General features: G+C 65.3%; 56 protein-coding genes, 1 tRNA gene, 1 pseudogene and 1 riboswitch (1 of these 59 running past the window's edge). Of the genes and pseudogenes, 28 read left to right on the forward strand and 30 right to left on the reverse strand.

The features are described 5' to 3' along the window. Positions 1–235 precede the first annotated feature (235 nt). From ACFWO8_RS16505 to ACFWO8_RS16520, 4 genes are all read left to right on the forward strand, one after another. Positions 236–1,009, forward strand: coding sequence for a hypothetical protein (locus tag ACFWO8_RS16505; RefSeq protein WP_378951000.1), 774 nt, complete (start codon positions 236–238; stop codon positions 1,007–1,009). Positions 1,010–1,014: 5 nt separating this feature from the next. Next, entirely contained in the window at positions 1,015–1,584 is a 570-nt protein-coding gene (locus ACFWO8_RS16510) for a hypothetical protein (RefSeq protein WP_378951003.1), read from the forward strand. A gap of 7 nt (positions 1,585–1,591) precedes the next feature. Beyond that, complete coding sequence (locus tag ACFWO8_RS16515) at positions 1,592–2,395, forward strand: HTTM domain-containing protein (RefSeq protein ID WP_378951006.1); 804 nt, start codon at positions 1,592–1,594, stop codon at positions 2,393–2,395. Between the two features lie 236 nt (positions 2,396–2,631). After that, entirely contained in the window at positions 2,632–4,311 is a 1,680-nt protein-coding gene (locus tag ACFWO8_RS16520; protein WP_378951009.1) for a galactose oxidase-like domain-containing protein, read from the forward strand. 12 nt (positions 4,312–4,323) lie between these two features. On the opposite strand, the gene ACFWO8_RS16525 is transcribed toward ACFWO8_RS16520, so the two are convergent. The 4 genes from ACFWO8_RS16525 to ACFWO8_RS16540 form a co-directional block, all read right to left on the reverse strand. Beyond that, positions 4,324–5,028, reverse strand: a complete 705-nt coding sequence (locus ACFWO8_RS16525; RefSeq protein WP_378951012.1) for a hypothetical protein — start codon at positions 5,026–5,028, stop codon at positions 4,324–4,326. 35 nt (positions 5,029–5,063) lie between these two features. Beyond that, a complete protein-coding gene (locus ACFWO8_RS16530; protein WP_378951015.1) occupies positions 5,064–5,540 on the reverse strand; it encodes a hypothetical protein in 477 nt (158 codons plus the stop codon). A gap of 17 nt (positions 5,541–5,557) precedes the next feature. Next, positions 5,558–6,415, reverse strand: a complete 858-nt coding sequence (locus tag ACFWO8_RS16535; protein WP_378951018.1) for a hypothetical protein — start codon at positions 6,413–6,415, stop codon at positions 5,558–5,560. Positions 6,416–6,495: 80 nt separating this feature from the next. Continuing rightward, entirely contained in the window at positions 6,496–6,771 is a 276-nt protein-coding gene (locus ACFWO8_RS16540; RefSeq protein WP_378951021.1) for a hypothetical protein, read from the reverse strand. Between the two features lie 1,295 nt (positions 6,772–8,066). Here ACFWO8_RS16540 and ACFWO8_RS16545 point away from each other — a divergent pair. From ACFWO8_RS16545 to ACFWO8_RS16555, 3 genes and pseudogenes are all read left to right on the forward strand, one after another. Further along, on the forward strand, positions 8,067–8,537 hold the full coding sequence (locus ACFWO8_RS16545; protein ID WP_378951024.1) for a hypothetical protein: 471 nt from the start codon (positions 8,067–8,069) through the stop codon (positions 8,535–8,537). 2 nt (positions 8,538–8,539) lie between these two features. Beyond that, positions 8,540–10,708, forward strand: coding sequence for a hypothetical protein (locus ACFWO8_RS16550; protein ID WP_378951027.1), 2,169 nt, complete (start codon positions 8,540–8,542; stop codon positions 10,706–10,708). Positions 10,709–10,766: 58 nt separating this feature from the next. After that, a pseudogene (locus ACFWO8_RS16555) lies at positions 10,767–11,014 on the forward strand (transposase family protein); the annotation flags it as partial. Positions 11,015–11,326: 312 nt separating this feature from the next. On the opposite strand, the gene ACFWO8_RS16560 reads toward ACFWO8_RS16555, so the two are convergent. Beyond that, a tRNA-Leu gene (locus tag ACFWO8_RS16560) sits at positions 11,327–11,411 on the reverse strand. 241 nt (positions 11,412–11,652) lie between these two features. Further along, a riboswitch (TPP riboswitch) is annotated at positions 11,653–11,749 on the forward strand. Between ACFWO8_RS16560 and ACFWO8_RS16565 the strand changes: the two genes are divergently transcribed. From ACFWO8_RS16565 to ACFWO8_RS16580, 4 genes are all read left to right on the forward strand, one after another. Then, the gene (locus ACFWO8_RS16565; RefSeq protein ID WP_378951030.1) at positions 11,740–12,447 is read left to right on the forward strand and encodes a TenA family protein; all 708 of its coding nucleotides are present in this window, start codon (positions 11,740–11,742) and stop codon (positions 12,445–12,447) included. (Overlaps the previous riboswitch by 10 nt.) After that, positions 12,444–13,466, forward strand: a complete 1,023-nt coding sequence (locus ACFWO8_RS16570) for an ABC transporter substrate-binding protein (RefSeq protein WP_378951033.1) — start codon at positions 12,444–12,446, stop codon at positions 13,464–13,466. The genes ACFWO8_RS16565 and ACFWO8_RS16570 overlap by 4 nt, the downstream gene beginning before the upstream one ends. Continuing rightward, positions 13,444–14,295, forward strand: coding sequence for an ABC transporter permease (locus ACFWO8_RS16575; protein WP_378951036.1), 852 nt, complete (start codon positions 13,444–13,446; stop codon positions 14,293–14,295). Before ACFWO8_RS16570 ends, ACFWO8_RS16575 begins: the two co-directional genes overlap by 23 nt. Beyond that, positions 14,288–15,094, forward strand: coding sequence for an ABC transporter ATP-binding protein (locus ACFWO8_RS16580; RefSeq protein WP_378951039.1), 807 nt, complete (start codon positions 14,288–14,290; stop codon positions 15,092–15,094). Before ACFWO8_RS16575 ends, ACFWO8_RS16580 begins: the two co-directional genes overlap by 8 nt. Here the strand turns inward: ACFWO8_RS16580 and ACFWO8_RS16585 are convergent. From ACFWO8_RS16585 to ACFWO8_RS16610, 6 genes are all read right to left on the reverse strand, one after another. Continuing rightward, entirely contained in the window at positions 15,078–15,629 is a 552-nt protein-coding gene (locus ACFWO8_RS16585) for a VanZ family protein (RefSeq protein WP_378951042.1), read from the reverse strand. The genes ACFWO8_RS16580 and ACFWO8_RS16585 overlap by 17 nt on opposite strands. A 59-nt stretch (positions 15,630–15,688) precedes the next feature. Then, positions 15,689–16,393, reverse strand: coding sequence for a TetR/AcrR family transcriptional regulator (locus ACFWO8_RS16590; protein WP_378951046.1), 705 nt, complete (start codon positions 16,391–16,393; stop codon positions 15,689–15,691). 135 nt (positions 16,394–16,528) lie between these two features. Then, on the reverse strand, positions 16,529–17,035 hold the full coding sequence (locus tag ACFWO8_RS16595; RefSeq protein WP_378951049.1) for a nuclear transport factor 2 family protein: 507 nt from the start codon (positions 17,033–17,035) through the stop codon (positions 16,529–16,531). Next, entirely contained in the window at positions 17,032–17,928 is an 897-nt protein-coding gene (locus ACFWO8_RS16600) for an LLM class F420-dependent oxidoreductase (RefSeq protein WP_378951052.1), read from the reverse strand. The genes ACFWO8_RS16595 and ACFWO8_RS16600 overlap by 4 nt, the downstream gene beginning before the upstream one ends. A gap of 2 nt (positions 17,929–17,930) precedes the next feature. Next, complete coding sequence (locus ACFWO8_RS16605) at positions 17,931–18,755, reverse strand: SDR family NAD(P)-dependent oxidoreductase (RefSeq protein WP_378951057.1); 825 nt, start codon at positions 18,753–18,755, stop codon at positions 17,931–17,933. Further along, positions 18,752–18,901, reverse strand: a complete 150-nt coding sequence (locus ACFWO8_RS16610; protein ID WP_378951060.1) for a hypothetical protein — start codon at positions 18,899–18,901, stop codon at positions 18,752–18,754. Before ACFWO8_RS16610 ends, ACFWO8_RS16605 begins: the two co-directional genes overlap by 4 nt. A gap of 182 nt (positions 18,902–19,083) precedes the next feature. On the opposite strand from ACFWO8_RS16610, the gene ACFWO8_RS16615 reads away from it, so the two are divergent. From ACFWO8_RS16615 to ACFWO8_RS16635, 5 genes are all read left to right on the forward strand, one after another. Then, positions 19,084–20,625 (forward strand): LVIVD repeat-containing protein, encoded by a 1,542-nt coding sequence (locus ACFWO8_RS16615; protein WP_378951063.1) that lies wholly within the window; start codon positions 19,084–19,086, stop codon positions 20,623–20,625. Between the two features lie 29 nt (positions 20,626–20,654). Beyond that, on the forward strand, positions 20,655–21,251 hold the full coding sequence (locus ACFWO8_RS16620) for a DUF305 domain-containing protein (protein ID WP_378952012.1): 597 nt from the start codon (positions 20,655–20,657) through the stop codon (positions 21,249–21,251). Positions 21,252–21,300: 49 nt separating this feature from the next. Beyond that, positions 21,301–22,896 (forward strand): GMC oxidoreductase, encoded by a 1,596-nt coding sequence (locus tag ACFWO8_RS16625; protein ID WP_378951066.1) that lies wholly within the window; start codon positions 21,301–21,303, stop codon positions 22,894–22,896. A 424-nt stretch (positions 22,897–23,320) separates the two neighbouring features. Further along, entirely contained in the window at positions 23,321–23,851 is a 531-nt protein-coding gene (locus ACFWO8_RS16630; protein ID WP_378951069.1) for a GNAT family N-acetyltransferase, read from the forward strand. Positions 23,852–24,809: 958 nt separating this feature from the next. Then, the gene (locus ACFWO8_RS16635; RefSeq protein WP_378951072.1) at positions 24,810–26,030 is read left to right on the forward strand and encodes an amidohydrolase family protein; all 1,221 of its coding nucleotides are present in this window, start codon (positions 24,810–24,812) and stop codon (positions 26,028–26,030) included. A 108-nt stretch (positions 26,031–26,138) separates the two neighbouring features. Here the strand turns inward: ACFWO8_RS16635 and ACFWO8_RS16640 are convergent, their stop codons facing one another. Beyond that, positions 26,139–26,531 carry a pyridoxamine 5'-phosphate oxidase family protein gene (locus tag ACFWO8_RS16640; protein WP_378951075.1) on the reverse strand — a complete coding sequence of 131 codons (393 nt, stop codon included), beginning with the start codon at positions 26,529–26,531 and terminating at the stop codon, positions 26,139–26,141. 172 nt (positions 26,532–26,703) lie between these two features. Then, positions 26,704–27,618, reverse strand: coding sequence for a TIGR03619 family F420-dependent LLM class oxidoreductase (locus tag ACFWO8_RS16645; RefSeq protein WP_378951078.1), 915 nt, complete (start codon positions 27,616–27,618; stop codon positions 26,704–26,706). A 258-nt stretch (positions 27,619–27,876) separates the two neighbouring features. On the opposite strand from ACFWO8_RS16645, the gene ACFWO8_RS16650 reads away from it, so the two are divergent. The 6 genes from ACFWO8_RS16650 (at position 27,877) to ACFWO8_RS16675 (ending at position 33,160) form a co-directional block, all read left to right on the forward strand. Beyond that, on the forward strand, positions 27,877–29,073 hold the full coding sequence (locus ACFWO8_RS16650) for a CaiB/BaiF CoA transferase family protein (protein WP_378952015.1): 1,197 nt from the start codon (positions 27,877–27,879) through the stop codon (positions 29,071–29,073). Between the two features lie 4 nt (positions 29,074–29,077). Next, on the forward strand, positions 29,078–29,881 hold the full coding sequence (locus ACFWO8_RS16655) for an enoyl-CoA hydratase/isomerase family protein (protein WP_378951081.1): 804 nt from the start codon (positions 29,078–29,080) through the stop codon (positions 29,879–29,881). Continuing rightward, complete coding sequence (locus tag ACFWO8_RS16660; protein WP_378951084.1) at positions 29,878–30,591, forward strand: TetR/AcrR family transcriptional regulator; 714 nt, start codon at positions 29,878–29,880, stop codon at positions 30,589–30,591. Before ACFWO8_RS16655 ends, ACFWO8_RS16660 begins: the two co-directional genes overlap by 4 nt. Before the next feature lie 176 nt (positions 30,592–30,767). Then, complete coding sequence (locus ACFWO8_RS16665) at positions 30,768–31,559, forward strand: alpha/beta hydrolase (RefSeq protein WP_378951087.1); 792 nt, start codon at positions 30,768–30,770, stop codon at positions 31,557–31,559. Positions 31,560–31,682: 123 nt separating this feature from the next. Continuing rightward, positions 31,683–31,934, forward strand: coding sequence for a hypothetical protein (locus ACFWO8_RS16670; protein ID WP_378951090.1), 252 nt, complete (start codon positions 31,683–31,685; stop codon positions 31,932–31,934). Further along, a complete protein-coding gene (locus tag ACFWO8_RS16675) occupies positions 31,931–33,160 on the forward strand; it encodes a CoA transferase (RefSeq protein ID WP_378951093.1) in 1,230 nt (409 codons plus the stop codon). Before ACFWO8_RS16670 ends, ACFWO8_RS16675 begins: the two co-directional genes overlap by 4 nt. A gap of 63 nt (positions 33,161–33,223) precedes the next feature. Here ACFWO8_RS16675 and ACFWO8_RS16680 read toward each other — a convergent pair whose 3' ends face one another. Then, positions 33,224–34,120 carry an HpcH/HpaI aldolase/citrate lyase family protein gene (locus ACFWO8_RS16680; RefSeq protein WP_378951096.1) on the reverse strand — a complete coding sequence of 299 codons (897 nt, stop codon included), beginning with the start codon at positions 34,118–34,120 and terminating at the stop codon, positions 33,224–33,226. Positions 34,121–34,355: 235 nt separating this feature from the next. On the opposite strand from ACFWO8_RS16680, the gene ACFWO8_RS16685 reads away from it, so the two are divergent. Next, positions 34,356–35,234 (forward strand): TetR/AcrR family transcriptional regulator, encoded by an 879-nt coding sequence (locus ACFWO8_RS16685; protein WP_378952018.1) that lies wholly within the window; start codon positions 34,356–34,358, stop codon positions 35,232–35,234. 8 nt (positions 35,235–35,242) lie between these two features. Here the strand turns inward: ACFWO8_RS16685 and ACFWO8_RS16690 are convergent, their stop codons facing one another. Beyond that, complete coding sequence (locus tag ACFWO8_RS16690) at positions 35,243–36,049, reverse strand: enoyl-CoA hydratase/isomerase family protein (RefSeq protein WP_378951099.1); 807 nt, start codon at positions 36,047–36,049, stop codon at positions 35,243–35,245. A gap of 18 nt (positions 36,050–36,067) precedes the next feature. After that, positions 36,068–36,916 (reverse strand): SDR family oxidoreductase, encoded by an 849-nt coding sequence (locus tag ACFWO8_RS16695; RefSeq protein ID WP_378951102.1) that lies wholly within the window; start codon positions 36,914–36,916, stop codon positions 36,068–36,070. Between the two features lie 174 nt (positions 36,917–37,090). Between ACFWO8_RS16695 and ACFWO8_RS16700 the strand changes: the two genes are divergently transcribed. After that, positions 37,091–38,776, forward strand: a complete 1,686-nt coding sequence (locus tag ACFWO8_RS16700; protein WP_378951105.1) for an FAD-dependent oxidoreductase — start codon at positions 37,091–37,093, stop codon at positions 38,774–38,776. 140 nt (positions 38,777–38,916) lie between these two features. Here the strand turns inward: ACFWO8_RS16700 and ACFWO8_RS16705 are convergent, their stop codons facing one another. Genes ACFWO8_RS16705 through ACFWO8_RS16715 form a run of 3 tightly spaced genes read right to left on the reverse strand, consistent with a single transcriptional unit; the run spans position 38,917 to position 41,555 of the window. Beyond that, a complete protein-coding gene (locus ACFWO8_RS16705) occupies positions 38,917–39,108 on the reverse strand; it encodes a rubredoxin (protein ID WP_378951108.1) in 192 nt (63 codons plus the stop codon). Between the two features lie 3 nt (positions 39,109–39,111). Beyond that, a complete protein-coding gene (locus tag ACFWO8_RS16710; RefSeq protein ID WP_378951113.1) occupies positions 39,112–39,960 on the reverse strand; it encodes a mycofactocin-coupled SDR family oxidoreductase in 849 nt (282 codons plus the stop codon). A 53-nt stretch (positions 39,961–40,013) separates the two neighbouring features. Next, positions 40,014–41,555 (reverse strand): aldehyde dehydrogenase family protein, encoded by a 1,542-nt coding sequence (locus ACFWO8_RS16715; RefSeq protein ID WP_378951117.1) that lies wholly within the window; start codon positions 41,553–41,555, stop codon positions 40,014–40,016. Positions 41,556–41,646: 91 nt separating this feature from the next. Here ACFWO8_RS16715 and ACFWO8_RS16720 point away from each other — a divergent pair, with 91 nt between their 5' ends. Beyond that, positions 41,647–42,867: a CaiB/BaiF CoA transferase family protein gene (locus ACFWO8_RS16720; protein ID WP_378951120.1), complete on the forward strand. Its 1,221-nt coding sequence runs from the start codon at positions 41,647–41,649 to the stop codon at positions 42,865–42,867. Here ACFWO8_RS16720 and ACFWO8_RS16725 read toward each other — a convergent pair. After that, positions 42,833–43,048 (reverse strand): hypothetical protein, encoded by a 216-nt coding sequence (locus ACFWO8_RS16725; RefSeq protein ID WP_378951123.1) that lies wholly within the window; start codon positions 43,046–43,048, stop codon positions 42,833–42,835. The two genes, ACFWO8_RS16720 and ACFWO8_RS16725, sit on opposite strands and share 35 nt — an antisense overlap. 45 nt (positions 43,049–43,093) lie before the next feature. On the opposite strand from ACFWO8_RS16725, the gene ACFWO8_RS16730 reads away from it, so the two are divergent. From ACFWO8_RS16730 to ACFWO8_RS16740, 3 genes are all read left to right on the forward strand, one after another. Then, positions 43,094–44,392, forward strand: coding sequence for an amidohydrolase family protein (locus ACFWO8_RS16730; RefSeq protein WP_378951126.1), 1,299 nt, complete (start codon positions 43,094–43,096; stop codon positions 44,390–44,392). Positions 44,393–44,469: 77 nt separating this feature from the next. Continuing rightward, the gene (locus ACFWO8_RS16735; protein WP_378951129.1) at positions 44,470–45,990 is read left to right on the forward strand and encodes a class I adenylate-forming enzyme family protein; all 1,521 of its coding nucleotides are present in this window, start codon (positions 44,470–44,472) and stop codon (positions 45,988–45,990) included. Continuing rightward, positions 45,987–46,289, forward strand: coding sequence for a hypothetical protein (locus ACFWO8_RS16740; RefSeq protein WP_378951132.1), 303 nt, complete (start codon positions 45,987–45,989; stop codon positions 46,287–46,289). Before ACFWO8_RS16735 ends, ACFWO8_RS16740 begins: the two co-directional genes overlap by 4 nt. A gap of 76 nt (positions 46,290–46,365) precedes the next feature. On the opposite strand, the gene ACFWO8_RS16745 is transcribed toward ACFWO8_RS16740, so the two are convergent. From ACFWO8_RS16745 to ACFWO8_RS16790, 10 genes are all read right to left on the reverse strand, one after another. Beyond that, positions 46,366–46,983, reverse strand: a complete 618-nt coding sequence (locus ACFWO8_RS16745; RefSeq protein WP_378951135.1) for a cysteine hydrolase — start codon at positions 46,981–46,983, stop codon at positions 46,366–46,368. A gap of 28 nt (positions 46,984–47,011) precedes the next feature. After that, on the reverse strand, positions 47,012–48,025 hold the full coding sequence (locus ACFWO8_RS16750) for an aromatic ring-hydroxylating dioxygenase subunit alpha (protein ID WP_378951141.1): 1,014 nt from the start codon (positions 48,023–48,025) through the stop codon (positions 47,012–47,014). A gap of 64 nt (positions 48,026–48,089) precedes the next feature. After that, complete coding sequence (locus ACFWO8_RS16755) at positions 48,090–49,235, reverse strand: thiolase family protein (protein WP_378951144.1); 1,146 nt, start codon at positions 49,233–49,235, stop codon at positions 48,090–48,092. A 17-nt stretch (positions 49,236–49,252) separates the two neighbouring features. Then, on the reverse strand, positions 49,253–49,669 hold the full coding sequence (locus tag ACFWO8_RS16760; protein ID WP_378951148.1) for a Zn-ribbon domain-containing OB-fold protein: 417 nt from the start codon (positions 49,667–49,669) through the stop codon (positions 49,253–49,255). Positions 49,670–49,678: 9 nt separating this feature from the next. Beyond that, positions 49,679–50,599: an alpha/beta hydrolase gene (locus ACFWO8_RS16765; protein ID WP_378951151.1), complete on the reverse strand. Its 921-nt coding sequence runs from the start codon at positions 50,597–50,599 to the stop codon at positions 49,679–49,681. Beyond that, positions 50,596–52,254: an OB-fold domain-containing protein gene (locus ACFWO8_RS16770; RefSeq protein ID WP_378951154.1), complete on the reverse strand. Its 1,659-nt coding sequence runs from the start codon at positions 52,252–52,254 to the stop codon at positions 50,596–50,598. The genes ACFWO8_RS16765 and ACFWO8_RS16770 overlap by 4 nt, the downstream gene beginning before the upstream one ends. A gap of 20 nt (positions 52,255–52,274) precedes the next feature. Further along, positions 52,275–53,477, reverse strand: a complete 1,203-nt coding sequence (locus tag ACFWO8_RS16775; RefSeq protein WP_378951157.1) for an acyl-CoA dehydrogenase family protein — start codon at positions 53,475–53,477, stop codon at positions 52,275–52,277. 13 nt (positions 53,478–53,490) lie between these two features. After that, entirely contained in the window at positions 53,491–54,543 is a 1,053-nt protein-coding gene (locus ACFWO8_RS16780; protein ID WP_378952021.1) for an acyl-CoA dehydrogenase family protein, read from the reverse strand. Between the two features lie 27 nt (positions 54,544–54,570). Continuing rightward, positions 54,571–55,410: an amidohydrolase family protein gene (locus ACFWO8_RS16785; protein WP_378951160.1), complete on the reverse strand. Its 840-nt coding sequence runs from the start codon at positions 55,408–55,410 to the stop codon at positions 54,571–54,573. Then, positions 55,407–56,819 carry the 3' portion of an AMP-binding protein gene (locus tag ACFWO8_RS16790; protein WP_378951163.1) on the reverse strand. The gene runs 243 nt beyond the window's last position, so the window shows 1,413 of its 1,656 coding nt (coding positions 244–1,656); the start codon falls outside the window, past its right edge; it ends in the stop codon at positions 55,407–55,409. Before ACFWO8_RS16790 ends, ACFWO8_RS16785 begins: the two co-directional genes overlap by 4 nt.

Here is a 56,819-nt window from a genome sequence, read left to right on the forward strand (position 1 = left end):
GCCCTGCCGACTACGAATCCGCTCACGCGCCCGATAACATGGCTCAAGCCGCGTAATCACAAACCCCCGTGTCCAGTTTCCGGGGTCAAGGCCCGGGACGTCGTTGCTCGACCGTGGATGCCGCGGCCGCGCGATGGCCCGTCCGACTCGAAATACCGTCTCGTCGACGAGTGCGTATGCTACGTTCTCGTCTGGTCTGGTCAGAAGGCGTCACCCTTAGCTGGGAGGTCGAGACATGGATCAACAAACACTGTTGCAGCTCGCTGCTGACGAGCTTGCGATGCGATCGCTCAAGTATCGCGAGATCGAGGTTCTGGACTACGTTCCTACGCAGCCTGATCGCGCACTGCTTTGCATGCCCGGATCCGTCAGGGTTTTCGTCGCTGCCCAGGATGATCCGATACTGCAGCGAGTTCGAGATGCCGCTACCCTACGAAACGGCGAAGATGTCGCACTGGTCGAGAACGAGCTCCGGCCCCGTTTCGAGGGTCGCACGAGACTTTCGACTTACCAGGCTTGGCGTCTACTTCAACGTGCTCCCGTATTCGCGAGCGTTCGATATGGCGGCCGGACCCTCGCAACGAACATCTTCCCGCCGGACGACCTCGGCGTAGTTATCCTGGACAATCCATACAACGGTGGACAGCTGAGCCCGGAATCTCTGACTCTCGTCGAGCACCGACGTGACGGTACCGACGACGCATTGGCGGCCGTAGCCATCAAACACGAGCCGCCGCTGACCCCTGCTGAACGGGCTGCGTTGGCGCAGGTGCCGGAGGATCAGTTGGAGGCGAACCTGACGGCGGACGCAAGTTGTTGCGAGAACGGCACCTTTGTCGCGTGGGCTGCCATGGCCGTCACCGTCGCTGTCCTATGCACGGCAGCTGTCATGGCCGCAGAGGAAGAAGAGCGGCACCTTTCGGACGAGCAAATTCAGAGATTGGGCCCGGCCACAACGGCACGGGAATTGCTCGATATCCGCCGTGAGGCTCTCGGGCATGTGCATTGATCAAGATGGCGATCGACCATATGGTATTCGCTGCGCTTGCCATATTTCTGTTGGTGTGGTTCTCAGTGTCTGCCATCTGTCAGATACCCAGTAATGTCGAGAAATGGGAAGCTGGCAGAGCGGAGCAGTGGGTTCGCGCGCACGACGTATTCGGATTCATACCGCGCTGGAATTTTTTCGCGCCTACACCGGCGACGGACGATCTTCATCTGCTGTACCGCGATCGACTGCCGAATGGACACATAACTCGTTGGTGCGAGGTTCGTCCGCGCACGTCTTCGAAGTGGATAGGACCGGTCTGGAATCCCGAAAGGCGGCATAACAAGGCGCTGATCGACGTGACAGTCGAACTCGTCAAGGCCAGCTTGTCACTGAACCGTGACACCGCCCAGATGCAACTCACCCTGCCGTATATCGCGACGCTCAACTTTGTCTGCAGTCTGCCCCGAGACTATTGCGCCCAGGCCACCCAGTTTCTCATCATGCGGTCACAGGGGGCTGACGAAGATTCGGATCATCACGTGATTTTCTTGTCGACCATGCATCTGTCAGAACAGTTGCTCCGCGAGAGGTAAGCAGCCGATGTTCACCAGCTCGGATGCTCTGCATCTTTCGGCGGCTATCGGCTCCGTTGCCGTCATCATCGGGTCGATGGAGAGGCTAGCGATGCATCGGCATCTTTCCGATGGCGCCCTCGCCAGCTGGCCTGTCTCGACTACGAGTGTCGCCATGCTGACGAGAAGGCCCTTCCAACGCAGTGCCGGACGACTGCTGGCGTATCCGAGAGTGCTCGGCCTTGTGGCCGTCTGCCTGGCCTGCGGGGTCCTCTTGGCGCTCCGCCCCTCGTCGGTCTTCAACTCCTTGGCTGCCGGCATGATTGCCGTGACCTACATCTTGCTGAGTATGCGCTCGCGCTTCGGAGGCGACGGGGCAGACCAGTTGACAATCATCGTCTTCGCCTCGTTGGCTCTCGCCTTCGGCATCGGGCAAGAGCGCGCCAACGAGATCGTTCTCTGGTTCTTGGCAGCACAAGTATGTCTCGCGTACTTCACGGCAGGCGCGGCGAAGTTGGTCAGCCCGTCGTGGCGCAGCGGAGCGGCATTACCAGGCATCTTGACGACGCAGGCCTATGGGCACCCGCAGGCCGGCAAGATCCTGGTGCGCCATCGAGGCATCGCGACGGCGGCGTGCTGGTCGGTCAGCCTGCTGGAGTGCGGTTTTCCCTTGGCGCTCCTCGGCATTCGACCGCTCACCTACGCCCTCTTGATCAGCGGAGCTCTCTTGCACATCGGTACCGCAGTCCTCATGCGCCTGTCCACTTTCCCCTGGGCCTTCGTCGCCACGTACCCGGCAGTAATCTTCTGCGCGACTGGCACAGGGATGTGACAGTGTCCCAATGCTGTCACCACCGCGGCACGGTGGGCAACGTTGCTTGACGCGGCACTAGCTCCGATCCCGCGCCCCGAACGTCGCGTTCACCCCCACGAGCCGGGAAGCGAAGCTCGCGCTCTGGACGGACACGTCACAATTGAAGCAACGCCGCTGTTCGTTCTTCCTCGATGTGGATACTCTGGAAGACCACAACATCCGCGGTAGCTTCGGTTGATCCTGGGAGGTCAACGGTGCCTTGGAACACGAACATCATCGACTCCGAGATTCTGGCTATCCACGCATCGTTCTTGAATTTCGATCAGCTCGTATACTTCGGTGGAGATCAGCACGATCCGGAATTCAACAAGACCGGAAACATCGACGCGATTCGGCTGTTCGACTGTAACTCGTTCTCGATCCATAAGGTGAAACTCGATCTGTTCGACACCTTTTGCTCCGGTCACGCCCTGACCTACGGCGGGATACTCCTGGTTGCAGGCGGCACGCGAAGATTCCCGGACAAGGTGGCGGCGGGTCCACATCACATACACTTCCCCGGGCTTCGAGACAGTGCAGTGATCAGGCTGGATGAGAACGCGAAGTACCAGGCAAAACGGGTAGCCTCAATGAACCGAGGGCTCCCCTACCGACCCCCGAGTGAACCTCCGGCCGAGCATATCGACCACAGGGGGGATACCGGCGGCAGGTGGTATCCGACGCTGGTCACCCTGCCATCGGGCAACGTGCTGGCTCTCAACGGCCACCCGGGCACCGATGACGCCTGGCACACCAACTACATCCCAGAGGTCTTTACGCCGAACCCTCTCCCGAACGGGCGGTGGCACCGGTTGGGCGATCCTGAGAACGTAATGACACGGGCACATTTCGAGCAATACGACGCCGTCACCTTATATCCGCGGGCCTACGTGATTCCCGGGGGGAAGGTATTGATCGCCAGCCCCAGCAAGGGATACAAGACTGTGACTCTAGCGATCGACGAAAGCGCGATGAAGGGCCAGTATCAGGAGCTGGGTGACTTTGCCCCAGGGCCAACCAATCGGTACGGAGCGTTTTGGGAGTCCTCGGTACTCCTTCCCATGCGGTGGGACTCGACCGAGGCACGTGTCCTGATCACAGGCGCTGAGGACTCCTGGATTTGCACCGTTCCATCGGGTCCCGGTATCCCGCTCTGGCGCAGGACCGCACCGCGCCAGCTGGCCGGCCACCCCAGAAGGATTCACGGACAGGCTATTCTGCTTCCCAATCTCAAAGTTCTCCTGGTGGGCGGGGTCGCGGGAACGCCCCCGGATGCTGCGACACTCGATGCGACGGCGGTGAGGACACCAGAGATCTACGATCCCGAGGTGAACCGGGACGGCGCGACTCCCGGCAACTGGAAAGCGCTCACGCATGCCTCTGAAAAGCAGAGCCAAGTGAGGAACTACCACTCCACCGCAATTTTGATGCGAGACGGTAGGGTCTGGGTCGCCGGCGGGGACAAGGACGGTGCTGCCGGAATCGCCAATGCCAATCTGACAATCGAGATCTACGAGCCCTCCTACTTCGGGAACCCTAACAGGCCGGAGATCCTCGCCGCACCTAACCGCTGGCTCACCGGAACTACGTTCGAAGTCGAATCAACGCAGGTGAGCGAGAACAATATTGAACACGTGATCATCGTCCGGTGTGGGAGCGTGACCCATGCATTCAACGCCGACCAGCGATTGATCCAGTTGGGGTTCAACCGAATCGACGGAGACCGGTTGAAAGTGACCGCCCCCAAAGACGCCACCATCGCTCCACCGGGCTTCTATTTCATGTTCACAGTCAACAAGCAGAACCTGCCCAGCCTGGGAATCAAGGTATACATCACCGAAATACCCGAGTCCGACAGCGAACGCGCCTGGAACGGACTGTTCGCAGGGAGATGACCCGGACCGACTTCAAACCAGCGTGGATCCGATAGCGTCGGCCATCCACTGGACCAGGCGCTGTGGGATGAAGTTCGTGCATGTATCCATGACGGTTCCGGTGTTGACAGGGGAACGGCCGGGACAAAGAGTGGCGTCGGGGTACTCGTCGGGCAGGCCGAGCATGTGCCCGAACTCGTGGGCTGCAAGGTTGCCCGGCGGATTATAAGCGGTGTACCAATCTTTTTGGTCCCACCGGAAGGGGGCCGGAGGCGGCGGTTGGGCATGGACGCGGACGATGTGATCAAAGAGCCCGGTTTCGAAGTGCACTCGAAACGACACGCGGCACGGGACCTCTTTGCCCTTCCCGCATTTCCACTGCTGAGGTGGCGCACCGGGGGTCCGGACGGGGTTGTTCCAGGTCGTTTCGATATCGGTTTTCCACAGTAACCGCAGGGAGTCCATGACGGCGGACGCGATCCCCGCGTCCGGCACCGTCGCGATGTGGACGTCGATATGCGTCCACGTTCGGGTGAAGGCGATCCTGCCGACGACGTTGTCGCATACGGTCTGCGACCATTCGCCCGGTCCGAAGTACTCGCGGGCCAGGGTCTCGAGCGGCGCTCTGACAGAGCCGACGGACGAGCCAAGGACGTCTTTGCCGACACGGAAGTTGTTCAGGTCGCCCACGATGGCCGGATCGGCGGTTCCGTAGAAGTCGATGGCGGGTTCGACCACGTGTCGCCGGTAGATGCCCCGAACGCTGAGATCTCTCATGGTCGACCCTTTTCAGAAGGTTCGCCGAATGCCAGGATCCAGAACTGCTGCAGCGCGCGATCCATCACCGGGGTGATGAATGTGGTCCGGGTGGCGCGCTTCTCCCGTTCGGGCACGAAGCGGAACGACTCCTCCGCGCCGTCCACGACGATGGTCAAGGTACCCATCAATCCGTCGGGGACCCACTGCATGTGTTCCTCCGTAGGTGCCAGGCTCTGCAGACCGTGCCTCACCTCCCGGAACAAGTCGGCAACGTCGAGCCGATCGGGTGATATGGACTCGTATTCAGTGCGATCAGAGATTTGGGTGTTGAGACGTGAAATATCCGCTCCACGCACGGCATCCAGAGTGACGGTGCAGTCCACGCGTTGGGACGGCATACCGCCCGCAACGTGGTAGCGGACCTGAACCTCCGCGCCCAGTTCGCCGCGTTCGATCCTGGCGGCGAATTCCCGCAGTGTGCGCTGATCCATTCGGACGCCTCCCCCGTTCAGCCCAGCAGTACGAGAGTGGGAATCAGGCCGCGACCGCCGTCCCATGGGGCCAAAGCCTTTCCGAGCACGGATCCGAAAGTCCGGTGAGGGTCACTGGCTTTCATGGCACACCCGGGGGTCGGCGAGGTGGTGAGCAGATCACCCGCCACGATGGGTCCGTGCGAGCCGTCGACCTTGCAGAACACTTTGCCGATGAGGGCCACCGACAGCCGCTGCCCTGACGATGGCTGTTGGTCAAGGATCATCCCTGGCCGGTAGTCACCGGCTCCCGATACGACGCCGGCGACCCGGGTGTCGTACTCGGTGTCGCTCTGTCGTAGACCACCGCCGTCGGCGATGATCAGGACGGACCCGGGTTCGATGGGCTCCCCGTCGGGGACGTCGAACTGTTCGGCACAGTCCGCCCCGGAGAGGAGGATGTCGCCGAGAACCTTCACATCGCCGCGGAAATCTGCGACGAATTCCTTACCCGGGGCGACGGCGAGCAGTCCGCCGATCGCGTAGACGCCTGGTTGGTCGTTGGCGCCGGCAAAGCCGACCACTCCGGCTCCAACGTCGCTTACACCGAAGACCCCAGCACGCCCCCCGGCGACGGAGGCGGCCGGCATCGATGTCAATACGTTGGGATCGCCATGAACACCAAGGACACCGCCGTCGCTATTGGCAAACCCAATGACACCAGGACCTTTGCCGTTGCTTCTTCCAAGCACGCCCGGACCAAGGCCCGACGGGTCCGTAGCTATGCCGGCCACACCTGCAATCATTCCGGATGGACCGAATCCCGCCGGATTAATTGCCGCCGTTTCGCCTCTTATGGCTTCCTCATTGGCAGCTTTAATTGTAAACTTCGCCATTCCAAATACCTCCGGATAGCATATTTGCTCAGCGGGTCCGCTCAAGTCCTCCGATGGCAGCGTGCGACCGACTTGTCCGGTCAATGGCGGCCCAGCGGTGGAACGTCCTGGGGTGGTATTTGAACCACCGGCATGTTGCAGGTAGCGAATCCAGTAAATTCAACTTGCTGCCAAGTCGCTGGACCGTCCGAACTTGCCGCTTTGGTGCAGAACCAGACGCTGGCCTTACCTACCTTGGAGGAGTCGAACTCTCCGTGTTTCAAGGGCGTCAGGATCAGCAGATCCCCTACCTCCCCCTCGCAGGGAACAGTGACTTGCTCGAAAGAGGGCTTGAAGTTGAATTGCTCGCCAGTCATTGCAGGCCTTCCAATGATAGCGGGTCTGGATATGACTCAACGTTCTGGATATGACGCCCTAGTCGGCCCATGCGGAAGCATGGAACCGGGACTCCACATAAGATCATTCTTGTTCTAACTCGATAATCCCCCCTATTGCCACCTGTGTCACGGATCCTTAGCTTCCCAAATGAGTTCCTTCGTCTACTGCGTTGGGCGAACAATCGATGCGGGATCCTTCCCCGGTCGACCCCGTGTGACTTCATCGAGCGACGCCGCGACTCTGCACCTCGCGGCCGCCCTGCGTGTCAGGGCGACCTTGACCCTCCGACTGCGCAGATTGCACCCAATGGTGCGAGCCGACGACGGTCGAGACAACTGGCGAAGCGCTCCCGGTCGGCGTTCTGACACGCGTTGCCAAGGACGGGGCAACGTGCAGGTCCGGGTTGGGACAACCGGTTACGATCAGCCACGACTTCCACCGGATACCCGATTTGACCTTCGATTCGACGGTATTTCCGCCGAATGACTAGCGCGTCTGCTGAGCAGCATGTCCTCCCGCAGCGTGCAGGCGCCGTCATCGATCGCCGTAGAGAGGATTTCCGGCAGCGGTTCGGGAACCATCGAGGAGCTTGCGAAGAAGTTTTCGCTCCTCGTCGAGTGAAGACCGCCGCGTCCTTGTCGGTGATCGGGAGACCGATTCGATGGCAGGGCGATCGGTCGATCGCGGCGTACCTGCTCGGCGCCTTGCCAACACTTCTCAGGCGTGTCGCGTCAGACTTTGTGGCAGGGCCCGTTGTTTGCTGGTTTGACCAGTGAGAGTCTGAATCATGGCTAAACCATAGGCTGTTCCGGCCGAGGAGAGACTCGGATCGTGTTGTCGGTCCTGGCCGGGAGCTCACCGTGGCCGAGGTGGCCCGGCGGGCGAAGGTGTCCGAGCAGTCGGTAGGAAACTGGAAGCGGCAGTTCCTCGAAGCGGGCCGCGCGGGGCTGACGGCCGGTAAGTCCGGGGTCTTGACGCGTGAGCAGCAGCTCGAGGCCAAGATCGCGGATCTGACACAGACTTTGGGGGAAACGCACCTGGCGGCGCGGGTATGGAAGAAGAAGCCCGCGGAGAGCCGGAGAGCTGTTGGGCGTGAGGTCGGAATCAGTCGCCGCCGCGGCACCGAAAGCGGCCGGAAATCGAGTAGTAACTACTCGTGTGCCTCTGCTCACCACAGGCGTACCGTCATCACTGGCGACCGACCCGAAATAAATGTCGGCACATTCAGCCGGTCAGGCGCCGATCCAGGCCGACGCGGTCAACAGGAGGAACCATGGAACACACAACGCCATGCGATACCGACTTCGCCGCATCTCCCGCTCGTCCTCGTCCGGACAGGGTTGGTGCACGCGTTCCACAAGGCTACAACCTCAACATACGAATTCGCTTCGGCGCACGGCAGGGTGCGCTGTCTTGCGTCGCCGACGAATCGCACCACCCACGGGTTGGATCCGCCGCCGCAACTACAAGATTGCCGAAGGCGCTCGTGTTCAAGCTCGAGGAATCCGACCCCAAGATCGTCAACTGGCTCGCACAGAATGCCTCGAATCGCCAACTTTTCATCGCCCAGCCGGTCGATGCGCTCGTGGCCGCCGGCGTGGAGCTGACCCGCTACGAGCGCAAGGTACTCCAACGGATTCATCGCGCGGCCGGAGAGACGAACGTCTTGCCCCCGGGGGCGGAGCTAGCCGAGGTAACAGTCACCACCGCAAAGAACCGTGGGAACAAGACAGGTGGTGACTAGCGATGGAACGCACACGTACATCCGATTTCGACGTGCTGCTACAGGTATCCGAGGACGAGCTGAACAATCAGATCGCCAACGTATTTCTCACCGACCCCCTTTTCCCCTCGATTGTATCCAGAACCGGCGAGGAAAGTCCGGTCCAAGCGACCACGTTCCTGAACTTCAGAACGCCGACCGTAGATCTGACGGACACTCGAACCGTCATACGATTGATCGTCGATTTTTCCGATTCCACCCTCATTATCGACGAACCGCAAGAGTTTGCCGGTGAAATCACTGCACTCGGTGGCACTATTCAGATTGTCGAAAGAATCAGAACGGCGGAGGAGGACGGAGAAATCTCTATTTTTCTGGACTTCACTGCTATCACTGACGACGAAATCGACCTCGATTTCGATACGGACTCCATCGATGCCTTCAACCGTCAGGGGATACCGATCGAACAGGTGCGGTCGGAGATGCGCAGAATCATAGCCGAAACGCTAAGGGAAAGCATCCGGCGTATGCCCTTGTCTCCCCCGGTTTCGGCGGAAGAAATCTCCGAAATCCAGGTGACAACCATCAACGACACGGAGTTCACGGATCGCGACTGCATTGCCCTCGGTATACGAATGTCAGCCGATTCCGGCGGTGATCCGAATGCCGGCCGCATCAACGACGTACGGCAGAACTTCATAACACCCGCCGGCTCAGCCCTGCTCATGATCAGTAATCGTTTTCTGTTCGCACAGTTCCGAAGGGAGGCCGCAGACGAACTCGAAATACCACCGGACAGTTTCGCGGCTCCGTTCGAACTGAGGTCCCCGGTGACCATCGAAGATATTACGATAAGAAGATTTACTGGGCGCGTAGACGGTAACAGAATTCGCTTCGACGGGTTCGCAGAGCACACCACCCGCCTCGCAGACATCGAAGCGACCTTTACATTCTTCGCCGATTTCTCGGCAGAAGACGGTGACGTCACCATTTCCTTTACGAGACCGGATGTCGACATAGAAATCGAGCTCCCGCCGAGCGCCTATATAGTAGGAGGCCTGTTCGGTTTTTTATTTCCCGGAGTGGGAACCGCGATCGCGGCATCAATACTCATAGTTCTGCGAGCCGGCGTCGAGTTTCTGGAAATACTCTTGGAACAATTTGTCAACAGACTTTCACGCGGCTCCTCTTCCGGCCTGAGCAGCCTGTTCGGCGGATCTCTGCGAATCGATGGCATTGAGCTCGACGATCTGGAGCTGCGCTGCTCGATCATCCCGGAGGACCGCATACTTGCACGGGAAGAAAGAAGTCATTCCTCCCGAACCGGATTCGCTGTCGATCTCGACTCGGGAACCATCGGCCCGGACACATTTTCGGGCGCCGATCTGGTTTGGTCGCCAATCCGAGGAATTTCCACCGTAGACGGAGCGCGATTACGGATCGTAGCGATATCGTACGAACAGTTGACACCGGAGCGAATGAGTCGGCTAGAGTTTACGGATCGCCGGATACCGCGGACAGATATCCCGATCGGAGGTGAGCAATTCGTTCTCGACCTCGGACGAATATTCCTCGGCGGAGTTGTCTTCGCCGTTCGCACGAGCGCGGGGCGCTTTGCCAGAGTGCGGGCTTGGCAGGATGACGATATCGACCGAGTCCACATGACCTGGGTAACCTACGACAACCCCATTCCGCTGATCGATCTTCGATCTCAATTCTCCGTGCTCGCCAAGGGCGATCAACTCAATCCAGGGGCAACACTCTGTCAGAAGTTCAGCGTACGCTCCCGAACAGCGCTGCATGCCGAGCCGCAACTGATGGCGCTGCCGATCGACTTCGTATGGTCGCTGAACGGCGAGGTACTGACCACTGAAAGGGGTAGCGTCACCGTTCCGAGCGGAACCCTCGACTACACGTTGTCCGCGGAGCGTGATCGGTTGACCGTCGAGACGACCGAGATCGGGCAGATAGTCGACTGCCCGCTGTGTGTGACCGGTACGGACGCCCGTCGACAGGAGGTCGTGACGTGCACCGATCTGCGGCCGACTCCGATCGTCTTCGAGAATTGCAAGATCCCGGATCCACCCCGTCCAATTCCTCGACTCCGGATTATTCCGGCCGGACCGCTGGTCGCGACTTGGCGGCCCCTCCTGCCTGAAATTGCGAAGGCACTTGCGAAGAGGCCGACCTGACCGAATGCCTAAGGGGTGTGCCGTAAGTCGTTGAGCAGCAACAGGTATCGTCTCACCGGTGGTGATCTCGGCAGCTGACCCGGTGACGGTGGAGTTCTTCTCCGGCCTGCGGCCAGCCACGTTCGCTCGCCTGATCACATAGTTGCGGCGCGAGGGCGCTGACCGACCGTTGCGCTGCCGACCGTGGGGCTTGTGCTTCGAAGACCGGGTGCTGCCTACTGGCGAACCAACCTCACAATGCGACAACTCGCGGCCGTGTTCGGCGTCTCGAAATCGGCCGCGGCCCAGGTGATCGAGGACCTCGGAGGATGTGGTGTTTTCCATCCTGCCGCCGGGAGATCTGTCCCCTCAGCTCTCCCCTGCCCGGGCGTCAACAACCTCATGACCTACAACACCTAGCCACGGTCGCCCGCAGCGGACTCGATCGGCAGATATCCTCCACGGTTGGGAGGGTCCATGGCCCGCTGATGTCGCCGGTTTCTTGAGGATCTCTCAGATTGACCCGTGTTGAACCCCCACGGGCTCCTACCTGCGGTTTTGCGATTTTCTCGACTTGACGAGACCGCCGACCAACGTCTATAACTGCTGGTCAGAGGGGTGATGCGTTGAAAAGCGTTGTGTCCGGAGGGGGACTTGAACCCCCACGCCCTAATACGGGCACTAGCACCTCAAGCTAGCGCGTCTGCCATTCCGCCACCCGGACTTGCTGGTGTGCCAAAAGATTATCCGACGCGCTGTCGGAAACCAAATCGCCTAGATGACCTGCTGTTTTGTGTGGGGTCGGCGTGATGTCGATCGGCCCGTAGAGCGGTATCTGAGATTGACGGCGCACCGTGTTGCGGCAGGCGCAAGAGTGCAGCCGGTGCAGCATGGCCGATGATGCCGGGGCTTCGCGCGCAACCGGGCATAGCCCGCGTGTCGGCGGTCGCTGCTAGTGTCGGTCGAGTTCTGACACGGGGTGCTTCGCATAGGGCGAGGCTGAGAACAGACCCGGGAACCTGTTCAGGTAATGCTGACGAAGGGATGTCACGGTGTTGCGCGCCCACACCACGAGTACCGATAGCTTCACCGCCCGCCTATGGGATCAGACGAAAGCCCTCCGTGGCGCGATCGACGACCTGGAGTTCCTGCGCCGCCTCGGCGAGGGCACTTTGCCGCTCGAGGTGTTCCGCACCTACATCGAGCAGGATTCGCTGTATCTCACCGGGTACTCGAAGGCGCTGGCGATTCTCGCCGCCAAGTCGCCGGACCCGCAGACCGCGGCCTTCTGGGCGACCTCGTCCGCGAACGCCGCCGCTGTCGAGTCGGCCATGCACGACCAACTGCTCACCGGTGGCGCGCTGCCGCCGCGGCAGGGCGAGCCGGAGCGTTCGCAGACCTGCCTGGCCTATGTCTCCTACCTGATCGCCGCCGCCGCGACCGAGTCCTACGCCGTCGCCGCGGCGGCCGCGCTGCCCTGTTTCTGGATCTATGCCGAAGTGGGGCGCGACCTGGCCGAGAGCGCCGCGCAGGTGATCGCCGCCGACCCCGCCCACCCGTACGCCCAGTGGGTCACCACCTATGGCGCTGCGGAGTTCCAGCAGTCCGCGGCCACGGCTCGAGCGCTGGTCGACGCCGCTGCCGAGTCGGCGAGCGAGCATGAGCGGGCGGCGATGGAGAAGGCATTCATCCTCGCCGTGCGCTACGAGTTGATGTTCTGGGATACCGCCCTGCATCCGCAGCCCTGGCCTGCCGCATGACCGGGCGGTTTCGCCGCGCGCTCGCGGTCATCGCAACCACCGTCGCGACCCTGTCGCTGGTCACCGCATGCGGTTCGGGCGGCGGCTCCGACCAAACCATCCGGTTCGCGCTGGACTGGACGCCGAACACCAACCACGTCGGGCTCTACGTCGCGTTGCAGCGCGGCTACTTCGCCGACGCCGGTCTGGATGTGCAGGTGCTGCCGTACAACAATTCCTCGGTCGACACGGTCGTCGATGCCGGAAACGCGGAATTCGGGATCAGTACACACAATTCGTCGACCTTCGCCCGCGCGTCGGGTGCGCAGGTCAAGTCGGTTCTCGCTCCGCTGCAGCATTGGGCGACGGGCATCGGGGTGCGTGCCGATCGTGCCGACCTCGCGAGCCCGAAGGACCTCGACGGCAAGACCTACGCCGGTTTCGGCGACCCGGGCGAGCGGGAGGCACTACAGCAGGTCATCCGCAACGACGGCGGCACCGGCGATTTCACGTCGGTGGTGCTGGGTTCGTCGGCTTACGAGGCGGTCTACTCCGGCAAGGCGGACTTCACCGTCTCGTATCTGGCGTGGGAAGGGATCGAGGCCGAACACCACGGCACCCCGATGCGGTACTTCCGGTACACGGACTTCGGTTTTCCGGACTCCTACGCGATCGTGATCGACGCCAACGAAGGCTGGCTGGCCGAGAATCCGGACCGCGCAGCGCAATTCGTGCAGGCTCTGCAACGCGGCTACCAGTTCGCCGCCAACAATCCGGACGCGGCGGCCCAGGATCTCATCGACGCCAATCCGGGCGCGTTCAACGACGAGGCGCTGGTCTTCGAGAGCCAGCGCATGCTGGCCGCGCAGTTCATGAAGGACGCCAAGGGCAAGGTGGGCACCCAGACGGTGGAGCAGTGGTCGGCGAATTCCGGCTTCCTGTACCGGGGCGGTCTGCTGACCGGCCCCGATGGAAAGCCGGTGACCACCGAACCCGACTGGTCGACATATTTCACCAATGAGTACCTCGCCAACCCGTGAGCTGTCCGTAGCCGCGTCGCCGCTGGTCCCCACCGGCGACGACGGCGGGACGGCTCGCTGGGCAGGGATCCGGTGGGCGGCGCCGTCGTTCGTCACGGTGGCGGTGCTCGTCGCGATCTGGCAGGTCTACGTCACGAGCAGTGGTGTCCGTCCGCAGGTGCTGCCGTCACCGCTGCGGGTCGTCGAGCAGGGGTGGGCGCACCGGGACGAGATCAGTTCCCATGCTGCCGCCACCTTGCAGGTGACTCTGGTCGGGTTCGCGGTGTCGCTGTGTCTGGCGTGGGTGCTGGCGGTGGTCGTGGACTTCTCGCCATGGCTGCGGCGGGCATTGGTGCCGCTGTTCGTCGCGTCGCAGACCGTGCCGATCGTCGCGATCGCACCGTTGATGATCATCTGGTTCGGGTTCGGTCTGCTGCCGAAGATCCTGGTGGTCGCGCTGGTTACCTTCTTTCCCATGGCCATCGGCCTGATCGAGGGATTCGCCGCGGCCGACCGTGACGCGGGCGCGCTGCTGCGGAGCATGGGCGCCTCCCGCCTGCAGGTGTTCCGGTATGTGCGGCTGCCGTCGGCGCTGCCACGGTTCTTCACGGCGTTGCGGATCGGGATCACCTATGCGGTTGTCGGCGCGGTGTTCGCCGAGTATGTCGGCGCGAGCGTCGGTCTCGGCATCTATATGAGTCTGCAGAAGAATTCGTTCCGCACCGACCTGGTTTTGGCGGCGGTGCTGGTGACGGCGCTGCTGAGTATCACGCTGTACCTGTCGACGTTCGCGATCGAACGCCTCGTCGCTCCGTGGTCGCGCGTGCAGAAAAGGAGCCGACGTGACTGACGCCGGGGGCGACCGAATCGTCGTCGACCATCTCATCAAGTCGTTTCCGCAGCCCGGTCGGCGCAGCCCGGACCTCGAGGTGCTGGGCGGGGTGTCGTTCACAGTCCGATCGGGCGAGTTCGTCACCGTCATCGGGCCGAGTGGTTGTGGCAAGAGCACCGTGTTCAACATGCTGGCCGGACTCGAATCCCCCGACTCCGGCAGCGTCGGCTTCCGCGCGGCCGACGGCGAGGACACCGCATCGCATTGCGCCTACATGCCGCAGAAGGACCTGCTGTTCCCCTGGCGAACCATCCTCGACAACACCATCCTCGGCTTGCGCGTACAGGGTGTCCCGAAAGCAGAGGCCCGGCGCCGCGCCCGCGAACTGTTTCCGGTATTCGGCCTGTCCGGTTTCGAAGACGCCCGCCCGTCCCAGCTGTCGGGCGGGATGCGACAGCGGGCCGCGCTCCTGCGGACCGTCGTCCAGGAGCGCGAACTGCTGCTGCTCGACGAACCCTTCGGCGCGCTCGACTCCCTGACTCGCACCGAGATGCAGTCATGGTTGCAAGAGGTCTGGCAGCGTTACCGCTGGATGGTCCTGATGATCACCCACGATGTCCGTGAGGCGGTGTATCTGTCGGACCGCGTGATCGTACTGTCGGCGCGTCCAGCCACCGTGCGCTACGAACTGCGCATCGACCTGCCCCGACCGCGCGGGTTGTCCACGATCACCGCCCCCGAATTCGTCGCGCTGGAAGAGAAACTCCTCACGATCCTGCACGAGGAGTCGCGTCGGGCATTCACCGAACAGCGGTAGCTCGACCGATCGGTCGTGGCGGAGCCACCGTGGCGAGTAGGGCGCCTACCCCCGCACCAGCCGCGTTCATGAGGACGTCGTCCACCGAGGACACACGGCCCAGATCCAACGCGTACTGCGCGACCTCGAGTGTGGTCGACAGCAGCGCGCCGACACCGGTCATTCGAATGACACCGGACAATCGGGGAAATCGAAGGGGAAGAAGGAATCCCAAGGGCACGAACAACACGAGATTGGCGCCGACCTGCACCACGACGGTCGAGGGCGCGGCGCCCAGGGTGGCGGCCAGGTCACGCAGCGGCACCAGGCTGACCTCGCTGTCACCGGCGGCGGGCGTCAGGATCATCCAGACCCACGGCAGGATCGCCGCGACGACGCCGATTTCGGCGATCGAGTGCCGCAGCGCGATTCGCCGCGGCGTCCCCGCACCGAGCCGCCAACGGACGAGCAGCGCGGTGGCGGCCAGGACCACGGGCATGGCAAGCGCCCAGACGATCAGCACGTGCCCCCACGAATCCCATACGCTCCGCACCACTCGCTCCACCATAGTTGCGGGAGTGTGGGGCCGGCGCGACCGGCAGACAAAACACGGCGTCACCGGGTCGATAGTTGTTGGCCGTCACCGCCTGAGTGATCAGCGTGCGCCGTGCTGGTTTCGGGGGCCGCGTTGGGTGAGTCGGCCTGTGCCACCGTGGTGATCCAGAGCCCGATCATGTCGGCGGTCTGGTCGATCACCGCATCGCGGTCCATGCCCTCTTCTTCCATCTTGACCGAGCGCAGCGCGGTCGAGAAGCCCGCGTTGAGCACGATGTAGGCCATGGTGTCGACGTCGAGGCCGTGCGTCGGGCCCAGCGACTGGATCAGGTAGAGCTTGATGACCATTCGCAGCCGGGGTTCGAATTCGGGGATACCACTGCCGTAGAACTGCAGATCCGCCACCAGGGCGCGCACGAGCGGGCCGTTGGCTACGAGGATTTCGACCCCGATGCGGATGATCTCGGCAACCGCGTCGCGCCGGTGCCGGTCGACGACCGAAATGGTGAGCAGCCGACTGTATTTTTCCTCCGCCTGCACGAACAGGCTGTCGGTGAGCTCCTTGACGATCTCTTCGCGGTCGGCGAAATACCGGTACAGAGTGCCAATACTCATGCCGGCTTCCGCGGCGATCCGGTTGGTCGAGGTGTTGCTGATACCGCGATCACCGAACAGCTGAGCGGCCACCTCGAGAATCCGTGCTCGTGTCTCCTTCGCGCGATCCTGCTTGGGGCGTTTGCGCGGTGGATCGGCGTGGGTTGGCATCAGGTGGACCTCGAGAGAACGCGAAACAAAAGTGAGCGGGAACTCACATCATGATCACGAAAACGCCGAACTCGGTCAATTCCCCATGCCCGTAGTGATCTGGTCGGCAGCGACGGTGAAGCCGCGGGAGTCCGCTCAGGCGCCGCCGTCCTCAACGAAAGAATGACCACGCACGCCGGCCGCCAAGAGTCGGTGCGCGTCAGCGTTTCCGTCCAGGGCACGGCTCGTGCGGCGACGGACTCTCCAACCGTCGTCGGTACGTGCGAACAGCCAGTGATGCGCGGTTGCCCGTTGTACTACGAAGGAGCCGTCTCGGCGCAGAATCATCACCGAATAGCTTGCCGCGGTGGCGGAATCGCCGTCGACTGTGGCGTGTACCGGCCCCTGGAAATGCGCACATCCGCCTGCGATGAATCCCTGATGAGCCGACGAGCGCACCATCGCCGCGATGTCCGCCCGTCCTGACATGTAGAGGCCGTCGACATCGTAGACACCGTCGTCGGTCCAGATAGCCGCGACATCCTCGGCGGCGCCGTCGTCGACCAGGGGCCCGTAACGTGCGACGAGCCGGTGGATCTCACGCTCGTCCTCCAGTAGCCGCAGCCGTGATTCCAAGGCCGCCAACGCGTCTTCCACAGTCACTCCTTCTCCCCGTCCGATGCCTTCGGTCCACTGGATGGCTGCGACTCGAGCTGAGCCAAGTCGGCCAGCGTGGACAATTGAGCGCAGTAGTCGTCAATCGAGTCGGCAGCGATCGACACGTTCACCGTCGTGGCACCCGCGGCCACCGCTGCTTCGATGAGCTTTCCGGTCTTCGCCGGATCGCGTAATGGATCGAGCACCCCGGCGGACAAGACGACCTCGAAACCGTCCGGTAGATCCACGGATCGGAGCATCGAGTGCACCGAGGCATGCGACAGGCCGAAGGGCGCCCAGCCGTCACCTGATTCCAACGCTCTGCGAAGGGAACGCGCCGATCGACCTCCGATCCAGAACGGCACCCTGGCCTGGACCGCGTGCGGACGAACGAGCATGCCCGAAAACGCGTAGTGGCTACCCTGATATTCCGGCACTTCGTTCGACATCGCGCCACGCAGTGCGCGCAAAGCATCGTCGGCCCTTTCACCCCTTCCCGCGAACTCGACACCCAAGAGATCGAATTCCTCCGCCAACGACCCGACACCGAAGCCGAGGGTCAGCCGTCCCCCGGTGACGACATCGAGAGTGCCGTATCGCTTGGCGATTTCGAGCGGGTGGTGGTAGCCGAGCACCAGCACATGAGTGACGAATCGGATGTGCTCGGTCCGCGCCGCCAGGTACCCGAAGGTCGCCAAGGGGTCCCAATATGTCCCACCGCGTTGTTGTGCGACCTCGACGGGAACCGCGACGTGCTCGCTACAGGTCAGATGCGCGAAACCGAGGGTATCGGCGTGCGCGGCCATCCGAGCCAGGTCCGCGATGCTCGCCGTGGCTTCCCATGGTGAGTGGGCGCCGGGCACTCGAGTGACCACCGGCGTGACGATCCCGATGCGCATGATCAGCCCTGCCGACCGTCGGCCGCAGGCGCTTGCCGTGGCGGCAACAGCCGGAGCATGGCCTTGTGGTTCTTCAGGAGCAGGCCGGCGCGGTCGGGTCCGCTGCGTACCTGCACCATCTCCGCATTTCCACCAGCGATCCAGACCGGTCCGTCTCCGAGGTGTTCGAGCCCTTCCCGCGCGACCTCGTCGGGCTCGCTCACCATCATCCCGGGAATATCGAAATTCAATCCGGCCCGCTCCATGGCGGGTGTCCGTGTCACGCCGAGAATCAGTTCGAGAACGTCTACCCCGTGATCGCGCAGTTCCAGCCACAACGACTCCGCGAAGATCCGCCCGAAGGCCTTCGCTCCACCGTAGATTCCCTGCTGGAATCCGCCGAGGTAGCCACTCATCGAGCCGACCAGCAGCAGACCTCCTCGGCCCCTCCCCCGCATCTGGGCGCCGAAGTGGTGCGCCAGTGAGAGTTGCGCCGTGACGTTCAGATCGATCACGGTGCGGAACCGGTCGAGGTCGCCGAGGACGAATTCGGCGCCGCCGTAGCTGTTGGCGCCTGCGTTGAAGATCAGCAGTCCCACCTCGATATCGGAGGTGGCCGAGATGATCTCGGCGATCGACTCGTTCTCGGTGAGGTCGAGCGAGAGCGTGCGTACTCGAACGCCTTTCTTCCGCGCTCGTTCGGCGGTCTCCTCCAACGGCTGCGGCTTGCGCGCGATGAGAACCAAGTTGAGCCCGGCATCAGCGAGTAGATCGGCGAACGATGCGCCTACTCCCTCCGAACCGCCCGCGATCACCGCCCACGGTCCGTAGCGCCTCAGGTCGGTCACATCGCCTCCTCGTCGTTGCCGCTGTCGCCCGTCAGCATGCAGGGACTCGGCAGCGGCGGAAGGCCGTGTTCCCGCTGAACGGGACCTGAATTCCGTTCGTACCCCGAGGCGCGACGACGGAAGTTTCCGGCGACGGCTTCGGTCATGGGCACCCGATGAAGTACCCGAATCCTCCGAATCGGTCCCACACCGTCTTATGAGTGGTAGCGTCGCGCCATCAGTAACATGGTTACTCGTGGACGCGACTGAGCTGAGCCGCGTCTTAATACTGCAGCCGCCCAACATCTTCCATGAAAGGCGCCCCCACTCACGGGGCCGAAACCAACCCATGACTTCCTTGTTCACCCGGACGGCCCGACGCTGCGCCGCCGTTGCGGCGGTATCGCTGCTGATGCCCCTCGGTGCGGCGTCCACCCAGCCCGCCGCCGGTACACCGCCGGTGCAGGCAGTGGGCCAGGCGGACTGCCTACCCGATTCCCTCCCGGAAACCGGACTGCAGGGTGATGTGCCCGCCGCCGACCGTGACAGCGGGCGCACCCGTGACGGATTCCGATGCAATATGCGCCTGCTCGGTAGTTCGGCAGGCCGTGGTGGCGGCATCACCTCGGTGACCTACGACCACTGCGCCTATATCGGCACCTTCTTTCCTGGCAATCTGCTCGGTCCCGACATGGGTGTGCGCGTGCTCGATGTCGCCGATCCGACCGCGCCGGTACAGACCACGACCCTCACCGAACCAGCCATGCTCGCGGGGACTTGGGAGAGCCTCAAGGTCAACACGGCGCGAAAACTGTTGGTGGGCGCGGGTGTTCCCGCCCTGACCGGTGCCGGCCTGCTGTCGGTATACGACATCTCCGACTGCGCGCACCCGCGACTGCTCAACCCGGGTCCCGGAACCGATCTGGCGCTGCCGGTGCCGATCACCGCCCATGAGGGCGGCTTCTCCCCCGACGGGCGAACCTACTGGGCATCGGGAACGGCGCCCGGGCTGCTCAGCGCCGTCGATCTCACCGATCCGGCGAGCCCACGCGTGATCTGGCAGGGCCTGGCCGGGTTGTCGATGCACGGATTCGGTATCTCACCCGACGGCAACCGAATGTATCTGGCGAACAACATCGGCGGGATGAAGGTCCTCGATGTCAGCGCGGTGCAGCGGCGTGACGCCGAACCGCGCGTGCAGGAACTGGCCGACATGCCGTGGACCGACGGCTGGGCCACCCAGCATGCCATTCCCGTGACCTATCGGGGCGCGCCGTACGTCTTCACCGTCGACGAGGCAGGCTCGGGCGGGGTCAAGCTCATCGACGTCACCGACGACCGCCGACCCCGGCTGGCGCAGTCGATCAAACTCGCGATCAACCTGCCGGAGAACCAGGACAGCATGATCGCCTCAGCTTCGGGCGGCTCACTGTTCGCCTACGACGCGCACTACTGCGCCGCCGACCGACCGGCCGACCCCACCGCGCTGGCCTGCAGCTGGACCTCCTCTGGCATCCGCGTGTTCGACGTGCGCGACCCTGCGGCGATTCGCGAGATCGCCTACTTCAACCCGCCCGCGCGCACCAACGAGCACGCCGAACTGTGGAACTCACCGCACGCGCTCGCCTCGATCATCGGACCACCGCTGCTCGCGGCCCCGACCGTGGCCCAGGCGATGTTGCAGGGGCAGTTCGATCCGCAGCAGGCACTCAGCTCACGCACCGGCACACTGACTTTCGGCGATCTGTCCACGGACTGGTGCTTCTCGCCGCCGGAATGGCGTGGGAACCAGCTGTCGACCACCTGTGCCGACAACGGTTTCGTGGCACTCGAGCTCGCACCGACGGTGTACACCCCGCCTGCCGATCAGGCATCGACCACCGGGTCATGAACCGGCACAGGCTTTTCCGTGTGGCGGCTATGGCCGGTCTCGCCGCCTTACTGCTCGCGATGGGCATGGCGGTGCGGCCGGTGCTGATCTCGGATGAACCCCCGCGGCAGCCGGTGCTGAACGCGACCGAAATCTGCTTCGTGCAGGACATGGTTACCCATCACAGTCAGGCACTGATGCTGGTGCAGCGGCTCGACCCCGGTGTCGAGCCATCGGTGGCGACGTTGGCCGACCAGATAGCCGACACGCAGCGCACCGAGCTGGGAATGCTGCTCGGCTGGTTGCGGCTGGCCGGCGCACCGGTCACCGCCCCACATCCGATGGCCTGGATGCAGCAGTCCGGATCACACCCTCATCGGGCTGCCGCCGCATCACCGGACTCGAGCATGCCGGGAATGGCGACAATCGCGGAACTCGACCAGCTCGCCGCCGCCAGAGGCCCACAGGCCGAGGTGCTGTTCTTACGGCTCATGCAGCGCCATCACTATGGCGGCATCGAGATGGCCGCCGCCGCCGATGCGCTGCTCACCGGCGGCGAGGTTGAGCGCACAGCGCGCGGAATGCTGACCGAGCAGGGCCGCGAGGCCGGTCTGCTCGACCTACTACTCGCTCGACGTGGCGGCTGAACCTCCGCTCCTGTTCGTCGAACTACCCCTGACAATGAAAGTTGCTGACATGTCCGAGTTCACCCGCCGCTCACTGCTGACCGGCGCCGCGGCTGCCGGGCTCGCCCTGGCCACCTCGCGCACCGCCTCGGCACACAGCGGCATCGCGGTCCGCACCGGCGGCGTGCCGCTGACCAGGCACGAGCGCCGGGCCGTCGTCATCGGTTCCGGATTCGGCGGCGGCGTGACCGCGCTGCGGCTGGCGCAGGCCGGCGTCGACGTGCTGATGCTCGAACGCGGCAGGAGATGGGCGACCGGCCCCAACGCGGAGACCTTCCCGCGCGCCTCCCAACCCGACAAACGCCTGCTCTGGCACCGCTCCAACCCGGTACTGTTCGGCCGCCCGCTGGTTTTCGAGCCGTATGCCGGTCTGGTGGAGGCGGTGGCCGGGGCCGGGATGACCGCGTTGTGCGCCGCGGGCCTCGGCGGCGGCTCGCTGATCTACCAGGGCATGTCGCTGCAGCCCACCCGCGAGGTGTTCGAGACGCACTTCCCGGCCGAGCTCGACTGGGGGCTGATGGACCGGGTTCACTATCCACGGGTCGCCCGCATGCTCGGCCTGGCCACCGCGCCCGACGAGCTGGTCAACCACGAGAACTACCTGGCGGCAAGGATTTTCGCCGATCGCGTGCGCGCCGCGGGTATGCCGCTGTCGAAGATCCCGATGCCCATCGACTGGGACTACGCGCTGGCCGAACTGCGCGGCGAGATGAAGCCGTCCTATACCAACGGCGACGGCGCGATGGGTGTGAACAACGGCGGCAAGAACTCCGTCGACGTCACCTATGTCGCGGCGGCCGAGGCCACCGGCCGGGTCGACGTGCAGACCCTGCACGAGGTCACCGATATCGAACGCGCCCCCGACGGCCGTTGGGTGGTGCGGGTCGATCGACTCGACGTCGCGGGCACCGTGCTGGAGAACAAGATCATCACCACGCCCACGCTGGTGCTCGCGGCAGGCAGCCTCAACACCACCCGGCTGCTCGTGCGGGCGGGCGCGAAGGGCCAGATCCCCGACCTGCCCGATGGGCTCGGCGGCGGCTGGGGCACCAACGCGGACCGAATCTATGTGTGGCGCAACCCGTCCGCCGGATTCGGCACCGCACAGGGCGGACCGGTCGTGTACGGCAGCCTGAACTGGGACGACCCGAAGTCGGCGTTCACCGTCATCCAAGCCTCGATTCCGCCGCTGGCCGTCGATCCGGGCAGCACGATGCTGGTCGGCTACGGCGTGAGCAGTGGGCGCGGCGAGTTCGTCTACGAGTCGGGCACCGACAGCGCGACCCTGCGCTGGCCAGGCGACGGCGACCGGGCAATCCAGGACGGTCACATCGACCCCGCCGTGCGCCGCATCGCCGGACCCGACAGCATGCTCCTCGACACCAACTCCGTATTCCCCTCCACCTGGCATCCGCTCGGTGGCGCGAATATGGGCACCGTCTGCGATCTGGACGGCCGGGTGCTCGGTCAGCGCGGTCTCTACGTCATCGACGGCGCACTCATGCCCGGAAACACCGCCGCGTGCAACCCGTCGATGACGATCGCCGCCGTCGCCGAACGCGCGCTCGACAACATCGTCCACACCGACGTGGGCACGGTGATCTGAGCCGTCGACACCCGTCGCCGCACACAACTGCCTGGCGCGCGAGGTCCAGGATCACGCCGGCCCGCGCACGTCGCCGCATTGGCGAAATGCGCGGGCCGGCGCGACCTGACGTCGCGCACCCCGGTGGCCAGGTCCGCAAGCAGCGCGCGGACGAGGTTGGCCGGCCGCAGCCAGGCTCCCTGGCAAAGTTCGGCCAGACGAAGCGAGAGCAGCCTCGCACGCTCGGCCGACGGACGGCCCACAGCAGTGATGACGGCCTGCTCCCAGTCACCGCTCCCCACAATCGCCGGCCAGCGGTCCGCCATCTCGCCGACCAAGTCCAATCACTTCGGGCGACGCCCTCGACTGTGGGATAAACCTCGATATGACGTCGCACCCGAGCCCGGTACCCGGGGCCTCGCCTCGGAATTCCTCCACTGCACCCGTGAAGCACGCTCGGCAAGTCACCGAGGCCTCCAGAACTACTACGCTCGTCCCACATCGGTTCGACCACCCGGTCTCCGTCCAGCTGATGGCGGAGTACGCCAAGGAGCGTCGGTCGATGGTCGGCTTCGACGATCCCCCGAATCTCGATCGACCAGCGCAATACGAACCCCATCAAGGGCTGTTCATAATCGCGTACACCGCAGGCGAGCCGGTCGCCTGCGGCGGACTCCGCACGTCATCACTTACCGAGCGGACAGCCGAGATCCGGAAGATGTTCGTGGTGGCGAACCATCGCAAACGCGGGGTGGCCCGGCTCGTCCTCTCTGGTCTCGAGCGATTCGCGTTCGAGCACGGCGTAGCCCGGATCGTCCTGGAGACCGGCTCGTACAACCAGGCCGCTATGCGCCTCTACGCCTCGGCCGGGTACACACCGATCCCGCCCTATGTGCCAGGTCGGCCTGATTTCAACCGAGCCTTCGCTAAGCCGTTGAAATCAGAGCCCGTCCCGCACCAAACAGGAACGTGCTGAACGTATGGCTGCGGAACGCTGATTGCCCGCGACACGACGCTGACCGAACTACCCGACCCCTGGTTCGCCGAGAAGGCAGCCAGACCACAGGACACACCACGCGGCCGCTCGAGAACTCAGCGAGTCATCGGCGCATGGTTCGGACTACTGTTCATCAAACTGATAACAATACCGTTGCCCTATTGGTAGCGTCTCCGAGAGGCCTACTCGAACCCTCGTCGCGCTCGACAATGCGCCGAACCTCCGCCGAGCCGAGCTTCGCCCACGGCCGAGGCTCCCGCCAGGCGTGGGATCCCCTGTTGCATCCACGCTTGCAGATCGAGGTAGACCATGGCCACCGAACAGCGGCAACTAGATGAGTTGGGTTACTACCTATTGGCCGGCTCAGGCGAGACGGTCCGGTCCACCTCACCGACGACGCCCGCAAGGGCGAGGCACTCGGACCGGACTACCTGCCCGCGACCTCGCCTATTTCACCGGTACCAGCCTGGACCCCGACACGCGAGCGGCGTGCGAGGAAAGCCTCGTAGATGTGTACCACCGGGCACTCCTCGACTACGGCGTCACCGGATACACACCCGAAATGTGCTGGCAGGATTACAGATTCGGGATGGTGCAGGCCCCGTTGATCATCGCTCTCGGTGCCGCCTTCGCAACACCGACAGCGCGTGGCGAAGAAATCTTCCTTGTCATGTTGGAGCGTAGCTGCCGGGCGATTCGGGATCTAGGGACACTCGCATTGATCGGCGCGACGGACTGACGCGCGGGACGAAGACCGCAGCCCGATTGAAGTCGGACTTGCGCAGGGTCGTACCGTAAGGGGTACAGTAAGTCAAACGTTTACGCCCGCGATGGTCTCCCCGGAGGTCTCGACGGCGTCGTCCGTGTCGGATGCCGATCGCCCGGTTTCGACGACGGAACGGCTCCGACGGCACAACCGGTTGCGAAAGGACACAGAATGACAAAGCTGGACTATCAGGCAGTCGATGTCGACAACCACTACTACGAACCACTGGACGCGTTCACTCGCCATCTGCCCAAAGAGTTCAAACAGCGCGGGGTGCAGATGCTCAATGACGGCAAGCGGACGCTGGCGGTCATGGGCGGAAAGGTCAATCAATTCGTCCCCAACCCGACGTTCGACCCGATCATCGAGCCGGGTTGCCTCGACCTGCTGTTTCGCGGCGAGATTCCCGAAGGTGTCGATCCGGCCTCGTTGATGAAGGTAGACCGTCTGTCGGAGCATCCCGAGTACCAGAACCGCGACGCCCGCGTCACCGTCCTGGATCGGCAGAACCTCGAGACCGTCTTCATGCTGCCGACCTTCGCCTGCGGGGTGGAGGAAGCGCTCAAGCACGACATTCCCGCGACGATCGCCTCGGTGCACGCTTTCAATCTGTGGCTCGATGAGGACTGGGGATTCGATCGTCCCGACCACCGCATCATCTCGGCGCCGATCATCTCGCTCGCCGACCCGGTGGCGGCAGTCGAGGAGGTCGAGTACGCGCTGGGCCGTGGCGCCAAGATGGTGCTCGTCCGCCCCGCGCCCGTACCCGGCGTGACTCGCCCACGATCCCTCGGAGACCCGCTCCACGACCCGGTGTGGGCCCGCCTGGCCGAAGCCGGCGTGCCGGTCGGCTTTCATCTGTCCGACAGCGGATATCTCGCCATCAACGCACTGTGGGGCGGCACGGCGACATTCGAAGGGTTCGGGAAGAAGGATCCGCTCGACCAGATCCTCCTCGACGACCGCGCGATCCACGACACCATCGCCTCGATGATCGTGCACCAGGTGTTCACGCGTCACCCGAAGCTCAAGGTGGTCAGCATCGAGAACGGCTCGTATTTCGTCTACCGGTTGATCAAGCGTTTGAAGAAGGCCGCGAATACCGCGCCGTACCACTTCACCGAGGATCCGGTGGAGCAACTGAAGAACAACGTCTGGATAGCGCCGTACTACGAAGACGACGTCAAACTCCTGGCCGAGACCATCGGCGTGGAGAAGGTCTTGTTCGGCTCCGATTGGCCGCACGGCGAGGGGCTCGCCGATCCGACGACCTTCACCGCGGATATTCCGCAGTTTCCGGAGTTCTCTTACGAGGACACACGAAAAGTGATGCGCGACAACGCACTCGACCTGATCGGCTCGAATATCGGCCTGGAATCACCCAGCCGCTGATCAGCGGGATGATCGAGCGCAAGCGTGCGGCTCCCCCGTCACCGACGGGGGAGCCGCATCGCGTTTCGGGGATACTGCGGGCATCGCGTCACAGCACTCGGACAGCCGTCACTTCGCCGTGAACTTGGTGACGTCGAGAATCAGCACGACGCGATCGTCAACATCATCGGGCAGCCCGGCCTCGGTGTCACCGTACAACTCGTTCAGCTCACGATAGAAGACCCCCTCGTCATCTCCCAGGACCGTGACCAGCCATCCCTGCGTCTGCAGCGATCTGCCGGGGATCTCCGGGTCGGTGATCAGAAAGGAGTAATTCGGGTTGGCCTGCAAACTGGTGAACTTGCGCCGTGGGATCGTGTGACTCATCCGCAGATGCGCACCATCCCATTTGAAGCGCATCGGCGCCAGGTCGGGGGAACCGTGCGGGGTCACAGTTCCGAGCACACCGACGATCGGCCGCTGCAGGAGGTCTTCGTACTCCGCTGGCACTCTCGAGTTCATGAGGGACTCCACTATCGATTCGCAGTGAGATATACCGTCCCGCACCAGCGTGCTGCTCTTCGCCGCAGCGAGAATCGGTATACCGTCCTAATTACAGTATGTACTACTGTATACCATCCCCGAGGGGCGGTCGCCTGAAGTTGCCTGCTCGACCCACCAGTCGCATCGCAGGTCAACCCCCTGCGATGACCCGCTCCCCGAAGCACTTCACAAACTGCGCGGCAGCGGTCGGACTCGAGCCGTCGACGTGCACAACAGCCCAGGTGGCGCCACGCTTTTCCAGGTCGGCCAGATACACCGACGCCGCTCGCACGGTATCGGCATCGCCGAAGTCCAGGTGCGGACACACGACCTGGATGTCAACCGCGTCGGCATCTCGGCCCGCTGCCGCCAGGCCATGGCGCAGGTCAGCCACGGCGGCACCGAACACCTCGGCGTTCTCGATAGCGGTCGTTCGCATGGCGGCGGCCATGCCCGCATCGGCGATGATCGGCATCCACCCGTTCCCGTGCCGGACGACTCGACGCCGAGCCGCCTTGCCGTTGCCCCCGATCCAGAGCGGCGGGTGCGGGCGCTGCGCCGGAGGTTGCAACCACAGAGGTCCCGGTGCACCGAAATTCATTCCGGCAACAGGCGTTTCCGGGTCGGTCCAAATATGACGGAGGGCGCCGAGCGCCTGGTCGAGTAGTTCACCGCGCCGCTCATGGTCGACGCCCACCGCGGCGAACTCGGCACGCAGGTATCCAGCTCCGACACCGGCGATCAAGCGACCGCCCGACACGATGTCCAGACTGCCCAGAGCTTTCGCCGCAAGGTACGGGTTACGAAATGGCAGCACATACAGATTGGTGAGCAATCGAATACGTGCGGTGAATCCGGCCATGTAGCTCAGGGCCGCGATCGGGTCGAGAGTGTTGTGACCGCCGTTGCGCCGCCACTTCAGCGAAGGCGCCGGGTGCTCGCTGAGCGCCACCGCGGCAAATCCGGATTCCTCGGCCTGGCTGACGACATCACGGATAACCGCGGGCTCCAAGAATTCGTCGGATGCCGTCGGCAGCTCAGCGGGATACTCGAGAACGTACTTCATTGCGCGAATTCCTTTGTCCAGATCACCGCGCACGCCGTTGTGCACGACAGCGTGCCACTGGCCGACGAACCACATCGAGTGCAACAGTGACCAACTCGGTCTCTCTTACTGTATACGTTACAGTACAAGGTCCATGCCAGAGCGGCGCGGTGACGAGCGATGATGAGGTGAGCTGTGCACATCCCTGTTCAGGACGAGTCGGGAGGTCCGCTGGCCGGGATTACCGTCGTCGCACTCGAGCAAGCGGTGTCGGCACCGATGTGCACCCGCGCCTTGGCCGATCTGGGTGCCCGGGTGATCAAGATCGAGAACCCACGCGGCGGCGATTTCGCGCGACACTACGACGACGTGGTGCACGGGCTCGCCGCGCACTTCGTCTGGGCCAACCGTGGCAAAGAGTCCATCGCTGTCGACCTCAAGCATCCGGACGGGATGGCGGTATTGCACCGGCTCCTCGCGACCGCGGATGTTTTCGTCGCCAACCTCGCACCCGGGGCGACCGCGGCACTGGGGATCTCACCGACCGAACTCGCGCAGCGGCACCCGGACCTGGTGGTGATGGAGATCGACGGATACGGCGCGGGGGGACCTCTGTCGCACAAACGCGCCTACGACCTGTTGATCCAAGCCGAGTCCGGAGTCTGCGCGGTCACCGGTTCGCCGGGAGCCCCGGCCAAGCCGGGCCCACCCATCGCGGATGTGGGCTCAGGTTTGTACGCCGCGCTGACGATCCTGGCGATGATCTGTGGCAAACGGTCATCCGCCGGGCGCACCGGCGATGGCACCGAACCCGCCCCGTTCACCCGCGCATCGGTGAGCCTGTTCGATACCGCCGCGGAGTTGATGGGCTACCAACTCACCTACACCCGCCATACCGGGGTAGATCAGCAACCACTCGGGATGAGCTCCCCCGCGGTCGCCCCCTACGGCGCCTACCGCACCGCGGACGGCGAGACCGTGGTCCTCGGCACCACCAACGACCGTGAATGGCAGCGCCTCGCCCGGGATCTGCTCGACCGGCCCGACCTTGCCGAGGACCCACGCTACGCGGGCAACCTCGACCGGGTCCGGCTACGGGCCGAACTCGACACCGAGATCGCCCGATGGTGTGCGCGCTACGACGCGGACACCATCCAGTCGCGGGCCGACGCGGCAGGAATCGGGAATTCTCGTTTCAGAACGCCGAGCGAGGTGATCGCGCACCCTCATTTGGCGGCGCGCCGCCGATGGCGGGAGATCAGCACTCCCGAGGGTCCGGTGACCGCACTGTTGCCGCCTCCGGTCATCGCGGGCTTCGCACCGCCGATGGGTGCGGTTCCCGGGCTCGGCGAGCACACCGAAACAGTCTTGGCAGCAGCAGGATTCGCACCATCCGACATAGCGGCACTCCGTGATCGCGGTGCGATCGGCACCACCACTTCCCGCCCGTCCGGCGTGACGGCGACGAAAGGATGATCCAGTGACAGACGAACCTGTGTTGCTCATCGACCACACCGCCGGCGTGCGCACGCTGACACTCAACCGTCCGCGTCGAAAGAACGCGATCAGCACCCCGCTGTGGCACGCGCTGCGGGCGGCACTGGGTGACATCGCGAACGACCCTGCGGTGCGTGCCGTTGTCCTCACCGGGGCAGGCGAATCATTCTGTGCGGGAGCCGATATCGCCGCGACCGAGGGCATGGACGAGTTCCCTGATCCGGCTCGCGAATTGCACACCATCAACGAGACCGTGCGGCTGTTGCACGAGCTACCGGTGCCGACGGTGGCAAAGGTGCGCGGCGTCGCGGTCGGCGCGGGGTGGAACCTCGCGCTGGCCTGCGATCTCGTCGTCGCGACCCCCGAGGCACGGTTCTGCCAGATCTTCGCCCGCCGGGCGCTGTCGGTGGACTGCGGTGGCTCATGGCTGCTGCCCAGGCTCATCGGCTTACAACAGGCCAAGCGCCTGACCCTGCTGACCGAGATGATCACCGGCGAACAGGCCGACGAGCTCGGGCTTGTCACCTGGCTGCAACCGGTCGAGACGATCGATGAGTTCGTCCACGACATAGCCGCCAAGCTGGCGGCGGGACCGCCCGTCGCGCTGCGACAGACCAAAGACCTGCTCAACGCCGGAACCGATCGAACGTTGTCCGAGGCGCTGGATGCCGAAGCGCGGGCCGCCGGTGTCAACCTCACCGGTGCCGACGTGATCGAAGCCTTCGCCGCCTTCGCCGAAAAGCGTGACCCGGTATACGCCGCCGCCGACCAGCAAGTCGCGCCATGACCGGTCGACAAGTCGGGCAGCCACGTCGCAGGCGCGAACGCGGATCGCTCAATCCCGCTGACATCATCGACGGCGCGTTCGAGCTCGCCGAACAGGTCTCGGTCGACGGGCTCAGCATGCCGTTGCTCGGCAAACACCTCGACGTCGGCGTCACGAGCATCTACTGGTATTTCCGTAAGAAGGACGACCTGCTCAACGCCATGACCGATCGCGCGCTGCGCCAGTTCATCTACGCGGTGCCGTACCCTTCCGTCGAAGCACACGACTGGCGGGAGTCGCTGATGCGTCACGCGCGCACCATGCGCCGCGCCTTCCTGAGCAATCCGATCCTGTGCGACCTGGTCCTGATCCGTTCGGCGCTCAGTCAGCATGCGGCGAGACTGGGCGCCGAACAGGTGGAGCGCACGGTCGCGAGCCTCGTCAAGGCCGGGCTCTCCGTCGACGAAGCCTTCACCGTCTACTCCGCGGTCAACCTGCACGTCCAGGGCTCGGTGGTCCTCCAACGACTCCACGACAAGAACCAGGAGCTCGGCAGCGACGCGACCGCCTACTATGACGTCATCCACGTCGACCCCGAGACGACTCCGCTGCTCGCGGCCGCCATGGCCAAAGGCAGGCGGACGGGAGCGCCGGACGACCAGAACTTCGAGTGGGGGCTGCAATGCATCCTGGATCACGCGAAGCGCACGATCGAGGGGCAAGATCGATGAGGCAGCCGAATGACTACGACGAGATGGTGGCCTGAGCGTCCGTGGACGAACGTACCGACTTTCACCCCGACCTCCGTCTGGCCCGATACCTGCCACACACGGCTGTCGGAGCACGGTCGGTAGGTCTCATCAGGAAACTGACCGCTCGCAGCGGCAAACGACCACCGTCGAAAGGCGTGCTCGCGCAGGTCGACACGAATGTCACGGTCCGGCTGTTCCAGCCCCGCCGCCCCCGACCGAAAGCACCCGCGGTTCTGTTCGTACACGGCGGCGGATATCTCATCGGCAATGCGGCGATGGGTGACGGATTCTGCCGACAGGTCGCCGACGAACTCGGCGCGGTCGCGGCCTCGGTCGAGTACCGGCTAGCACCTGAACACCCGTTCCCCACCCCACTAGAGGACTGCTACGCGGCGCTGCGCTGGCTGGCAGCTCGACCGGATGTCGATGCCCGGCGGATCGCGATCGTCGGCGAAAGTGCGGGCGGCGGGTTGGCCGCCGCATTGGCCCACCTCAGCACCTGGAGCACTGAGGTCCGTCCTGTTCTCCAGGTGCTGTCCTATCCAATGCTCGACGACCGGACCACCGGGCGCACCTACCCGTCCCCCGGCCGGCTGCGGATGTGGAACGAACAGAGCAACCGGCTCGGCTGGCGTTCCTACCTCGGCCCTGCCGGTGACGACATATCGCCGCTGGCGGCGCCGGCCCGCTGCGAGAACCTTGCCGCGCTCGCACCGGCCTGGATCGGCGTAGGAACCAACGACCTGTTCTACGACGAAGACCTCGTCTATGCCGAACGCCTTCGGCAGGCAGGCGTTCCCTGCACCCTGCGGGTGGTGCCCGGCGCTTACCACGGCTTCGACCTGGTCGAGAAGTGGACGCCGGTCGCGCGCGCCTTTCCGCGCGCCCGACTCGAGGTACTCGACGCGGCACTCAACGGCGATGCGGGCATCGCGCACGCCGGGTGAAGTCCGAGCCCGGTCCCGCAGCGCTTTCCCCGGGAGCCGATGCTTGCTACCTTGTTCAGCGCTGGCAACGGTAATCTCTACCGTATAGCAAACAGTATTGAGTGAAGATGGAGTGCGAGGCCGATGAGCGATATCGACTACCACGAGCCGATTACGCCCTACTCGTCCACGATCGTCGAGGTGCTGCACCGCACCGCGCGCGCTCATCCCGACAAGCCGCTGCTGCTTTGCGCCGACGAAGAACTGAAGGTTCCGACAGTGTGGGTATTGCTCGACTCCCCCGATCGCGTACCCCGCGGAACGACCGGCGAAGTCGACGTCGTCGGCCTGCGGGAAAGCCTCGCTGCCGCCCAGCCCGCGAGCACCCTCCGATGAACGAGACCGGGAGATCGGCGGCGCGGCCGTTGGCCGGGGTACGGGTGGTGGAAATCTCCAGTTTCGTCGCCGCACCACTGGCAGGGATGACCCTGAGCCAACTCGGTGCCGACGTGATCCGGGTCGACCCCATCGGCGGGGCGGCCGACTACCATCGCTGGCCGATCACCGACGACGGTGCGAGCATCTACTGGACCGGCCTCAACAAGGGCAAGCGCTCGGTCGCGGCCGACCTGCGCTCCGGCGCTGGGCAACAACTGATCTCGCGCCTGATCACCGGCGGCGGACCGGCAGGCGGAATCTTGCTCACCAACACCGTGGGGCGGAGCTGGCTCGACTACGACACGCTCGCCGCGCAGCGTCCTGATCTGATCCGGCTCGAAATCCTCGGACGTGCCGACGGATCGACTGCCGTGGACTACACCGTCAACGCCGCGGTCGGTTTTCCGATGGTTACCGGACCCGCCGAGCACGCGGGGCCGATCAATCAGGTTCTGCCCGCGTGGGATCTGCTCTGCGGAATGTACGCCGCGCTGGCGATCACCGGGGCCGTGCGGCACCGCGAGGCGACCGGGGAGGGCAGCCGGATCACGCTGCCGCTGGAGGATGTCGCGCTGGCGACGGCGGGAAATCTCGGTTTCCTCACCGAGGCGATGCTGTGCGAGACGCCGCGGCCGCGCCTGGGCAACGCCATCTACGGCCAGTACGGTCAGCATTTCACCGGGGCCGACGGTGCCACGTTCATGATCGTCGCCCTCACGTCCCGGCACTTTCACGCACTCACCGAACTCACCGGAACCCGCGCCGTCGTCGACGCGCTCGCCACGGCCTTGGACGCCGACTTCACCGACGAGGGCGCCCGGTACCACCACCGTGATGTCCTCACCGGCCTGTTCACGCCGTGGTTTCGCGCCCGCACGGGCGTCGAGATCACGGCTGCGCTGGAACGGACCTCGATCCTGTGGGAGCGCTACCGGACATTTCACGAAGTCGCCGGTGATCCACGAGTCACCGCGAATCCATTGTTCGCGTCGATGTTGCAACCGGGCATCGGCACCTACCTCGCACCCAGCGCCCCCGCTTCGGTGAACGGCTCCCACACCGCGCCGCAGCCGGCCCCACGGCTCGGCGAACACACCGAAGCCGTGCTGCGCGAGCAACTCGACCTGTCACCGACCGCCCTCGCGGAATTGCGCGACGCGGCCGTCATCGCGACCGAAAGTTGATCTCGCGGCGAGGGCGCGGAATTCCCGCATCCTCGCCGCGTGCCGCATCGCCGCGACCGAGGATCAGGCGTGCCGCCGGGTGGCGAGTAGCGCCTGCGCCCTGGCCAGATGGGGTCGATCCAGCAGAGCTCCCCGATAGCCGATCGCGCCGGCCTCGGGATCGGCGGCGAACAGATCCACGATCTCCTTGGCAGCGGCCACTTCCTGATCGCTCGGCGCGAAGGCCGCGTTGATGACCTCCACCTGGTCCGGGTGAATGGCCAGCATCCCCCGAAAGCCCTCGCGGCGGGCCTTTTCGGCACGCGCACGCACACCGTCCAGATCGCGATAGTCGCCGTAGATGGTGTCGACGGCGGCCACCCCGGCGGTCGCCGCGCCGACCAGACACAGACTCCGCGCCAGTTCGTAGGTGAAGCCGTAGCCTCCGTCGGGACCGAGGTTCGTACTGGCGCCCAGCGACTCGGCCAGGTCTTCCACACCCCAGGTGAGCGCGGTCAATCTCGGTGCGCCCCGATAGGTTCCGGTGGTGAAGACGGCTTCGGCGGATTCCGGTGCCAGCACGATCACGCCGATCTCGCCCGGTTCGGCACCGGAGGCGACCTCCAACGCGGACACATAGTGGTCCAGCGTCCGCACGTCGTGGCCACCACGTGATTTGGGCAGCATGATCCCACCCGGTCGCGCGGGCACGATCGCGGCCAGATCCGCCAGTGTGTACGGCCCGTCGAGCGGATTGACTCGAACCCACAGTCGTCGGCGGTCCGAATCCGAGTGTGCTGCGAGGAAATCCGCGGTTCGTTGCCGGGCGGCGGGCTTCTCGGCGGCCGCGACGGCGTCCTCGAGATCGATGAGCACGATGTCGGCGGGGCCGGCGGCCGCCTTGGCCATCTTTCGGGCACTGTCACCGGGGGCGAACAACCAGGACCTGGCGTCGAATCCGTTGGGTCCGCTACTGGTCATGATCTACCCCTACTGTGTCGAACACATTACTGTATTGAATACAGTAATGCATCTATCGAATGTTTTCGACGCGCTGCCGACACTGGTTCGCCCCCTCCCCATGATCGGCTCGACGACCCGATAGAATGCCCCCCGGTAGCATTTACTGTGGCGCGTACCACCGGTATCGGCGGCACAGCGCCGACAACAGGTGACGTCGGCAACCCAGGGACTTCACAAAGGTGGTTACGGCATGGTGAAACAGCAAGCGGCAGCGGAGAAACGGCAGCGGCGCGAGCGGGGCTCACTCAACCCCGAGGACATCATCGACGGCGCATTCGAACTCGCCGAAGGTGTTTCGCTCGACAATTTGAGTATGCCGATGCTCGGCAAGCATCTCGATGTCGGAGTAACCAGCATCTATTGGTATTTCCGCAAAAAAGACGATCTCCTCAACGCCATGACCGATCGCGCACTGCAACAGTATGCGAGCGCGGCCCCGTTCATCGAGGCCAGTGACTGGCGCGAAACCATGCGCAACCACGCCAGGACCATGCGGGAGACGTTCCTGGGCAACCCCATTCTCTGCGATCTGATCCTCATCCGATCGGCACTCAGCCCGCGAAGCGCGCAACTCGGCGCACAAATGACCGAGCAGGTGATCGCCGGCCTCATGGAAGCCGGTCTGCCGCTCGACGACGCCGTGGATACCTACTCGGCGATCCAGTTGCACACCCGCGGATCCATTGTCCTGCAGCGGCTCTACGACAAGAACAAGGAATCCGGTAACGAGCGCGGTGCGTACTACGAGCACCTCACCATTTCCCCGGAAGCCACACCGCTGCTGACCGACGCGGGCGCGCGAGGCCACCACAGCGGCGCTCCCGACGATCACAATTTCGAGTACGGCCTCGAGGCCATTCTCGAGCGGGCGAGCCGATTGATCGACGGGCCGCCGTCAGCGCCGAGCAAGAAGGCCACTCCTGCCAAGAAGGCGGCCGCCGGACCGGCGAAAAAGACCGTGGCCGCGAAAAAGACCGTGGCCGCAAAGAAGACCGTAGCGGCCAAGAAAACAGTGGCAGCGAAAAAGGTCGCCGCCCCGCGACGCAGCAAGTCCGCCGCCAGGGCCGAATAACGGGCGAGCTATCGGTCGCCGTCGGGTCGGCGGACGTTCCACGCCCCGGTGAAGGCGGCTTCTCGTTTCTGCGCGAACGCCGCATACGCCTCGGGGACATCGGCTGTCGCGAAGTTGACTGCTTGCGCACGCGATTCACTGGCAAGCGCCTCGTGCATCGTCCGGTCGACGCCCTCGTTGAGCAGCGCCTTGGTCTGTGCGACGGCGATCGGCGGGGCGGCCGCCAGCCGGTCGGCGACCCGGTCGACGAAGTCGTCGATCTCGGCCTCGGGGGTGACCCAGGTGAGCAGGCCGAGCGCGAGCGCCGTGGCGGCATCGATCGTCTCGGCCAGCAGTGCCAGCCGCTTGGCCTGTTGCACGCCGACGAGCTTGGGCAGCAGCCACGATCCGCCGCAGTCGAGCGAGAGCCCGCGGCGGGCGAAGACCTGGGAGAACGTCGCATCCGGTGTCGCGACGACGAGGTCGCACCCCAACGCCAGATTCCAGCCGGCGCCGACGGCGACACCGCGCACTTTGGCGATGGTGGGCACCGACAGATCGTGCAGCCGCTGGGCGACCTCCGAGATCGCCTGCAGTTTGGTGAACGGCGCGGCGTAGGGATCGCTGTCGACGACGTCGGCGCCGGAGCAGAACGATCCACCTGCCCCGGTGAGGACGACCGCTCGCACGGTGGGGTCGTGCGCGATCGTGTCCAGCGCCTCGCGCAGGGCGATCCACAGACCGATATTGATCGCGTTCTTGCGATGCGGGCGATGCAGTGTCAACGTGCACACCCCGCCGCGCCGCAACTGTTGCAGCACAAGCTCTTCCGTCATCGTCTCGGACTTCCTGCGCTAGAGGAAAAGATCGACGGTCAGCGGAGCATCGCCGGGAACGGCCCGATACCTGTCGAGGTCGGTGATCCCGTGCTCGGCCAGCACCTCCTCGTCGATCAGGAAGTTGCCCGTCATGTGTTCGGCGGGCGAGGTGAGCACCAGATAGGCGGCATCGGCACAGATGGCGGGCGTGCGTGAGGTGGCGATCCGCTGCTCGCCGCCGGGCCGGTTCCGGATCGCCGCCGTGGCGATCGTGGTGCGCGGCCACAGCGAGTTCACGCCGATACCGTCGGCGCGCAGTTCTTCGGCCAATCCCAGCGTGGTCAGCGACATACCGTATTTGGCGATGGTGTAGCCGAGATGGGCACCGGCCCAGCGTGGATCGAGATTCAGTGGTGGCGACAGAGTCAGGATGTGCGGGTTGCGTCCGGCCAGCGCGGACTTCTTCAATGCCGCGAGGGCGAGCTTGGACAGCAGGAAGCTGCCTCGGCAGTTGATGTCGAGCATCAGGTCGTAGGCCTTCATCGACAGGGCCTCGGTGGTGGACAGGTCGATCGCCGAGGCATTGTTGACCACGATGTCGATCCCGCCGAAGCGTTCGACCGTCCGATCGATCGCCGCCGCGACCACCGCGTCGTCGCGCACATCACCGACGACCTTCAAAACGGTTCCACCGGCCTGTTCGAGTTCCGCTGCCGCGGTGTGCACAGTGCCCGGCAACTTCGGGTGGGGCTGATCGGTCTTGGCGACGAGGGTGATGTTCGCCCCGTCTCCGGCCACCCGCTTGGCGATCTCGAGGCCGATGCCGCGGCTACCGCCCGACATGATCAGGGTCTTGCCCGCGAGTGGCTTGTCACTGTCCGGCATCACCGGCTCCCATCTGTTCGACCTTCCGGGCCGCGCGTCGTCGCCGAGGAATGACTACGAATGCCTTCCAGTTGCCATTACAGTAATACCACCAGTCACCATTGCGCGCCAGCAGTCGGAGACCCGATCGGCCGGAGTGACTGGGCATTTCACTCTCCTGAAGGAGCAGCACACATGGCCTATGTCATCACCCAGCGTTGTTGCAACGACGCCACCTGCGTCGCCGAGTGCCCGGTCGATTGCATTCGCCCTCGGCCGGACCACCCCGAATTCGCGACGGCCGAAATGCTCTACATCGACCCCGACACCTGCATCGATTGCGGTGCGTGCGCGGATGCGTGCCCGGTCGAGGCGATCTTCCCCGAAGACAGCCTGACCGCGTCGCTGGCGCGATTCCGCGATATCAACGCCACCTATTTCCAGCATCATCCGCTCGGCCCGACGTTCGATTCGATCGTGCCCGCGACCCGCCCACCGAAGGATCTGGGCACGCTTCGGGTCGCGATCGTCGGCGCCGGACCCGCCGCGTGCTACGCCGCCGATGAGCTACGGCGTCGCTGCGCCGCCGAGGTCGAGATCTTCGACAGGCTGCCGACACCGTGGGGCCTGGTGCGCGCCGGGGTCGCCCCCGATCATCCGGGCACCAAGACCGTGACACGGTTGTTCGAGTCCGCGTTCCGTGGCGACGCGGTGGGCTTTTACCTGAATGTGGAAGTGGGCAAGCACATCTCCCACGAGGAACTCATGGTCCACCATCACGCGGTGCTCTATGCCGTCGGCGCGTCGAGCGACCGTCGGCTGGGTGTGCCCGGCGAGGATCTGCCGGGTTCGCATTCGGCCACCGAATTCGTCGCCTGGTACAACGGCCACCCCGACTACGCCGACCGCGTATTCGACCTCTCCGGGCCGCGCGCGGTGATCGTCGGCAACGGCAACGTCGCCCTCGACGTTGCCCGCGTGCTGACCGTTGCGCCGGACGAGCTGGCCGGGACCGATATCGCCGACCACGCCCTCACGGCGCTGCGCGACAGCAACATCCGCGAGGTCGTGCTACTCGGGCGGCGCGGCCCGTTGCAGGCCGCCTACACCGGTCCGGAGTTCATGGCGCTGCGCCATCTCGACGGTGTCGACGTGATCATCGACGAGGCCGATCTCGCGCTGGACCCGCGCGACCGTGCTGTCCTGGACAATCCGGACGCCGGGCCGTCCCTGCGTTTGAAGTACGCCCTGGCCGAGGAATACGCGGGCGACCGAACCGACCCCGGGAACAAGCGGATCGTGTTCCGCTACTTGACTTCTCCGACCGGGATCCGCGGCAGCGGTCGGGTCCAATCCCTCGAGTTCGCCCACAACGAACTGGTCGACCGGGACGGACAGCGGGTGGCGCGGGCCACCGATCGCATCGAGCGTCTGGAGACCGGCCTCGTACTGCGTTCGATCGGGTATCGCGGAGCCGCTGTGCCCGATCTGCCCTTCGATGAGGCCCGAGGTGTGGTGCCCAACGAGCACGGGCGCGTCATCGGCGCGGACGGGTCCTCGATCGCCGGCGTCTATGTCAGCGGCTGGATCAAGCGTGGGCCGCGCGGTGTCATCGGGTCCAACCGCGTCGACTCGGCGGAGACCGTCGAGCACCTCGTCGCCGACTTCGTCGCGGGCCGACTCACCGCGCCCACCGGTGATCGGGCCGCACTCGCGGCCCTCATCGACGAGCGGCAGCCCGATGTCGTCGACCGCGCGGGATGGAAAGCCATCGACCTGGCCGAGCAGGCCGCGGGCACGCCGGACGGCAGGCCACGGGTCAAACTCACCGACCACGACGATCTGCTCGACGCGGCACGGACAGCGAAGGTGCCGTCCTGAACGAACCGACCGCCGCTTCGATCGGCGAAGCGGCGGTCGGTCGAGTTCTGCGGGTGAACGTTATCCCGCGCTGTCGCGCCGAAATCTGTCGCAATCGGGCCGCGTCGTGCAGGTGGCGCAGCGTATCGGCCGCGACATCGTCACCGATAGACCTCCGCCATGTCGAACTCGGCCTTCTCGGCGCCGCAGTCCGGGCAGGTCCAGTCCTCGGGGATGTCGTCCCAGCGGGTGCCCGGTTCGATCCCGTCGTCCGGCCAGCCAAGTTCCTCGTCGTACTCCCATCCGCAGATGACACAGCGGTAGAGCTTGTACACCGTCGTCGTGTCGGTCATCGCTCACTTCCCCCAGGGCACGGCCTTGACGAAACCACCCGCATCCACCCGCAACTGGCTGCCGGTGATGTATCGAGCGTCGTCGGAAGCGAGGAACACCACCAGGTTCGAGACGTCCTGTGGCTGGATGTAGGGGACGGGCATGGCCTGCATCGCGGGGAAGGCAGCCTCGGCGTCGGCGCGGGTCGGAGCCTCGAGATCCGGGCGGAAGATCTTGTACATGCCGTCGTTGTGCAGCATGTCGGTGTCGACGTTGGTGGGATGCACCGCGTTGACACGAATCGACTTCTTCGCGAGCTGGATCGCCAGATCGTTCACGTAGTGCGCGACAACCTGTTTCGCGAGGCTGTACGCGGAACCGCCCGGCCCCTGCTTGGTCGAACTGCCCAGCTGCGCGGCGAGGGAGCCCGTGGCGATGATCGACGACCCGGGGCCCAGATGAGCAAGGCTCGCCTGCACGACGTTGAACACGCCGACGAGATCGGTGTCGATGGTGTCCGACCAGGACTGGATGGTCTGACCGCGCCCCAGCGGGGCGATACCCGCGTTGGCGACCACGATGTCGAGCCGCCCCAGCGCTTCGACACCCTGGGCTATCGCCTGCCAGACCGCGCCGCGCTCGCGCACGTCGACGATCACCGGATGGAAACGCGCACCTTCCTTCTCGACCAGCCTGCCCGTCTCCTCCAGGTCCTCGGGCCGCGAGAGCGGGTAGGTATTGCCTTCGAGGTCGGCGCAGATGTCCAAGGCGATGATGCTCGCGCCCTCAGCGGCGAGGTTCACCGCGTGCGAGCGTCCCTGACCTCGCGCCGCGCCCGAGATGACCGCGACCTTGCCGTCCAATTTTCCCACTGGTGACAACCTTTCCGTACTTCGATGGTGAATTGTTCTGCCCGACAAGCAATTCAGCGCTGTCGTGGCAACCGGGAGCCGATGGTCTTGGTCTCCAGGTACTGCTGGAATCCCTCGATGCCGCACTGGCGACCGACGCCGCTGTTCTTGTAGCCGCCGAACGGTGCGTCGGCGCCGTAGAACATGCCGCCGTTGACGCCGACCGCGCCGGTCCTGAGCCGACGGGCGATCCCCATGCTGCGTTCGTCGGACTGTGACAACACCGCGCCCGCCAGCCCGAAGGCGCTGTTGTTGGCGATCCGCACCGCCTCCTCGTCGTCGGAGAACGGGATCATCACCAGGACCGGACCGAAGATCTCGTCCTGGGCGATGGCCGATTCCGGGTTCTGGGTGACGAACACCGTCGGCTCGACGAAATGGCCGTCCGCCAGATGAGCGGGCAGATCGGCGGGCAGACCACCGCCGGTGACCAGCTGCGCGCCGTCACGAATGGCCTGCGCGCACGCGTCGAGTACCCGGGTTCGCTGGGCCGCGTTGATGACCGGGCCGACCAGCGTGTGCCCCAGCACCGGATCGCCCACCGGTACCGCCGCGAACGCCGCCCCGACCGCCGCGACCATGTCGTCGAACATCGAGCGGTGCACCAGCATCCGGCTCGTCGCCGCGCAGGCCTGGCCCGCGTGCACGCACACACCGATGGCGCTGCGCACCGCGTTCTCCGGTTTCGCGTCGTCGAGCACGATGAGCGCGGACTTTCCACCGAGCTCGAGGAAGGTGCGTTTCATCGTGCCCGCGCCGTGACGCAGGAGGGTGCGGCCCACCGCGGTCGAGCCGGTGAAGGAAATGAGGTCGACCCTGGGGTCGGTCGCCAGCAGACCGGCCACCTCGTTGGAGGGGGTAGTCACGACATTCACCACGCCGGGCGGGAAGTCGGTGTGCTCGGCGATCAGCCGGCCGAGTCGGGTGGCGTTCCACGGCGTGTTCGGGTCCGGCTTGAGCACGACGGTGTTCCCGGCCGCCAGCGCCGGACCCAGCTTGTTGAGGATGACCTCGATCGGGAAATTCGACGGGCAGATCGCGGCGACCACGCCCACCGGCTCCTGGACAACGGTGCGCCTGTTGCGATCACCGAACAGGCCACCGCCCTCGAGCACCCGCTCCCACTCGAAGTCATCGATCAGACCCGCCGGATACCGCAGCGCCTCGGCGAGCGGCCATTCCAATTGCGCGTTCTGCGTGGTCATCACCGGGCAGCCGACCTCGGCGACGAGTTCGGTGCGCAACAGCTCGATCTCCGATTCCAGCGCGCGCTGGAGTTGTTCGAGACACCGGCGACGCAGGTCGCCGTCGGTCGACCACGTGGTCTCGTCGAAAGCACGCCGAGCGGCGGCGATCGCGCGCAGCATGTCCTGCTCCTCGGCTGCCGCGGTAGTGCCGAGCAACAGCCCGGTGGCCGGGCTGTGGTTGTCGAACGAGCCACCCGACGCCGCTGCCGTCAACTCACCATCGATGAGCATGCGGTGCTCGGCTCCAGCGGCTGCCCGGCGACCCCACTCCGGACTCAGGGCCGTCCGCTCTTCGACGACGTCGCTCACATTGCCTCCCGATGGCCATCCTGGATGAGTAACTGTAATGATTACCGTATAGTACTTCACTACACGTATCAATCGCGGGAGAGGAGCGCCGATGTCCGGTTTGCTCAATGGCGTCACAGTGATCGAATTGGCATCGTGGACCTATGTGCCGAGTGCGGGAGCCGCACTGGCCGACTGGGGCGCGAATGTGATCAAGATCGAGGACACCAGTGGCGGCGATCCGTGCCGCAACCTGACCATCGGCGGTCTCGACGGAACCGGCACCGCGGTGCGCGCCAACTTCATGATGGAGCTCGGCAATCACGGCAAACGCAGCATCGGTGTCGACATCAAGTCCGAACAGGGCAGGCAGATCCTCGGCCGGTTGATCGCCGGTGCCGATGTGTTCCTGACCAATTGGCTGCCCGGCCCGCTCGAGCGAGCCGGATTCACCGTCGAGCAGATCCGCGAGTTCAACCCGAACGTGATCATCGCCAGGGGCAGCGGCGCAGGCAGCCGTGGTCCGGAGAAGAACCGGGGCGGGTTCGATGCCGCGAGCTATCTGGCCCGCGGCGGCGTCGCCTACGCATTGACGCCGACGAACGCCGAATTCCCGATGATCCAGGGGCCGGCCTTCGGTGACCTCCAGGGCGGCATCACCCTGGCCGGTGGCGTCACCGCGGCGCTGTTCCATCGCGAACGCACCGGACACGCCCCGCTGGTCGACAGTTCGCTGCTGGCGCAGGGCATGTGGGCTGTCGCACCGGATATCGCGGCCGCGGACTACTACGACATCGACCGCATTCCGATCGGTGTGGCAGGCACCGCCCCGAATCCCGCGGTGAACCGGTACCGAACCCGGGACAATCGCTGGGTCCAACTCGTCCTGCTCCAAGCCGATCGCTACTGGCGTGGATTCTGCGAGCGCATCGGCAGACCGGATCTCGGTGTCGACGAACGATTCGTGCCGCTGGCGAACCTGGTCGTCAACCAGGAGGCCGCGACAGCCGAACTGCGCAAGACCTTCGCCGAGCGCGATCTCGCCGACTGGCAGAAGGCCCTCGCCGACGAGCCGGGCGTGTGGGCGACCATCGCGAGCCCGCGCGAAGTCCTCGACGATCCGCAGGTCGTGGCCAACGGCTATCTCATGACGGTGACCGACAGCGCGGGCAACGACTACCGAACCGTCGCCGCCCCGGTGCAATTCGACGAACTGCCCGCACCGGCGAGCCGGGCCCCCGAGTACGGCGAGCACACCGAGACGATCCTGCTCGAGCTCGGCCTGGAATGGGACGACATCATCGCCGCCAAGGAAAGCGGGGCGATCCTGTGACCGCCACCATGGGCCGGGCCGAGCGATGAAGCGATACCTGAGCTGCCCGTGCGGTGAATTCCTGAGCGGCGCCGATGAAGACGATCTGGTCGCCGCAGCTCAACGACATCTCGCCGAGCAGCACCCCGACCACGAATACAGCCGCGAGCAAATCCTGTTCATGGCCCACTGAGCCGACCATCGGCTATATTGTAAGCCTTACTGTAATTACATAAGGAGTGTGATCGTGGATAAGAACGACATGATCCTGATCAGCGTCGATGACCACATCATCGAGCCGCCGGACATGTTCAAGAACCACCTGCCCGCGAAGTACGCCGCCGAGGCGCCGCAATTGGTGCGGACCGACAACGGCGCCGACGTCTGGAAGTTCCGCGACACCGTCATTCCCAACGTGGCGCTCAACGCCGTGGCGGGGCGCCCGAAGGAGGAGTACGGGCTCGAGCCCGACGGCCTCGACGAGATCCGCCCCGGGTGTTTCGACGTCCACGAGCGCATCAAGGACATGAACGCGGGCGGGGTGCTGGCGTCGATGAACTTCCCGTCCTTCCCCGGTTTCGCCGGACGGCTGTTCGCGACCGAGGACTCGAACTTCTCCCTCGCCCTGGTACAGGCCTACAACGACTGGCACATAGACGAATGGTGCGGCGCCTACCCCGGCCGGTTCATCCCGATGGCGCTGCCGGTGATCTGGGACGCCGAGTTGTGCGCCGCCGAGGTCCGCCGGGTCGCGGACAAGGGCGTGCACTCGCTGACCTTCAGCGAGAATCCCGCTGCGCTGGGATACCCGAGCTTCCACGATCCGTTCTGGAATCCGTTGTGGAAAGCCCTCGTCGACACCGACACCGTCCTCAATGTCCACATCGGCTCCTCGGGACGGCTGTCGATCCCCGCGGTCGACTCGCCGCCGGATGTGATGATCACCTTGCAGCCGATGAACATCGTGCAGGCCGCGGCGGACCTGCTCTGGTCGCGCCCGGTCAAGGAGTACCCGGACCTCAAGATCGCGCTGTCGGAGGGTGGCACCGGCTGGATTCCGTACTTCCTCGAGCGCGTCGACCGTACCTTCGAGATGCACTCCACCTGGACGATGCAGGACTTCGGCGGGAAGGTGCCCTCGGAGGTGTTCCGCGACCACTTCATGACCTGCTTCATCAGCGATCCGATCGGCGTGCGGCTGCGCCACGAGATCGGCATCGACAACATCATGTGGGAGATGGACTACCCGCACAGCGATTCCATGTGGCCCGACGCGCCCGAGGTGCTCGAGCAGGTCCTCGGGCGCGAGCAGGTGCCCGACGACGAGATCGACAAGATGACCCATCTCAACGCGATGCGCTGGTACTCCTTCGACCCGTTCCAGCACATTCCGCGCGAGCAGGCCACCGTCGGTGCGCTGCGGGCGGCCGCGGCCGACCACGACGTCAGCATCCAGGCCCGCAAGCACAAGAACTCCACGTCCGAGGCCAAGCTCCAGGCGTTCCAGGCCCAGATCAAAGCGGCTACCGCCCAGAACGCGGGCTGACCGCACGACGACGCGGCCACTCTCGGCATGCACGCCAGGGTGGCCGCCTCCTTCTCTGAAACCGATGAGGTGATGTAGTGAGCATTTCGGTGATGCTCGAGATGGTCGCGGCCAGTGAACCGGAGCGGGCCGCGGTCGTCTCCGACGGCACGCGAACGAGCGCCGCGGAATTGAGCGAGCTGGCCGATCGGGCGGCCGGACTGATCGGTTCCTCGGGCGCCGAGCATGTCGCGTATGTGGGAACCGGCGGCATCATGCTGCCGCTGTTGCTGTTCGGATCCGCGCGCGCCGCGGTGGCGTTCACGCCGCTGAACTACCGCCTCAGCGCGGCGGCGCTGCGCGAGCTGATCGACCGGCTGCCCGCACCGCTGATCGTTGTCGACGCCGAATACCTCGACATGGTGGCGGGTTGCGGCAAACAGGTCATCGACTCCGCGTTGTTCTTCGCGGCCCTGCGGACCTCGAGCGGGGACCACACAGTGCAGGACGCCTCGCCCGATGACGTTGCCGTGCTGCTGTTCACCTCCGGTACGACTTCGCGGCCCAAGGCCGTCGAACTGACGCATGCCAATCTCACCGGCTATGTGATGGGGACCGTCGAGTTCGCCTCCGCCGAACCCGACGACGCGGCGTTGGTGTGCGTGCCGCCCTATCACATCGCCGGGGTCGGCGCGGCGCTGTCGAATCTGTATGCCGGCCGACGGACGGTGTACCTGCGGCAGTTCGACCCCACCCGCTGGATCGAACTCGTCCGCGCGGAACGGATCACCAACGCCACGGTCGTGCCCACCATGCTCGACCGCATCGTCACCGCGCTCCGCGCGAGGCCCGGCATCGATCTGCCGACGCTGCGCACCCTCGCCTACGGCGGATCCAAGGCACCGCTGCCGCTGGTCCGCGCGACCATCGAGCTGCTGCCCGAAGTCGGCCTGGTCAACGCCTACGGTCTCACCGAGACCAGCTCGACCATCGCCGTGTCGACTCCCGAGGATCACCGGATCGCCCACGGCTCCAGCGATCCCGTTATCGCCAGGCGGCTCGGCTCGGTCGGCCGGGCTGTGCCCGGTGTCGAGTTGCAGATCCGCGACGCGACCGGCACCGTCCTCGGGCCGGGCGAAGTCGGCGAACTGTTCGTCCGGGGACCGCAGGTGTCGGGCGTGTACGCCGAGATCGGTTCGGTCCTCGATCCCGACGGCTGGTTCCCCACCAAGGATCTCGCCGAACTCGATACCGACGGCTTCCTGTTCATCGGTGGACGCTCCGACGACACCATCATTCGCGGTGGCGAGAACATCGCGCCCGCCGAACTCGAAGACGTTCTCGTCGAACATTCGCAGGTGCGCGAGGTCGCCGTGATCGGTGTGCCCGACGAGCAGTGGGGACAGATCATCGTCGCCGTCGTCGTGCCCTCCCCCGGCACCGCGCCGGACCCGGAACTGCTGCGTGCGTATGTGCGCGAGAATCTGCGGGGCTCGCGTACACCGGACCGTGTCGTGTTCCGCGACCAGCTGCCCACCACGCCGACGGGAAAGATCCTGCGGCGCACTCTCGTTCAGGAATTCTCGGCCGTCCCGTCTATCGCCATGGAGGCATCGTGATCAAGAGCGGCACCCGGCTGACGAGCCAGGTCTGTCAGACACAGGTCATCGTCATCAAATCCACCGACGCCATCGACGGCCTGCGCTGCGGCGGCGTCCCCATGGTGCCCATCGGCGCGGTTTCCGACACCGGCGCGGTTCTCGATCCCGCGTTCGCCGGCGGGACCGCGGTCGGCAAGCGCTATGTCCACGAGACCGGCGCCGAAATCCTGGTCACGCAGGCAGGTAGCGGCACCCTCGACGTGAACGCGGTGCCGCTCGATCTCAAGGAGGCCAAACAACTTCCGTCCAGTGACTGACCCACGACGTGCGCACAGGGCGCTCCTGCCTCACGGAGGCTGGAGCGCCCTGTGTCGTCCTGTGGTCGGCCGGTGCTCAACGCCAGGCGGCCAGCAACTCCTCGGTCGTGGTGACGGTGGCGATCAGCGACAAAGTGTTGTCGATGATCGCCTCCCCGTATTCGCGCGGAATGCCCGCCACCGCATCGCGCGGCAGCACCACGTCGTAGGCGGCGTTGACCGCGTCCATCACCAGGTTCGGTATCGCCACATTCAGCGAAACCCCGACCGCCACAATGGTCTTGATACCGAGATTGCGCAGCACCGCATCGAGGTCGGTGCCGCCCATCGGCCCGAGCCCGTGCTGGCGGCCGAGCACCAGATCGGCAGGCTCCGGCCCGAATTCGGGCAGCAGCCTCGCGCCCTCGCTGCCCGGGGTCACCGCGACGCCGCGGCGACCGAGGGCGAACAGTTTCGCATTGTGATTGGAGCCGAGACCGTCGACACGTCGCCACACCAGGCAGTGCACGACCTGTACCCCGGCAGTACGGGCCGCCGGCAGCAGTGCTCCGATATTGGGCAGCGCCGTGCGGCGCGCCTCCTCGGCGAGCGCGGGCAGTCCGGCGGCGGCACCGACCACCGCACCCTGGCATTCCTGGGTGATCACGGCGGTGTGCGCGGGGGCCACGAGCTCGGCCAGCGGCCGGGCACTCACCCGGGCGCCGCGCCGTCTACGGCGCGCTTCACGACGACACCGTGGTGGCGTCCACCGGCGGAACATCGTAGAACTGGGTGGCCCACTTGCGCAGTGACAGATAGGGTTTGGCGTCCTTCGGCGAGAGCGGTGGTCGCTCGACGTACTTCTGGTAGCGCCAGATGCTCAGATCCTCCCAGACCGTCACCAGGAACTGTTTCTCCACCCGCGCACGAACTTCCGGTGGCGGTACGTCGGAATCATCGCCCGGATTCTTCGGCCACCAGATCGAGTAGAACAGGTCCGAGCACTCGTCGTCGACCGGTGTGGTGGCAAAGATCAGCCGATGTTTCGACGATCCATCGAACGCGCTGATCGAACCGCCGAGCCCGAACATCTGCGCGTGGATCTTCAACGCCATCTTGTCCGGATCATCGCTGCGCGCGTCGGGCCACCCGGTCAGGAAGTTCCAGGTGTGATCGACCGCGCTGTAGTCCAGCATCTGCGGGGTGACCGTCGCGCCGTGAACGTATTCGAAGTGCAGGCTGTCGGGGCCGTTCTCGAGCACGACCTGCGGGTGCACCGGCTCGCGTTCGGTCTTGCTCGAGAACTCGGGATAGGGCCGGTAGTACTGCGTGGGATCGGAACCCAACTCGGGAAACATCGTGAGGATGTCGGGCATCTCCCACTGCGGCGCCTTCCCCTCCGGGTGGTGCCACATGAACACACACCCGTTCTGCTCGTTGACGGGATATACCTGCAGTTTCAGGCCACGGTTGACCCGGTTCTCGCCGGGGATATTGCGATTGGTGCCGTCGGGTCCCCACCGCCAGCCGTGGAACGGGCATTCCACGCAGTCGCCGACGACCTTGCCGCCGTGGCCGATATGGGCGCCGAGATGCCGGCAATGCCCGGTCAGAATGTGTACCTCGCCCGCCTCGTCACGATAGGCGACCAGGTCCTCGCCGAAGTAGCGCAGCGGCCGGGCCTCGCCGAGCGGGAACTCGGCCGACCAGCCGACCATGAACCAGCCGGTGACCTTCCAGGTGAACGGAACTTTCACAACGCACCTCCAGTGCGGGACGATTCTTCGAGGCTTCGGCACCGGGTAGCGGACCCGGCCGGTTTCATGTGGTGACGATGGTGGCGCCCGCGGTCCCGGGAGCGCCGTAGAGCAACGCGAAACCCGCCTTGGGGGCACCGGCGACTTGACGCTCCCCGGCGGTCCCGCGCAGTTGCAGGACCAGCTCGTGGAGTTGGCGCATGCCCGAGGCGCCGATCGGTTCGCCGTTCGCGATGAGACCGCCGTCGGTGTTCACCGGCAGGGAACCGGAGATCTCGGTCGCGCCCTCGGCGATCAGCCGCTCCTGGTCGCCGTCGGCGCAGAACCCGGCTTCGGCCATGTGGATGATCTCGGCGCCGGCATCGGTGTCCTGCAACTGGACCACATCGATGTCCTCGGGCGCGATGCCCGCGGACTCGAAGGCGCTGCGCGACGCGTAGACCGAGGGCGATACGTCCTCCTGCACCGGCGCGTAGGTCGTGTTGACTTCGTAGGCACCGTAGGAGCGGGTCCGTACCTCGACGGCTCGCACATAGACGGGCTTGCTCGTGTACCGGTGTGCGATATCGGCACGGCACATGATCACCGCGGCGGCACCTTCGTCCGGCGCGCAGAACATGTAGTGGGTCAGTGGGTAGTTGAACATCGGCGAATCGAGGATGTCCTGCTCGGCGATCGGCTTGCGCCGGAACGCATTCGGATTCAACCCGCCGTTGCGGTAGTTCTTGGCCGCCACCTTGGCCAGCGTCTCCTGGGAGATCCCGTGATCGTGGAGGTAGCGATTGGCCTTCATTCCGAAGAACTTCGTGGTCAGGTACTGGCCGTTCTCGCCGTACCACTTGGGCATCCCGACGAGCGTGGGATCCACGGTGAACGCCCCGCGCGGATGCTTGTCCATGCCGATCGCGATACCGATGTCGTACTTGCCGAGCCGGATCGCGTCGGCGCACGCCTCGGTGGCGCTGGCCGAGGTGGCGCACGCGTTGAAGACGTTCGTGAACGGAATGCCGGTCAGTCCCATCATCCCCACGATCGCGTCGGGGTTGGCGACCTCCCAGCTGCCGCCGACGGCGAACTGGACATCTCGCCATTGCAACCCGGCGTCGCCCAATGCGGCCCGAATCGCGTCGGTACCCATCTGCATGGCGGTCTTGTCGAATCGGCCGAAGGGGTGCATACCCACGCCGATGATCGCTACCTCGTTGGTCATCTCAGAACTCCTGTCCCTCAGACGGGTTGGAAGGCGAAGGTGATGACCTCGGCGCCTTCGGGGTCGGTGCCGAGCGACACGGTCGTGAGCTCGACGTCCATGCCGAACTCGAGCTTGGCCGGGTCGTTCTCGGTGAGCCTGGCCTCGACCCGGATCACGTCACCGAGCTGCACGAGTCCGACTCCGAACGGAACAAAGGTCTTCGGCGTCTCGTCGCCGAGATAGGGAGCGCCCGGCAGGAATCCCTGCGTCGTCCATGCCACCAGCGTTCCGGTGCGCGGTAGCGTGATCTGCTCGATCGAGGGGAGGCTGCACCGCGGGCACAGGTCCTGGATCGGGAATACCGAGGCGCCGCAGTCGGCGCACGCGCCACCGATGAGCCGGAAGTCCTCGGCCGGCCAGTTGGAGATCTCCGGGGCGATCATTCGTTGCATCTGTGGTTCCTAAACGTCGAATTGGTTGCGGGAGGGGGCAGACCGCAGGCCGCATTCCTCCACGAACGACAGCAGGCCGAGGTGATAGGCCGCGGCGCCGAAGCCGACGCTCACGTTGTGCCCGGATCCGGCTTGCTGGTTGTGCGCGAAATGTGGTGTCGCGGTGAAGAATCCTTCGATCTCGGCGCGTGCCGCGGGGTCGGTCCGCCATACCTGCTCGTATTCGGCGTCGGTGAGCCGAACCGGCACCCGCACCTGCGCGGCCAGCACCGGGAAGTCGGTCGGCCAGTCGTGCACGACGGCTACTTCGTAGCCCGGTGTACCCACGGTGAGCGAACGCCCGCCCACCACCTCGGGCGGATAGCTTTCCGTCGGACTCCACAGCAGTTCCCGGATCCCGCCCGCCTTGCGGGTCTTGCGTATCTGCTCGATGACCCGGATCGCCTCGGGGCGTTTGTGGACGCCGGTGCCCGCCAGTTCCAGGCCGAGCAGTTCGTCGCCGCGATCGTCGGCGGCCATCCGTGCGGCCAGATCGCAGCCGGCCGAATGCCCGGCGAGGAACACCCCGGCACCGCGCCCGCTCGAGCCGAGGAGCGCGTCGATCGCGGCGTAGCTCGCGTCGACGCGGCGCTGCGGCACATCGAAGGTCGCGTCCCACGGCTCGGAAGCGCCGTATCCCGGCCGGTCGAGGGCGAGCACGGTGAAGCCGAGTCGTGCGCCGAGCCGCAGCAGCGACAGCCACGGTCGGCCAGGAACATCGAAGTAGCGCGCCGAGGTGGCGCCACCGTGCACCGCGACGAGCACCGCGCGCGGATCAGCGACCTCGGCGCACAGGGCCGACATCCGCATCCCCGCCACCTGGACTTCCCTGGCCACCACAGCATCCACAGCCGTCGGCTCACGCAGCAGGCCGGTGCCCTCGGCGCTCATGCCTCCGCCCGCAGGAGCATGACACCGCTGGGGGTGAGTCCCCCGCTGCTGACGACGGCGACCCGCGCATCCGGAATCTGGCGCTGCTCGGCGCGACCACGCAATTGTGTGATCGCCTCGTGGATCAGTCCCATGCCGTGGGTGCGCCCGTGGGAGAGCTGCCCGCCATGGGTGTTCAGCGGTAGCGATCCGTCGCGGGCGATGTTCTTGCCGCCCTGGAGGAAGTCCTTGGCCTCGCCGATTCCGCAGAAGCCCAGCGCCTCGATCCAGGACAGGCAGTTGAAGGTGAAGCCGTCGTAGAGCTCGGCGACATCGACGTCCTCGGGGCGCAGTGTGGTGCGAGACCACAGATGCGCCGCCTGACCCAGGACCTGTGGCTCGTGGGTGAGTGTGCTCTGATCCCATTCGAGCCGTTCGATGATCTGGGTGCCGACCGCCTCCACCAACACCGGCGGTTGGGCCAGGTCGGCCGCGGTCTCACGCGCCGAGACGATCACGGCGACCGCACCGTCGCACGGCACGTCACAGTCGTAGAGACCGAAGGGCGTGGTGACCGGTCGGGCGGACAGATAGTCGTCCATGGTCAGTGGCTCCCGGTAGATCGCGGACGGATCGAGCGCCGCGTTGGCGCGCTGATTCAGCGCGATCCAGCCCAGCGTTTCCCGATCGGTGCCGTAGCGATGGAAATGGCGTTGCGCGGTCTGCGCGAGCAGGTGTGCTGCCGAGATGGCCCCGAACGGGGCGAGCCATGGGTCGGTGATGCCGCCGGACGGTGAAATCGTCCCGGCGCGAACGTGTTCGGCGTAGCTCGACTCCCACACCGTGCGGAAGCACAGCACGTGGCGAGCCAGCCCACTCGCCACCGCCAGCATCGCCGCGATCACCGAGCCGCCGGGGCCGAAGGTCTCCGCGCCGCCGTTGTACCAGGTCGGACGGATACCCAGCGCCGATTCCACCGCCGTGACGCCACCTTCGGAGAAGGGCCCGAAATCTCCCGAGCCCGGATAGGTGGACAGGCCGTCGATGTCGTCGAGGCCGAGTCCGGCATCGGCGACCGCGTTGCGACAGGCCGTCAGAGTCAACGTCAGCGGGTCGGTCATGAGCCGTCGCCCGATCCGGGACCTGCCGATGCCGGTGAGCGCGACCTTGTCCTCGAACTTCTCCCGCGACGCCATCGGCCGGACGTGCTCGCGAACGGCCGATGGTTCGATCGGATCCACCGGCAGCGGGGTCGGCGGCGACTGCGGGTCCGCGGGCCGGAACAGCGGTAGCCAGGCCGTGCCAGTCTGCTCGAACACCACCTCCATCCGCTGCCCGAGTACGAGATCGGCGGGGTCGCAGCCGATCACATTGGTGGTCAACCGGACCCGCGAGTCCTCCTCGAGCGCGACCTGCGCCACGACGTAGGGCGCGGGCAACCCCGCAACAGCGAATCGGTGGTTGACAGTGAAGCCGATCAGTGTGGCGAATCCGGAGACCGCGCCGACCTCGAGGTCCTCGCTTCGGCAGTATCGGCACACGGGTTGCGGCGGGTGGATCAGCGCCGTACAGGACCGGCACTGCGTGATCCGCAGGCGACCGTCGGCGCCGGAAGCCCAGTAGAACTGGGTTTCCGGCGTGATCGTCGGCGGCGGCCGTCGGGTGGACTCGGCCACGGTGCTCCTTCCGAGCTGAGTCAGCTCGCCGTTGCCTTCGGCTTGGCAGGCAGCGAATAGTTGGGCCGCCCGAGCCCGAGGATGTGCTGGGCGATCATGTTGCGGAACACCTCGAGCGTGCCGCCGTAGATGCCGCACAGCGGCGCCCAGCGGTAGATGTACTCCATGGCGCCGTTGTCGACGGCGCCTTCGGTGTCCACCGGCAGCGCGGCGGCGGGGCCGAGGATGTCCATCAGGTCCGGCGAGATGTCGCGCATGGTCTGCGCGATGGCGACGCGGCCGAACATGTGCGGAGCCGAGAGCGCTGCCTCCATCCGCGCGATGCTGCGGCCGAGGCGATGGGCGACCGCCCGGTCGTCGAGCAGACGCCGACCGTCAGGTCCGGTGGCCGCCGCGATCGAGACCACCTTGTCGACCGAGGTCGCCATCATGGTGCCCTGATGGATGAGTATCGAGACATCCTGCAGGCCGTCGTCGTCGGCGCCGACCACGCCGTGTTCCTCGTTGAGCGGGCCCATCAGCACCGCCCAGCCGCCGTTCACCTCGCCGAGGCGGTACTTGTCCTCCACCCGGACATCGCTGTAGTAGACGATGTTGGTGCGGTCGCCGTCCACGGTGCGGATGCCCTGGATCTCGATGCCCGGGCTGTCCAGCGGAACCAGGAACATGGTGAGGCTCTTGTGTTTCGACCCGTCGGGGTCGGTGTTGGTGATCAGGAAGACGTACTGGCAGTTGTGCGCGCCGGTGGTGAACATCTTCGAGCCGTTGATCACCCATTGGTCGCCGTCGCGCACCGCGCGCGTCTTACACATCGCGACATCGGACCCGCCGTCGGGCTCGGTGTATCCCAGGCACAACCGGACCTCACCGCGCTCCAGTGCGGGCAGGACCTCCTTCTGCAGTTCGACGGACCCGTGTTTGCGGACGGACTTGGAGACGATCGCGGTCGTTCCCCAGGTGACCCAGGGAGTGTGGACCCGGCGCCGCTCGAGGTCCCACAACCGGCGCCGCAGGCGATTGAGCCCGCCTTCTTCCTCGGAGTTCAGTTCCGCGCTCAACCAGCCGGCCTCGCCGAGAGCCAGGTGCACTCCCTCGTCGAAGTTGTCGCCGGTCTCGCGGTCGCGACGACGGACCTCGTCGGTGACGTGGGTGGTGAGGAAAGCCCGTGCCCCGTCCAGGAATTCCTGGTCATCGGCAGAGAGTTCGACTCGTGAGAAATCCATGTTCTACTCCGTCCTAGGCCGACGCTGCGGCGAAGAGTTCGGCGACCTGTACTGCGCTGGCGCCCAGATCGCCCGCGGCCAGCGGCCAGCCCCTGGCCCGCACCAGATACGCGGACGCGGCCGCTTCCGTCGCGACCCCGAGTCCGCCCTGTACCTGGACCGCCGTGGTCGCCGCGCGGGGCGCTTCCTCGGCGATGTAGACGAACGCCGCGGCAGGCAGACCGGGCTGCACGTCGGGCTCGTGTTCGAGAAACCACGCGGCGCGGCGGGTCAGATTGCGGGCGGCGTTGACCGTGATCGCGATATTGGCCAAGGGATGGGAAATGCCCTGCAGGGTCGAGATCGGGACACCCATCGTGTAGCGGGTGGTAGCGAATTCCGCTGCTATCCGCAGGGTCTCGTCGATCAGCCCGACCAGCGCGGCGGCAGTCAGCACGCGCCATTCGTCGAGCGCCCGGTCGTACTCGGCGAGCGCCTCGGCACCACTGGCCAGCACGGTCCGGCGGTCGGCGGCGGCCGGGTCGACCCAGGCCATCGGCAGACGACCGATGTTGTCGACCTTGGTCGGCCGGGTGTCGAAACCCAACCGCACGATGTCATCGCCGTCCCGCATGACGATGTCGTCGGCGACCGAGCCCGCGGCGATGAGCCGAATGCCGGTCGCGGAGTCGACGCGGGTGTCCAGCGCGACCAGGCGCTTGCCTTCTACCACGTCGGCACTGTCGCGATCACACACACTCAACGCACCGAGGCGAGCCAGCAGCCGCGCCGCGCACAGATGGTCGATCCACGGCAGCGGCGCGATCACCCGCCCGAGTTCCTCAGCGACCAGGGACAATTCGACCAGCGTCGCACCGTCGCCGCCGACCGATTCCGGCAGCGCCATCGAGGTCGCGCCGGTCGCGCACAGCTGCTCCCACAGATCCTTGTCGAATCCGGTCTCCTCGGCCGCGCGGACGGTGTCGAGTGAACACCGCGAGCGGAAGAACTTCGCGTAGACGGCTTGGAGTTCGGTTTGGTCCGCCGACAGGCTGTAGTCCTGCCGGCGCAGTTCGTAACGGTCCATCATCGTATTTCTCCTGATTCCGGCGCGTCAGTCGCCGACGGATCGGTCGCCGAAGAAGAACTCCTGCGCGTTGTTGTAGAGGTAGTTGTCCAGCACGTCCGCGGGCAGATCCAGCGCTTCGGCTTCGGGCACGACCCTGCGCAGGGCGAGCACCGGCCAGTCCGAACCGAAGATCACCTTGTTCTTGCCTCGCGTGCGCATGAAGTGAACGAGACTGTCCGGCAGCCGTTTAGGCGACCACGCCGAGGTCATCAGGCGCAGATTCTCGTACTTGATGAGTAGCCGGATCGCGGTGTCCCACCACGGATCGGCGCCGTGGATCATGCACAGCCGCAGTTCGGGAAACTGGTAGCACACCCGGTCCAGATAGATCGGATTCTGCACCTCACCGGGAATCGGCGGGCCCGGGATTCCGGTGTTCATGCACAGCGGCAAGCCGATTTCGGCGCATTTGTAGTAGAGCGGGTAGTACACCGCGTCGGTCGGCGGATAGCGCCCGTCACCCCAGAAACTCGGGCCGGTCGTGGTGTAGGTGACGGGGAGATCACGCACCAGCGCGGTGAGTTCGCGCAGCGAGGCGACCGGGCGCAGGAGATCGACGCCGTTGACCGCCAGCGAGAACCGATCCGGTCGTGCCTCGACGAACTCGAGCGCGGTCTTGGACGGTTTCACCATCGAGTACATCAGGACGGCCTTCTCCACGCCCTGTTCGTCCATCTCGTCGAGCAAGGCGGTGAGTTCGACCTGGGCGTACATCGAATCGGCGCCCTTGAAATAGTCGTCACGGACTTTGAGCATCCAGCTGGGTTGCTCGAGCTCACCGAAGTGAACATTGACCAGGCAGTCGTTGACCTTGCGCATCGTCATGCTCCGATTCCTTCGGCGGCGGCCTCGCCGGCTTCTTCGACGGCCTGCCGCATCGCCCAGCGGTAGTCCGGCTTGCCGTTGCCGAGCCGACGGATCTCCTCGACATAGATCACGGCCTTGGGCACCTTGAAGCCGGCCAACCGAGATCTGCACAACTGCTGCAACGCCGTTGGACCGACCCGGTCCGCCGCGTCGACGAGGTCGCCGGCATCGACGCAGACCAGCGCGACCACCTCGTTGCCCCATGTCGCACTCGGTCTGCCGACCACGAGCGCGTCACCGACAAGGGGATTCGAACGCAGCACCTCCTCGACCTCTTCGACGAACACCTTCTCGCCGCCGGTGTTCACCACAAGGGCGTCGCGCCCGAGCAGTCGCAACGACCCGTCGGCGTCGACGGTCGCCCGGTCACCGGGGATCGCCATCCGTACGTCGTCGATGATGGGGAAGGTCCGCTCGGTGGCCTCGCGGTCGTCGAGGTAGCCCAGCGGAACGCGGCCGGTACGGGCTGCCCAGCCGACCTCGGCCTCGCCCGGTGTCAGGAATCGGGTGCGGTCGTCGGAGACGGCTGTCCCGCCGGGCATCGGGGCGAAGCTGTCGACTTCGTTTCCCTTGGTACTGCGACCGAATCCCATGCCGCCGGTTTCGGATGACCCGTAGCCCTCCACGACGAACGCGTGCGGAAGCAGGTCGAGCAGGTCGCGCCTGTGCACGGGGTTGGTCGCCGCGCCGCCGGTGCCGATCGCCATCAGCGCGGACAGGTCGTAGTTCCCTTCGCGCAGCGCGCGCACCAGCGGTCCGGCGTAGGCGTCGCCGACGATCGTCATGAGCGCGGCCCGTTCCTGTTCGGCCACCCGGAGTGCGTTGTGCGCGTCGAACTTTCGCTGGTCGTCGTAGAGCACGACCGTCTGCCCGGCGAGCAGTCCGGAGAACGACGTCCAGATCCCGGCCGCGTGTGACAGCGGCGACACCGCGAACCAGACGTGACCGGTCATCAGGGCCAGCTGGCGCAGACCGTCACCCGACTCGTGGTCGGCACCGTTCATCGACGAGACGTACATGTCGCCCTGGCGCCAGAGCACACCCTTGGGCCTGCCCGTCGTGCCGCCGGTGCACAACATGACCAGATCGTCGGGCGAGGTCTCGATGACCGGCTCATCGGCGCCGAGCGCCACCGCGTCCTCGTAACCGATCGCCCCCGCCAGCTCCGCGACGTCGCTGCCGTCGTCGACCGACACCAGCAGTTCGACTCCCGCGGGCGCGGCCTGCTCCACCACCGGGCCGAAGGACCGGTGATAGACGATGCCACGCGGCTTGATGTAGGCCAGCAGATCCCGGATCTCGTGCGCGGTGTAGTGGTGGTTGATGTTGACCGGCACGACGCGCGCCTTCATCCCGGCGAGCATCAC

The organism is Nocardia sp. NPDC058480 (assembly GCF_042720495.1).
Taxonomy (GTDB): domain Bacteria; phylum Actinomycetota; class Actinomycetes; order Mycobacteriales; family Mycobacteriaceae; genus Nocardia.

What these genes read in the sequence shown, in the direction of transcription:
- ACFWO8_RS16515 (WP_378951006.1), top strand. Translation starts at nt 1,592, where the DNA reads ATGTTCACCAGCTCGGATGCTCTGCATCTTTCGGCGGCTATCGGCTCC.
- ACFWO8_RS16780 (WP_378952021.1), bottom strand. Translation starts at nt 54,543, where the DNA reads ATGGACCGTTACGAACTGCGCCGGCAGGACTACAGCCTGTCGGCGGAC.
- ACFWO8_RS16765 (WP_378951151.1), bottom strand. Translation starts at nt 50,599, where the DNA reads ATGAGCGCCGAGGGCACCGGCCTGCTGCGTGAGCCGACGGCTGTGGAT.
- ACFWO8_RS16720 (WP_378951120.1), top strand. Translation starts at nt 41,647, where the DNA reads ATGTCCGGTTTGCTCAATGGCGTCACAGTGATCGAATTGGCATCGTGG.
- ACFWO8_RS16725 (WP_378951123.1), bottom strand. Translation starts at nt 43,048, where the DNA reads ATGGTCGGCTCAGTGGGCCATGAACAGGATTTGCTCGCGGCTGTATTC.
- ACFWO8_RS16785 (WP_378951160.1), bottom strand. Translation starts at nt 55,410, where the DNA reads ATGACGATGCGCAAGGTCAACGACTGCCTGGTCAATGTTCACTTCGGT.
- ACFWO8_RS16505 (WP_378951000.1), top strand. Translation starts at nt 236, where the DNA reads ATGGATCAACAAACACTGTTGCAGCTCGCTGCTGACGAGCTTGCGATG.
- ACFWO8_RS16625 (WP_378951066.1), top strand. Translation starts at nt 21,301, where the DNA reads ATGTCCGAGTTCACCCGCCGCTCACTGCTGACCGGCGCCGCGGCTGCC.
- ACFWO8_RS16575 (WP_378951036.1), top strand. Translation starts at nt 13,444, where the DNA reads ATGAGTACCTCGCCAACCCGTGAGCTGTCCGTAGCCGCGTCGCCGCTG.
- ACFWO8_RS16645 (WP_378951078.1), bottom strand. Translation starts at nt 27,618, where the DNA reads ATGAAGTACGTTCTCGAGTATCCCGCTGAGCTGCCGACGGCATCCGAC.
- ACFWO8_RS16700 (WP_378951105.1), top strand. Translation starts at nt 37,091, where the DNA reads ATGGCCTATGTCATCACCCAGCGTTGTTGCAACGACGCCACCTGCGTC.
- ACFWO8_RS16675 (WP_378951093.1), top strand. Translation starts at nt 31,931, where the DNA reads ATGAACGAGACCGGGAGATCGGCGGCGCGGCCGTTGGCCGGGGTACGG.
- ACFWO8_RS16510 (WP_378951003.1), top strand. Translation starts at nt 1,015, where the DNA reads ATGGCGATCGACCATATGGTATTCGCTGCGCTTGCCATATTTCTGTTG.
- ACFWO8_RS16760 (WP_378951148.1), bottom strand. Translation starts at nt 49,669, where the DNA reads ATGCAACGAATGATCGCCCCGGAGATCTCCAACTGGCCGGCCGAGGAC.
- ACFWO8_RS16775 (WP_378951157.1), bottom strand. Translation starts at nt 53,477, where the DNA reads ATGGATTTCTCACGAGTCGAACTCTCTGCCGATGACCAGGAATTCCTG.
- ACFWO8_RS16610 (WP_378951060.1), bottom strand. Translation starts at nt 18,901, where the DNA reads ATGACCGAAGCCGTCGCCGGAAACTTCCGTCGTCGCGCCTCGGGGTAC.
- ACFWO8_RS16570 (WP_378951033.1), top strand. Translation starts at nt 12,444, where the DNA reads ATGACCGGGCGGTTTCGCCGCGCGCTCGCGGTCATCGCAACCACCGTC.
- ACFWO8_RS16650 (WP_378952015.1), top strand. Translation starts at nt 27,877, where the DNA reads ATGTGCACCCGCGCCTTGGCCGATCTGGGTGCCCGGGTGATCAAGATC.
- ACFWO8_RS16620 (WP_378952012.1), top strand. Translation starts at nt 20,655, where the DNA reads ATGGCCGGTCTCGCCGCCTTACTGCTCGCGATGGGCATGGCGGTGCGG.
- ACFWO8_RS16530 (WP_378951015.1), bottom strand. Translation starts at nt 5,540, where the DNA reads ATGGATCAGCGCACACTGCGGGAATTCGCCGCCAGGATCGAACGCGGC.
- ACFWO8_RS16690 (WP_378951099.1), bottom strand. Translation starts at nt 36,049, where the DNA reads ATGACGGAAGAGCTTGTGCTGCAACAGTTGCGGCGCGGCGGGGTGTGC.
- ACFWO8_RS16535 (WP_378951018.1), bottom strand. Translation starts at nt 6,415, where the DNA reads ATGGCGAAGTTTACAATTAAAGCTGCCAATGAGGAAGCCATAAGAGGC.
- ACFWO8_RS16755 (WP_378951144.1), bottom strand. Translation starts at nt 49,235, where the DNA reads ATGACCAACGAGGTAGCGATCATCGGCGTGGGTATGCACCCCTTCGGC.
- ACFWO8_RS16590 (WP_378951046.1), bottom strand. Translation starts at nt 16,393, where the DNA reads ATGCCAACCCACGCCGATCCACCGCGCAAACGCCCCAAGCAGGATCGC.
- ACFWO8_RS16635 (WP_378951072.1), top strand. Translation starts at nt 24,810, where the DNA reads ATGACAAAGCTGGACTATCAGGCAGTCGATGTCGACAACCACTACTAC.
- ACFWO8_RS16545 (WP_378951024.1), top strand. Translation starts at nt 8,067, where the DNA reads ATGGAACACACAACGCCATGCGATACCGACTTCGCCGCATCTCCCGCT.
- ACFWO8_RS16680 (WP_378951096.1), bottom strand. Translation starts at nt 34,120, where the DNA reads ATGACCAGTAGCGGACCCAACGGATTCGACGCCAGGTCCTGGTTGTTC.
- ACFWO8_RS16705 (WP_378951108.1), bottom strand. Translation starts at nt 39,108, where the DNA reads ATGACCGACACGACGACGGTGTACAAGCTCTACCGCTGTGTCATCTGC.
- ACFWO8_RS16660 (WP_378951084.1), top strand. Translation starts at nt 29,878, where the DNA reads ATGACCGGTCGACAAGTCGGGCAGCCACGTCGCAGGCGCGAACGCGGA.
- ACFWO8_RS16615 (WP_378951063.1), top strand. Translation starts at nt 19,084, where the DNA reads ATGACTTCCTTGTTCACCCGGACGGCCCGACGCTGCGCCGCCGTTGCG.
- ACFWO8_RS16640 (WP_378951075.1), bottom strand. Translation starts at nt 26,531, where the DNA reads ATGAACTCGAGAGTGCCAGCGGAGTACGAAGACCTCCTGCAGCGGCCG.
- ACFWO8_RS16695 (WP_378951102.1), bottom strand. Translation starts at nt 36,916, where the DNA reads ATGCCGGACAGTGACAAGCCACTCGCGGGCAAGACCCTGATCATGTCG.
- ACFWO8_RS16550 (WP_378951027.1), top strand. Translation starts at nt 8,540, where the DNA reads ATGGAACGCACACGTACATCCGATTTCGACGTGCTGCTACAGGTATCC.
- ACFWO8_RS16600 (WP_378951052.1), bottom strand. Translation starts at nt 17,928, where the DNA reads ATGCGCATCGGGATCGTCACGCCGGTGGTCACTCGAGTGCCCGGCGCC.
- ACFWO8_RS16540 (WP_378951021.1), bottom strand. Translation starts at nt 6,771, where the DNA reads ATGACTGGCGAGCAATTCAACTTCAAGCCCTCTTTCGAGCAAGTCACT.
- ACFWO8_RS16670 (WP_378951090.1), top strand. Translation starts at nt 31,683, where the DNA reads ATGAGCGATATCGACTACCACGAGCCGATTACGCCCTACTCGTCCACG.